Raw genomic sequence first — 57671 nt, forward strand, 5'->3', positions numbered from 1 at the left:
GTCGTCGTGCCACTTTCCGGGTCTGCTAAAGCAGCATCCAGTGCTGTCTTGGCATCGCTAACTGGCTTTTCATTACCGACTGGTTTCGAATCTTGTTGCGCAGCTGTTGTGGCGTTGTCTTTGGCAGACTTGGCCGCATTGATCACAGTTTGAACGGCCTTTGTCGCAGTCTCAACATCTGCCGTCGTCTTTGTCCCGTCATCTGCACCTTTTACAACATCGTTATATGCCTTAACTGCTGCGACAACATCCGGGTTCTGATCGACCCCATCAGTCGTGGCGGTATCAACTGCCGTTTGACCTGCGGTCTTAGCGTCATCACGGGCAGTCTTCGCAGCCGTTACTGCCTTATTGTAGGCATCCGCTGCGTTGTTGATCGCCGTCGTGCCACTTTCCGGGTCTGCTAAAGCAGCATCCAGTGCTGTCTTGGCATCGCTAACTGGCTTTTCATTACCGACTGGTTTCGAATCTTGTTGCGCAGCTGTTGTGGCGTTGTCTTTGGCAGACTTGGCCGCATTGATCACAGTTTGAACGGCCTTTGTCGCAGTCTCAACATCTGCCGTCGTCTTTGTCCCGTCATCTGCACCTTTTACAACATCGTTATATGCCTTAACTGCTGCGACAACATCCGGGTTCTGATCGACCCCATCAGTCGTGGCGGTATCAACTGCCGTTTGACCTGCGGTCTTAGCGTCATCACGGGCAGTCTTCGCAGCCGTTACTGCCTTATTGTAGGCATCCGTTGCGTTGTTGATCGCCGTCGTGCCACTTTCCGGGTCTGCTAAAGCAGCATCCAGCGTCTTTTTTGCAGCGATAACAGTATCTTCATTACCAACTGGTTTTGGATCTGTTGCTGTAGACGCCGTCGCGTTGTCTTTGGCAGCCTTGGCTGCATTGATCACAGTTTGAACGGCCGTCGTCGCTGCTTCAACATCTGCCGTCGTCTTTGTCCCGTCATCTGCACCTTTTACAACATCGTTATATGCCTTAACTGCTGCGACAACATCCGGGTTCTGATCAACCCCATCAGTCGTGGCGGTATCAACTGCCGCTTGACCTGCGGTCTTAGCGTCGTCACGGGCAGCCTTTGCAGCCGTTACTGCCTTATTGTAGGCATCCGTTGCATTGTTGATCGTCTTCGTGTCACTTGCCGGGTCTGCTAAAGCAGCATCCAGCGTCTTCTTTGCTGCGATAACTGTATCTTCATTACCAACTGGTTTTGGATCTGTTGCTGTAGCCGTCGTCGCGTTGTCTTTGGCAGTCTTGGCTGCATTGATCACAGTTTGAACGGCCTTTGTCGCTGCTTCAACGTCTGCAGTCGTCTTTGTCCCGTCATCTGCACCTTTTACAACATCGTTATATGCCGCAACTGCTGTGACAACATCTGGGTTCTGATCGACCCCATCGTCCGTTGCGACTGCAACTGCCGTTTGACCTGCGGTCTTAGCGTCATCACGGGCAGTCTTCGCAGTTGCAACGGCTTGATCATAAGCTGTAGCCGCAGCAGTAATCGTATCGGCATTCCCTGCTGAATCTGTCAAAGCTTTGTCCAAAGCTTGCTTGGCGGTCTTAACATCGGCTTCGTTCGCTACTGGCGATGCATTCTGACCTGCAGATTCTGTTCCTTTGGTTACTGCTGTGATTGCAGCTGTAATGGTACCAGTTGCGGTTTTGAGGTCATTAGTCGTTGCTTGGTCGTTGTCAGCACTGGTCACTACTTGCTGATAATTGGCAATAGCAGCTTGAACTAAGGGGTTCGTGGCCAAGTTAGCATTCTGAGCATCGGTGACCGCGGTGTTCCCTGTCGTCTCCGCCGCTTGACGATCAGTTTTAGCCGTTGTGACTGCCTGCGTGTAATCATTGGTCTTCTGGGTCAGTGTATCAGCATCGAGATCTGTTCCTGTTAAGTATGTTTCAAGTGCTGTGCGTGCTGTCTGCACAGTTGTTTCGTTGCTGACAGGCGTCGCGGCGGCGTCAAGAGCGGTTTGGGCAGCCGTCTTAGCAGTATCTAATGCAGTGTCTGCATCATCAACAGTTATGTTATTCGCTGTTAGAACCGGTGCTATAACGAAATTTGCCGCATACGCAACCAGATTTTTCATGTCATCAGCAGTAACACCGGAAACCGTTAATCCATTGAGTGACGGAAGAACAGCCTTAAAAGCATCATCGACCTTCGAATCATTAGTATCCAGAGCTGCTTGTATCTGCTTACCTAATAAAATGTAATTTGGGTCGGTAACGAGCTCCGTATTAGCATAATTTTCCCCCAACGTGTCATAGTATCCCTTAACCGTTTTGACGGACGACATCTCAACAGTAGCTGGATCGCTAGCCTTGAAATTCAACTGCACTGCCTTATCCAACTGATACTGGTCAACCAACGTCTTAACTGCTGCTGAATCCGTGCCCACTGGCAAATCAAAGACATACTTGTCTGCTTGGGCTGTCAGCTTCGTGCCCGCTGGCAACCGCTTCAACAAGTCGGCGGCGCTGATGTTGGTCTTGGCCGGCGTTGCACTGGCGGTATCTTTAGTCGCTGACTGAGCTGTAGTGCTGGTAGCTTTACCCTCCGCTGGTTGGTCCGTGACGGTGGCACTTTGGGTCGTCACTGGCTTTGCGGTGGCAGTGGTCGTTTGCTTCGACGTCGCAGTGGTGGTGGTGCTTTGGACAGGTACTGCTGGTGCCGAAACACCGGCTGCGGTCAAGGCCGCGTTGAGGTTTTGCGCCGCGTCAAAAAGGCCCGCAGACGTTAAACCTGTCTGGGACAATGTGGTCGTTGTAGCGATGAGTACCGCATTCACCGATTGGGCAGTGGTGTGTTGGGCCGCGTCGATTTGTGCTTTCAGCGCAGTAGCTGCCGCCGTATCAACCAGCGCTGCATTGGCACTGTTACTCATCGCTTGGGTGTAAGCGGCTAACGCTTGGGCTGCTAGCGTTGTTGTGGTAGTAGTCGTTGCGCTCGCGCTGGAAGTCGCTGGTGTGGTTGCAGCAGTGTCAGCGGTTGCATTAGAAGCCGTTGGTGTGGTTGCAGCAGTGTCAGCGCTCGCATTAGCGGTTACAGGCTGACTTGTAGTCAACTTGACCTTTTGGGCTTGTAACGTTGTAGCAGAACTACTGTCGGCAGTAGTTGCAACTTGCGCGGTCGCCGTAGCAGTATCAGCATGGACAATCTGCTGGGACAAGGCAATATCTGCTAATCCAATCAAGGTAATGCCGGTGTATGCCCACATTTTCCCGGACCTGTACATCTTCTTATGTAACTTTTCATTCATTTTTTGTACCTTGATCTTCAACGCATTCATATTATGGCTTCCTTTCCCCAGCGCCCCGCGGCGTACAAGGACAAATCTTCATTTGCTAATTTTATTATGGAAATATAACCGTTAATTCACGGTCGATTATATTCTACACCATTAATATGATTGTATATTCTTTTCATTAGTAAGTAAATATCTCAGCAACAAATATCTACAAATCCCTATATCACAGGGGTTTAACTACTTTATCACCTCATAGTATGCCTAGACTTGGCTGGTTACATAATGTCATAAAATCTAACGCGCACTTACTAAGCTGACGAAAAGATTCATTACAAAAATTGAGATTTGTTCCCATCAAATTCCTTGTTTAGATTAGTGATTTCATCGTCATCTGACAATCCGTTTGCATCAACTAACTTTTTCTCCAAGCTAAGTTGCCCTTTTTTGCCCATTAATGTGGTTTAACAACTCTTCCCGCATGATACCGCGGACTTTTGCCATGCCCATGCACTAAATCGTGTGTGATCAGCGGCTCCGGTGTGTATAGCTGATGGGTGTCGCGAAATTCGATGCGCATTTTTGAATGGCTCGCCAAGTCTGTCATCACCTGCTGATATTTAGCGGCATCGCGCGGCATCTCGAGCAAGTCATAGCTGTAATGCAGCGCGTCGCCTGTGCGGTGTGCCTGCATAAAAAACGAGTAGCAATCAAAAAAATGATTGTTGACGATCAACAGGTGGTACTGCCAGTGGTACTTCCGAAGAAAATACTTGTCATAGTTTGCCAACAATTGCCGTGATTCTGGAATCATAAAACTGTCTCCGTTTCTTTTGTTTCATGGGCTGGGTCGTCGAGCTACGCGGTGCAACGCGGGTACAGCTAGCTACGCTATCATGCCTGGGGCCAAGCCCGCCCCAATCATGATAGCTAGGCTACCCGACCCGCTTAGTACGCACCGCTCCGCTCTCGGTTATTTTGCATGCCCACCCACCAGTCCAGCACGGTCGATGGCGGTGCCGCCTGCGGTTTTGCTATACCCACGAACGATAGCCTTATAGCCGAAGCGGTCGCGGATCTTGTCGAGACTAGCTTCTAAGCGCATTTGGGCTTCGACTTTGGCCGGATCTTCAAACAGATTAGTTTGAATTGTTGCCGGTTTGCTGATTCGGCTCGCCCGCACACCAACGCTACGGATCACGTTGCCTTCCCACTTCTTGTGGAGCAAAAACCTTACCGCTCGAATCAGATCATCGGTCCGGTTGGTGGGATCGACACGCGTCTGGGCACCCCAATGCGTCTTGCCTGTGGCGTCTGGTTCTGCAAAACCCACCGAGATCCCGATCACCTCAGCGACGACGCCGTGCTTGCGCAGGCGCGTGGCCACCTGATCAGCAGTTTCTGATAACACCACTTCCAGATCCGCCATCGTCGTGTAGTCGCGCATCAACACTTGGTTGTTGCAGTAACCCTTGTTTTCTTGACGTGGGACATAGCGGCGCGCCAGGTCGGAATAATCGATCCCCCACGCGTGAAAATATAACGCATCCCCCATGATCCCGAAGCGTCGATGCAACCCCCGGCGGTCGCTTTGTGCGAGGTCTCCGAGCGTGTGGATGCCCATTTTTTCAAGCTTAGCCGCCGTTTTGCTCCCGATCGACCAAAAATCCGTCAGGTTGTCAATCGCCCACAGTTTGGTGCGCACGTCTTCATACGTCCACGTGGCGATCCACGGCGCATCTTTTTTGGCTTCGTTGTCCAGTGCCAGCTTCGCCATCAACGGATTGGGTCCGATCCCAACGGTCGTCCAGATGCCGGTGGTTTTAAACACCGCTTCCCGGATCTGCCGAGCGATTGCGTCGTTGTCGCCAAACAGCTTGTGCGAATGGGTCACGTCGATAAACGATTCATCGATCGAATAGACGTACCAATGGGCGTCATCGGTAAAGCGGCGGTAGATCTCGTTGATCGCATAGTTGACCTCGATGTAGCGTTGCATGTGCGGATCGACCACCTGAATATTCATGTCTGGGCGCAATTCGAACTGGCGGGTCCCCAACTTCACGCCGTAATCGCGCTTAGTGTCCGGCGACGCCGCCAAGATCAAGCCGCCTTGAGATTCCGGACGTGACAACACGGCATTCTTGGCCGCCAGCGGATGCTCACCACGCCGGATCGCCTCCACGCTGGCATAAAAGGACTTGCAATCGATACACATGATATCGCGTTCAGGCAGCCGCGCCGGATCATCTAGCGGCGTCATGCCGCCCACCAATGTGTCGATTCAGTTGGTTGGGCGTGGCGCATGTCCGCCACCGCCAGCATCTTCAGTTGCCCGTCCGCTTTTTGCAAGAACACTTGGCCGTGATCGCGACCGACTACCACCCCGACGATGTCTGGCAAATACCGCTCGCCATACAATGCGTTCATCTGAATGGCCACCGGCGTTTGTTGCGCCCACACCGTCTGCAAACATTCCTCCAGCGCCTCGGCACTCATCTCGGGCTTGGGGGCGATCACCCTTTCGCGGCTGGCTTCCTGCTCCAGATAGGCGCTATGATCTGACAATAACCAGCCCATCCAGTTCATCATACAACGGTCGTCATACAACCACATTTCACGCGGCACGATTCGCGTCATCTGCATCACCTTCCTTGCCACTCATTATACAAACATGTGTTCGCATTTTTCAAGTCAAAAAGAACAAATGTTTGCAAAAGCACCTTGTCCTTCTCTGAAGGCTTTGGCGGGTGTCGTGACCCAGCCCGCCGTTTCAGCATTTGTAGCGGCTAAAATAATAATGACTCATAAGTCATTGACTGTTCAGTCATCGAGCACTATACTACAGTCGCAACCAGATATCCCTGCAGGATCGTTGCCGCTTTTTTCCTGAACAATTCAATTAGGAGGCCACCACCATGGCACAACCAGTGGTTCAAATCGATCATCTCCAAAAGCACTTTGGTAAGTTTCAGGCCCTCAAAGACATCACACTGACCGTCAACGCCGGCGAGGTCTTCGGCTTCATCGGGCCTAACGGGGCCGGCAAGTCCACGACGATCCGCACGTTACTTGGCATCTTAAAAGCCAGTGGCGGCTCAGCAACGATTTTTGGCCAGGATGTTTGGCAAGACGCCGTTGCCATTCACCAACGTCTGGCTTACGTTCCCGGCGACGTTTATCTGTGGCCCAATCTTTCCGGCGGCGAAACCATCGACTTATTTCTGCGCCTCAACGGGCAACACCACAATGCCCACACCGACGAGCTGATCCAGGCTTTTGATCTCGACGTCACCAAGAAAAATCATACCTACTCCAAAGGTAACCGCCAAAAAGTCGCCTTGATCGCGGCATTATCCAGCGATGCTGACCTTTACATCTTCGACGAACCCACCAGCGGCCTGGACCCACTGATGGAAGAGGTCTTCCAAAAACACGTCTTGGCGCTCAAACAGGCAGGCAAGTCCGTCTTGTTGTCCAGCCACATCTTAAGCGAAGTCGAGCGCATGTGTGATCGCATCGCCATCATCCGGGAAGGCACGATCATTGAAACCGGCACAATGGATTCAATGCGCCAGCTTTCTCGCACCCAAATCACCGTCACGACCGGCCAAGATCCGGCGACGATCGCGGACTTGCCGGCGGTCCACGGCTTTACGCAAACCGGTCACAAGGCCACTTTTGCCGTGGACTCTGAGCAACTAGACGCGGTGATGACCGCGCTGGCTGGGTTGGAGATCAAGGCGCTGCAAAGCACCCCGCCGACGTTGGAAGACCTTTTCTTGCGCTACTACAATCAAGAGGAGGCATAGCCATGTTTGCTACCCACTACGCTAACACCGGCCAACTACTGCGCTTGAACCTGCGGCGTGACCGGGTGAAGATCAGCTTGTGGCTGATCGGCCTGGTCGGCTTGATGGCCGGCGCCGCCGCCAAGTTCAACGGCCTCTACGGTACCCCAAAAGCGATGGCCTCGATCATCGTCACTTTAAAAACCCCGGCGATGGTATCGCTACTCGGGCCGTTTGCCGCGGCCAAGCCTTATACTGTCGCCAATATCTACGCCGCGGAGATGATGGTCTTCATGGGATTATTCGTGGCGATGATGAACATCTACTTCGCTGTGCACGCGACCCGCGCGGATGAAGATTCTGGTGTCTTGGAACTGACCCGTGCCCACGCCGTTGGCCGCAACGCCGCTTTGACGGCGGCGATCTTGCAACTTGTGCTCGTCAACCTTGGCGCAGGCGTCTTAGAAGCATTGGGTCTGCAAGTCTCCGGCATGAATGGCATGACTTCCGCCGGCAACTGGCTGTTTGGACTCGGATTAGCGGCGTTTGGGTTACTTTTCGGCGCCTTTACCTTGTTCTTCGCCCAAGTCGCTACCAATAGTCGCGGGGCCACCATTTTGAGTTACGTCTGGCTAGGCGTGTTATTCAGCGCCCGAATGATCACCGACGTGAAGGCACCCGCCAACACTTGGTACACCGTCTACGGCTGGATTGAAAAACTCGACATCTACGGCCACAACAACTGGTTGCCGGTTGGTCTGATGGTGGTTGCCACCGTGATCGTCGGCGGTTTGACCGTTGCCGTCGCCTCTAACCGTGATGTTGGTGCAGGCCTATTGCCACAGGGAACTGGCCGCCGCAACGCCAGCATTTTTCTTCGCGGCCCTCTAACGTTGATCGCACGCCTGGAACGCACCAGCACCATCATCTGGTTAGTGGGATTGTTCCTCTTAGGCGCGACTTATGGCTCGATTTTCGGTACCGCCGGCGATCTGCTCAGCGCCAATCCGACAATGGCCAAGCTGATCGGGACAGCGGCCACCCATGCCGCTAACCGCACGATCGTGTTGGCCTTCGCAAACAAGCTGGCGATCATCTTCGTGATCCTCGCGACAGTTCCAGGGCTGATCACCTTGTTCCGGCTGAATAGCGACGAACGCAAAGGTTATTTCGAACAGTTGCACGCCAGCGGGGTCAGCCGCAGCCGTCTGTACGCCAGTATCGCGGGCTACGGCCTGGTGGTTGCGCTACTCGCCTTCTTGTGCGCGATGCTTGGCATGATCGCCGCCGGCAGCGCCTCGATGCCCGCCGCCCCAACTTTTGACCGCTTCATGCGCGCCTTTTGGGGGTATTTGCCGGCCATCATTGCCACTTACGGGATCGCCGCCGCGTTTGTTGGCGGCCTGCCGCGCTGGCAAAACCTCGCATGGGTGCTACCGGTTTACGGCCTGTTTTCCTTATACCTTGGCAGCCTGTTGGATCTGCCCAAGTGGGCGACGCGGCTAACGCCTTATGGTTGGGTCAACAACGTTCCCGTTGCCAGCGTGCAATGGCGCCTGGCAGGCTTGATGACGGCGTTAGGATTCGTCTTGCTTGTCTGCGGTTTTCTCGCGTATGCTAGAAGAGATCTCATTGAGAATTGAGGAATTAACATGGTAAAATCTCGGCCTGCAATCGATCCAGAAAAAAAAGCCCGTATCCTAAACGTTGCGATGCACCAGTTCGCCCATCACGGTTATCGTGACACCAAAACCGATGCGATCGCGCAAGAAGCAGATGTTTCCAAAGGCTTGATCTTCAATTATTTTGGCTCCAAGGCCAATCTTTACTTGGAAACTGTCCGCACTACCTATGATCAGATCATCGCCGTCGCAGATTTTTCGGTGTGGCAAGACGCCGCTGATCTCAAGCAGATGATCCAGCGTGCCTTGCGCTACAAGATCGGCCTGCAGCTGCAGTATCCTGACGAATTCGCGCTGAGCATGCAGGCCTACGCTGATGCTGGCAACCTCCCGGAAAGTCTGCGGCCCAAGGTGGCGGCCATCTGGGCGAACATGACCGCCACTTCGGTTCCGACGTTGGTGACTCCGATCATCGAACGGCTCCCGTTGCGCGAAGGTGTCTCTGCAACGACCGTCGCCAACATGCTGTTGACCATGGTCAATCTAATTGGTGAACAAAGCAAAGCCATGATTCGCCAGAATCCTGAGATCACGATCGACGCCTTCGATCCCATCATCGACCAGGTGCTGACTTATATCGACATCCTCGAACACGGTTTTCTGGCTAACTGATCTTGCCCAGATGAAGAGACCCGCCTGCGTGCGGGCCTCTTTATTTGCTCACAATTTGTCATCATAATGTCACGCGCATCTTTACTGCAATTTGCTCCCAAAGTGCTTATAATCAAGGGTAAGTTTTTGTATGCGCTACCAATCAATGTCACGAAACTTGTGGGGCGGATAGGAAGCAGGGATGAGCGTGCACACATTGACAAAAGGTAAGCCGTTGAAGTTGGTCGTGTTATTTGCCATCCCCTTACTGATTGGAAATGTCTTTCAACAACTGTACAGTTTCACCGATGCATTGATCGTCGGCCGGATCATCGGCAAAAACGCGCTGGCCGCGGTTGGGGCAACCGGCAGCCTCACCTTCTTGATCATCGGTTTTGCGCAAGGCACTACTGAAGGCTTCTCGGTGTTGACCGCCCAGGCCTTCGGCGCTCAAGATGAACAAGGCGTGCGCAAAAGCTTTGGTGTCAGCATCTGGCTTAGTCTCATCTTAACGATCGTGTTGACGATCATGTCTGTCACGTTGACGCGGCCGCTGTTAGCCGTCATGCGCACCCCGAGTGAGATCATCGATCAGGCCGTCGCCTTCATGCGCGTGATTTTTATCGGGCTCGGGGCAGCTATGGGCTTCAACTTATTGGGCAACATGATGCGGGCGCTGGGAGATTCGCGGACGCCGTTGATTTTTTTGAGTCTCGCGACGGTCGTCAACATCGCTTTAGAGTTACTGTTCATCTTGTCCTTTCACCGGGGAGTGGCCGGTGCCGCCTGGGCAACCGTGCTGGCGCAATTGTTTTCGATCCTGTTGTGTTGGCTGTTTATCAAAAGGCACGTCCCCTTATTGGTGATCCATCGCAGCGACTTAAGATTTGACTGGCAAACCATCGGCCATCACCTCAGGGTCGGCTTACCAATGGGGTTTTCCACTTCGATCATCGCCTTGGGCGCAGTGGTGTTGCAAGTCATGCTCAACACCTTGGGCACCGATGCTGTGGCCGCATACACGGCCGCCGGACGCATCGATCAGCTAGCCATCTTGCCTGCCAGCTCGTTTGGCATGGCGATTGCCACTTACGCCGCCCAGAACCTCGGGGCACGCGAATACGGCCGCCTGCGTCGCGGGGTCCATCAAACCTTGCTCTTGAACGTCAGTGTTTCTGCAGTCGTGGGCATCGTGATCATCTTGTTCAGCAAGCCCTTGGTCAACTTGTTCCTCGGGCCCAACCAACCCGCGGTGACCGCGCTGGCGCAGACTTATTTCCACTACAACGCCAGCATGTACTGGTTATTGGCGATCTTGTTCACGATGCGCAGTTTCCTGCAGGGGTTAGGGATGACCATGGTGCCAACGGTGGCGGGGCTTTTTGAACTAGCCATGCGTGCATTTGCCGGCGTGGTCTTGATCGTCCATCTTGGTTTTGCCGGTGCCGCAATGGCCAATCCTTTGGCTTGGATCGGGTCGGTGTTCGTCCTGATTACCGTCTATTTGCGAACAATGAGGACCATTCGCGAAAAGGCACGCGTTGAAAATTCTGCATGAAAAAGCGCCAGCACACCGCCGATAAGGCGATCTGCTGGCGCTTTTGCTTAACTGAAAATCACTGCACAGGACTCACAGCTTGGTAATCAACGCCAACGATGACTTCAACTCATCGTCGGGTTGTTCTGCCAGTTTTTGCGTGATGTTTTCGGCGATAATCATCCCCATCACGCGTTTGACGCTGGCCTCTACCGCGCTTAATTGGGTGACCACATCAGCACAATCGCGCCCTTCGGCCATCATTGCCTGAATCCCGCGCAGCTGACCTTCAGCGCGCTTCAGACGATTGATCAGTTTCGGATCACAAGCCATTTTGCTGACCTCCTACTAGTTCTTGAGATCATGATACCATACCTAGTCGAGGTATTTGCGCAACCGCGCGGTAAATACGGGTTCAGGCTGGAAGCCGACAAGGCGGTCGATGATCTGGCCGTCTTTTTTGATGATAAACGTTGGAATGCCTTGGACCTGCATTTGGGCGGCGGTTTGTTGATTTTGATCCACGTCTAAGGATTTGAAGGCAATTTGGCCGCTCATTTCGTCAGACAGCTTTTCGACGATCGGGTTCATCATTTTGCATGGTGGGCACCAGGTGGCATTGAAGTCGATCACTACCAGGCCTGAATCGGTTTCTTGCGCGAAGTTACGGTCATTAATTGGTTTTACAGTCATGTGAACACCCCTTCTGAATTTGCTAATAAGAATATACCTCATAAGGGTATTTAAGTCAACACGTCATTTTCAGCTATTTTAAAGGGAAATATTTTACACGTTGACACAATACGGGTATAGGGTATAATCGAATCATAGCTAATTCAGCTTTTCACAAGGGGGAATTTTCCATGCCTGAACGCATTCTTATTGTCGGTGGCGTCGCTGGCGGCGCATCTGTGGCCACACGGCTGAGACGGCTCAACGAAGCTGCTGAGATCGTGATGTACGAAGCCGGACCGTATATCTCTTTTGCCAACTGCGGCCTGCCTTATTATGTTGGCCAGACGATCGCCGAGCGCGACAACTTATTTGTAACGACCCCTGAGGACATGCACGCCGATTTTAACATCGAGATCCATGTGCGGAGTCAAGTCACCGCCATCGACGCAGACACCAATACCATCACGGTGCAAACGCCCGACGGAATCACGCACGACCACTACAGTAAACTAATTTTGGCCGTCGGCGCCAGCCCAATGGTGCCTAAGTTTCCAGGACTTGCCGAGGCCAAAAATGTCTTCACCGTGCGGACTGTGCCAGATGTCGACCAGATCACTACCGCCATCGACGCTAATACGCCGAAGCACGCTACCGTTATCGGCGGCGGCTTCATCGGCTTGGAAATGGTCGAAAATCTTCATCAGCGCGGTCTTAAGGTTACCTTAGTCGAAGCCAGCCCCCAAGTCATGCCCAACCTCGACTTTGAAATGGCTCAGATCTTACACGAACATCTGGCCATGAACGGGATCGACATTCGTTTGAACACCAAATTGGAGGCGTTTGCAGATGACGGCAAAACCCTCCGCTTTGCCGATGGCAGTCAGCTCACCACCGACCTAGTCATCTTGGCCATCGGCGTCAAGCCTAACGCCAAGCTGGCCCAAGACGCCGGCATCACGACCAACGACCGTGGATTCATTACGGTCGACTCGCACTTCGAAACTAACCTCCCGGATGTTTACGCGATCGGTGACGTGATCACGGTTGAAAATGCCATCACCAAACAAACCGCGTCGATCCCGCTGGCCGGCCCGGCCAACCGCCAAGGACGCTATCTCGCAGATCACTTGGCAGGACTTAAGCGGGAAAATCCGGCGGTACTGGGCACTTCTGTCGCGAAAGTTTTTGCCCTCACCGCAGCTGCGACCGGCGCCAACGAACGCCAACTCCAAGCTGCAAAAATTTCCTATCAAGCCATCCACCTCCATCCCAACTCAAGCGCCGGTTATTATCCTGGTGCCGCCCCAATCGCCCTCAAGGTCTTGTTCGCCCCAGACGGTGATATTCTCGGCGCGCAGGCGGTGGGCACCAAAGGCGTCACCAAACGGATCGACATCATTTCAACCGCGATCCGCTTCCACGCCAAGGTCGCTGAACTGGCTGACATTGAAGTGGCGTATGCCCCGCCGTATGCCTCTGCAAAAGACCCGGTCAACTTTGCCGGCTATATGGCCGGAGACATTCTAGACGGCTTGACCGCCACCATCCAATGGCATGACGTCGATCAGCTGCTCGCCAGCGACGCCTTTTTCTTGGACGTCCGCAATCCAGACGAGTTGTTGGCCGAGCCTGCCCTGCCCCACGCCGTCAACATTCCAAGAAGCCAGATCCGCCAACGCGTGAGTGAGCTGCCCCAAGATCAGCCGATCTATGTCTATTGTGGCGTTGGTCTGCGCGGCTACAACGTCACTCGCGCCTTGACTCAGCTGGGCTATCGCGCAGTCAACCTCGATGGTGGCCTCAAGACTTATCGCACGGCAAAATACCAATTGCCCACAACCACCACGGAAGCGCCGACCCCGCAACAAGACCCAGCCCCGCAACAAGAGGAACAGATCCAACTCGATGCGTGTGGCCTGCAGTGTCCGGGACCGATCATCAAGGTGAAAAACACCATGGCGGAATTGGCCCCTGGCCAACAGGTTAAGGTGACGGCTTCTGATTTTGGTTTTTATAAAGACATCGACGCTTGGGCCAAGGCGACCGGCAACACGATCGTCACCAACGCCATCCAAGGCGACAAGGTGGTCGCAACCATTCAAAAAGGCGTCGCCACAAGCGTTTCCGAGTCTGCACCGATTTCGACCGGGCAGACACCAGGCGAAGGCACAACGATCGTCGTTTTTGACGGGGATTTCGACAAAGCGATCGCCAGCCTGATCATTGCCCAAGGCGCCGCAGCGATGGGGCAGCCAGTGACGATGTTCTTCACCTTCTGGGGACTGAACGTGATCAAGCGCCCAGGCGTCAAGCTCCACAAAACCGGCCTGGCCAAAATGTTTGATATCGCGTTGCCTCACGCCGCGCAACAGCTGCCGCTGTCTAAGCTCAACATGCTGGGTGCAGGACGCGGGTTGATGAAGAAGCTGATGCGTCAAAACAACGTCGACCAGCTCGACACGATGCTGCAAAAAGCACAGGAAGCCGGCGTCAAAATGGTGGCCTGCACCATGAGCATGGGCCTGATGGGCGTGCAAAAAGAAGAGCTCATCGACGGCATTGAATTCGGCGGTGTGGCGGCATACCTGGGCGATGCCCGCCAGCGCAATACCAGCTTATTCATTTGATTTGCTGAGTCCGACCAGCCAAAAAGAACGTGTGCCTTCACGGCCGCACGTTCTTTTTTTATTCTTCCAATCCACTGTCTGGTTCTTGGCGCCAAGCCTTTTTAGCCGCGTGTTTCAACATGAACGGCGCCAACAAGGTGGTCAAGATGATCGCCGTGATGATTGCGGAATAATAATCCCCGCTGATCAGCTTGGCCTGATACCCGATCTGGGCGATGATCAGCGCCATCTCACCACGCGACACCATCCCCGCCCCCACCAGATATGACTCCGCCAGGCTGAAGCGCGACCAATACGCCCCTAGTCCCGCCCCGATCAACTTCGCCAGCGTCGCCACCACGGTCAGGCAAAGGATCAAGCCCAGATCCTTTTCGATACCCACCAGCGACATGTTGAGACCGATGCTGACGAAAAACACGGGAATGAAGATGGCATAGCCGATCGGTTCGATGCTTTGATCGACTTCATGGGCGACCGGTGTCTGGGCGATCGCGATCCCGGCAAAAAACGCCCCTACGACGCCGCTTAACCCGATCACATCAGCGATATACGCCATGCCGGTGCATAAGATCACCGCCATCAGCGTGGGCCCGACCGGCAGCAGCAACTTCGTGCCTAATTTTGCCATGATCGGGGCCAGATAACGCACAACGAAGTAAATTGCCACAAAGTAGGCGGCCTGCTCGAGGAACGTCACGACCAGCGGCGTCTGACTGGCGCCTGCCGCGGGATTGCCCAGCATGCTGACCATGATGCTTAAGATCACCACCGCCAACACGTCGTCGACCACCGCCGCGCCTAAAACCGTCGACCCGCTTTTGCTATCGAGCAGGTGCAGTTCTTTCATCACCGCCACGGAAATCGACACCGAGGTGGCGGCAAAGATCACGCTGAGAAAAACACTCTCAAACTGAGTCAGTCCAAACGCCAACCCGACAGGATAGATCGCCGCTACCGGCACGATCACCCCCAACAGCGCCACCATCACGCTGGGACGCAGGTACTTTTTCAACAGGTGCAAGTCGCTTTCCAAACCGGCGATAAACATCAAGATGATCACCCCGAGCTCGGAGAAAATATGCGTGAACTCGTCGGCGCGGATCCAGCCTAAAAGCGCCGGACCGAGAACGATGCCGACCAATAGCTGCCCGATCACGGCAGGGATCCCGATCCGGGCAAACAGATGCCCCACCAGCGTCGTCGCGATCAAGATCAGCACCAAAGTTTTGAGAAATTCCAACGCGTGTCCTCCTTTAAGAGTCAAAAAGACGCAAGCCAAGATCCTCTTTCACACCCCTGAAAGAGAAAACCTTGAGCTTGCGTCAACCGAATGAAATATTTATTTGCTGAAACTAGTATACCAAAATCCGCGCCGGGTTTCAATTATGCCGCGTTCAGACGGCTTGGGGCTGGCCTGAAAGCAGATGATATTGGTGCCCAGCGACCGTGACATCAAGTGCTGGGCCAGAAACTACCGTCAGTGTCGTCTCGCTAGGCGCGACCGCCACGGCCAATAGGCGCCCGCGGAAGCTCATTTTGAACTGGTAGCCGGTCCAGTTTGGCGGGCAAAACGGCTTGAAGCTCAGCTGGCCGTCGCTGTGCCGCATCCCCGCGAAGCCTTGGACGATCGCCAGCCACGAGCCTGACATCGACGTGATGTGCAACCCGTCTTCGGTGTCATTATTGTAATTATCCAGATCCAGGCGCGCGGTGCGCTGATACAGCGATACCGCCTTGTCGACTTCTCCAATCTCGGCGGCGAGAATGCTGTGGATGCTAGCCGACAGCGAAGATTCATGAACGGTCAGCGGCTCGTAGAAGTCAAAGTTGCGCTTCTTTTCTTCCAGCGTGAACTCTTGGTTGAGGTAGTACAGCCCTTGCAAGACGTCTGCTTGTTTGATGAACGGTGAGCGCAAGATCTTGTCCCACGACCAGTGCTGGTTCAACGGCCGCTCTTCAGGCGCCAGCGTTGCCGCCGGGCGCAGGGCCTTATCCAAAAAGCCGTCTTGTTGCACAAAAATGCCCAGCTTGTCGTCTTCTGGCAGGTACATGTGATCGATGATATCTTGCCAGTGCGCCTTTTCCGCCTCAGAAACACCGAGGGCTTCGGCTTTGTCAGCCGTCACCTGCGGCAAGATCTGCAAGGTGTAGCGCAGGCACCACGTCGCCATCTTGTTGGTGTACCAGTTGTTGTTCACGTTGTTTTCGTATTCGTTGGGGCCGGTGACGCCGTGAATCATATACTGGCCGGTACGCGCTGACTGGTGCACGCGATCGGCCCAGAAGCGGGCGATGCCCACCAGCACATCGATGCCCTTGGTCAGCACGTATTCGGTGTCCCCGGTGTAATCGGTGTAGTTATAAATGGCAAAGGCCACGCTGGCGTTGCGGTGGATTTCTTCGAAGGTGATTTCCCACTCGTTGTGACACTCGATGCCGTCGAAGGTCACCATCGGGTACAAGGCGCCTTGCAACCCTTGCTGGCGGGCGTTGTGGTAGGCGCCTGGCAGCTGATCGTAGCGATACATCAACAAGTTGCGGGTCACTGTCGGGGCGGCCGTCGCCAGATACATCGGGACGATGTAGGCTTCCGTGTCCCAATACGTGGCGCCGCCGTATTTCTCGCCGGTAAAGCCTTTAGGCCCGACGTTCAACCGCGCGTCTTCGCCATAATAGGTCATGAACAGCTGCAAGATGTTGAAGCGGATGCCTTGTTGGGCCTCGGGATCTCCGTCGATCTGCACGTCGCTTTGCGCCCAGCGCTTGGCCCAAACTGCCTGATGGGCCGCCAAGTGAGCTTCAAACGCTTGGCCGGCAGCGGCGTCTAAGATGGCTGCCGTTGCCGCCGCTTGTTGGCCCGCCGGCACGTCGCGGCTGGTGATGACCGCGACTTGTTTGTCCAGCGTCAGTTTCTGGCCAGCGCTCAGCGTCGTGGTCAGCGTCTCCACCACCGCTTGGGCGCGCTCGGTCGCCGCGCGGGTCACCGGCGCATCCGCTTCGATCTTATTTTGCATCATCTCGGTGACGGTGAAACGTGGCGTGCCAAAAGGATTCGGCTTGGTCGCCATCGTCAACGTGTTAGCCGCCACGGCGACAGGTTCCCAGAACGTTTCGTCGTAATTGGCGTCTTCGTTGTGCACGTCGCCATCGATCTGCGGGGCCAACACAATCGTCGCGGTGCCTGCAAGCACGGTCGCCTGCACCCGGATCAGCGCCAATTGTTGCACGGCGTTGCTCATAAAGCGGGAGAACGCCAGCTTGACTGTGGCGTCTGGCATCTCGACGACATATTCTCGCCGCAACACCCCATCATGCATGTCTAAGGCGAGGTGGAAGTCATGATAAGTCACCTTGGCCAAGTCGATATCGACACCGTTGATCTTGATCGGAATGCTCAAGAAATCTGGTGAGTTGATCGCCTTGCCAAAATATTTCGGATAGCCATTTTTCCACCACCCAACGCGCGTCTTATCCGGAAACCAAACTCCCGCCAGATAAATGCCACGGTGGGTGTCGCCAGAATAATGTTCTTCGAAATTACCGCGCATCCCCATGTAGCCGTTACCGATCGCGGTGAGACTTTCTTGGAGCCGCTTGTCCGTTGTCGCCAACGCATTGGTTGCTAACACCCACGGATCGATATCAAATAGTCGCTTCGTCATAATCCTTCCTCCAACTTACCTAACTGCTTGTGGATGTGAGCCATCCACTTCTGCTCGGGCTTACTTGACCGCCCCTTCAGAGACCCCTGCAATGATCTGCTTTTGCATCACAAAGTAGAAAATGATCACTGGAATGATCGCGATCGTCAAGCCGGCCATGGCCAGGTGCCACTGCTTGGTAAACTGACCGAAGAAATCAAACATGGTCAGTGGAATGGTCTGCGATCCAGGCCGGTTGATGACCAAGCTCGGCAGCAGGTAATCGTTCCAGATCCACATCACGTTCAGCAACGCGACGGTGACCGTCGTCGGCTGCAACATCGGAAACATCACCTTGGTGAAGATCTGCCAGCGACTGGCCCCGTCGATGATGGCGGCCTCGTCTAAGGCCTGCGGGATGCCTTTCATCGCGCCGACATACAAGAAGATCGACATGCTGGCCCCAAAGCCCAGGTACATGAAGACCAAACCAGGCCGGTTGAGCATGTTAACGCGTCCGAAGATCGATACCAACGGGATCATGACCGACTGGAACGGGATCAACATCGCCGCGACAAACATCATGTAAAAGACGCCACTGAGTTTGCTCTTTGTCCGTTGAATCGCATATGCTGCCATGCTGGAAAACACGATGATGATCAATACGGACACCAGCGTGATTACCAGCGAGTTCAAGAAGGTGCTGACAATGTTGAGATCTTTGGCCGAGTTCACATAGTTGTCAAAATTCAAGGACTTAGGCAAGCCCAAGGTGTCGTTGAACAGCTCCCGCTTGGTCTTGAAGGAATTGGTCAACATCAGATAAAACGGTGAGATCCACACCAATCCTAGCAAGCAGCCGAAGATGATCATCAAGGTTTTTTTAGTTTTCTTCTCTTGTTGCATCAGGCTTCGATCTCCTTTCTAGAGGTGAGGTAGACTTGGGTCAAGGAGATGATCGCCACGAAGACGAAGAAGATAACGGCCTTGGCCTGCGCATAACCCATCTTATTCATGGAAAAGGCGGTGTTATAAATGTTCATCGCCACCATCTGCGTCGAGTTGTAAGGGCCCCCGGCGGTCAACGACAGGTTCTGATCGTAAAGCTTGAAGCAGTTGGACAGCGTCATGAACAGCGACACCGTAAATCCCGGCATGATCAACGGGAACTTGATCCGCCAGAATTTTTGCATCGACGTCGCGCCATCAAGATCAGCGGCTTCCATCAACGACTGGTCGATCCCTTGCAGATAAGAGATGTAGATCACCATGATGTAGCCGGAATACTGCCAAACCATGACGATGACCAGCGCCCAAAAACCGGTGTTCGTGGTCGCCAACCAGTTGCCAAGCCCACCGATGCCGGTCAACTTGCCGAATGCGGAAAAGGCTTCAACGAAGATGAACTGCCAGATGAACCCGAGGATCAGGCCACCGATCAAGTTCGGCATGAAGAAGATCGTCCGCAAGATGTTGGCGCCTTTGAACTTGTTGGTGACCAACACCGCCAGGCCCAGCCCGATGATGTTGATCAAAACGATCGACACCACCGAGAACTTGATGGTAAACCACAGCGAGGCGAGATAGCCCGGGTCTTTGAACGCAGAGATATAGTTTTGAATGCCGACAAAACCACTCGTTGAGACGCCATCCCAGCTGGTGAACGAATAATAGACCCCGTAGAGGAACGGTAGGATCACCACGAGAAACAGCGCGATCAGCACCGGCGCCGAGAACAGATAGAACCATGTCTTTTTCTGGGACATCATATTACCCCCTAGTGACGAATATGAATAATTGCAGACGCGGGTCACCCCGCGCAGATTGCTTGTTGATAAAAACAAGGAGAAGCGTATTGGCTACCCTTCTCCTCACTGATTGTCGTGTTATTGTCCAGCGCGTGCTGTCTTCCAAGCCGTCTTAGAATTGTTGATTGCCTGGTTCCAACTTTCCTTGCCAGCAACGTATTTCTGCAACTCACTGGCCATGTTATTCATGCCCCAGTCGGTTGCGAAACCACCGAAGACTAAGCCTTGGGTATCGCCTTTGTTGATGTATGCCAAGGTGTCTTTGCTCAATGGATCAGACAGGTCACTATTACTGAAGCCCTTGTAAGCCGGTACGACCTTGAGGTTCATGTAGTACTTCTTGCCGGTCTTCGAGGTGAATAACCAGTCCATGAAGGCCATGGCTGCCTTTTTGGTCTTAGGATCGGCTTGCTTGTTGACAGCCCACCACTGGGTCACGCCTGCAGAAAGCTTACCGGCGCTCTTTTCGTTGACTGGGATTGGAATGATGCCGATGTTGGCAGCCAACTTCTTGTCAACAGATTCGATGGTTGGATAGACCCAAGAACCTTGCTCTGCCATCGCCACTTTGCCGGTCGAGAAAAGCTTTTCGATTTGCGTGGAGTAATCCATGCTTTGAACCGGTTGCGCACTGTACTTAACGGTTGCATCGATATATTGCTTGAAGTAGTTGCTGTTCTTCCAGCTGATCGTCTTGGCGTTGTAAGCCTTGGTGACAGAACCGTCAAATTCTTGTGACAGGAACGGATCGGCCGCGTGTTGGCCGATGACCCAGCCTTCCTTCATTGGGAAGGCGGTTGGTGCTTCGATACCGAGTTCTGACTTCTTGTCGTTCAACGTCTTCAACGCGGCTTGATAAGAAGCTTGGTCGGTGATCTTAGCAGGATCGATCCCGGCCTTTTGGAAGATGGCCTTGTTATAAACGATCCCGATGCTTTCTTGCAAGACTGGGTAGCCAAGCACTTGGCTGCCAGACTTCACCGTGTTTAGCGTTCCCGGTAAGGCTTTGTCGATCGCCTTGCCGGAAGAAACATCGGCTAAGTACTTCTTATAGGTCTGCAACTGTTGCGGGCCTTCGACCGCGAAAACATCTGGCGTCTTGCCGGATTGCATCTTCGCCTTCAAAGAAGTTTGATAGTCTGTCCCACCACCAACACTGGTTACCTTGATCTTCACGTTCTTGTGCGTCTTGTTGTACTCGGCGGCTGCCTTGTTCAACCCATCTTTGAATTCGACCTTCATGTTATAAAAATCGACGGTCGTTGTGCCTGAGCTGCTTGACGAGCCACTTGAGCAGGCGCTCAATGCCATCACGCTACCGAGTAATGCTGCCCCTGCAACTAGACTTTTCACAAGCTTGTGTTTAGTTCCTGTCATCCTTTTCGCCCTCCTTATTTGAAACGCTTACATGAGTATCATATCGAGACGAGGCACGTCGCGCAAGCCCAAACCGTTGTTAAATCGGCTGTTACCGGTATCAGAATGCAGATCAGTATAAAACCGCCCACGCTTAGGCGTGAATCTGATATTATATACCTATAATCTTCAACGTTAGAGCGCGGTTATCGTCTGCCGAGCATTCTCACAAATGAATATTCTGACATCAAAGGAGACCTTTATGGCAAGAAAAACGCGCACCACTCAAATTTCTCAAGGCATCGTCGATTTACTCTATCCCGTCACGATTATCGGTGCGTTTATGATCACGGTCTGCTTGCCATTGTTGCTGACCATCTTGTTTTTGAAGCCCAGCTTTTTCGCGATCGGGCTATGGTGGCTGTGTCTGCTGCCGCTCGGGCCTGCGGCAATCGCCGCCTTAGCCGCCGTCGGGGAATACGCCCGGACCAAAACGCCCGGCTTGTATCGCCACGCCTGGCGCTTCATGCGGCGTAACTTCAAAGAAGGCCTGAGGATCTGGTTGCCGGTGTGGGTCTTCACGCTGCCATTAATGTTATACAGCCGCGTCGAACTGACCGCCGGCCCGCGCTGGTTATACTTTTTACTCCCGGCGTTGATGCTGATCGGCCTATTTGTGGCTATCTTGCTGCTGACTGTCTGGCTGATTGCTTCTGCTTTTACCTTCAAGACCAGCGACTATTGGCGCCTAGCCATCGGTGGCCTGGCCAACCACAAAATGATGCTGCTCGCCAACGCGATCATTGCCTTGGTCGGCCTTTGCATCGGCGTCTGGGTCAGTCCGTTGTTATTGATCGTCTTGACTTCTTGCCTGCTGGTGCCCCTGTATTACCTCAACACGCCACTGCTCGATTGGATCAAGACCAACTTCACCAACAGCCACTAAGAGCAGCCAAAGACCCTCGCCGCGAAAGCCATGACGGTTTTGCGACGAGGGTCTCTTCTTATGCACCGATTACGAATTTGTCCGGGCAAACGCCGCGGCCAGCTGCTGATAATTCAACGCAGCCGTCGTGGGCACGACAACGTCTGCTTGGGCCAGCACTTGCGGATCCCCGATCCCGACGGCGAACTGGCCGGCCGCTTTGATCGCCGCGACCCCGGCAGACGCGTCTTCAAAGCTCATCACGGCGGTATTAGGCAGGTCGATGGTGGCGGCGGCCTTTACGAAGATCTCAGGGTCAGGCTTGCCGCGGTGAAGCGTAGCCGGATCGACGATGCCGTCAAAATACCGGCGCAGATCCAGTTGCGCCAGGATCGTCGGCGCATTACGCGAAGCGCTGGCGATCGCCAAACGCAACCCTGCCTGCTTGGCGGCATCGAGCAACGTCGTGATGCCAGGCAAAATATCCGCCGGCGTCATCGCCTGGATCAATTGCTGATACGCGGTGTTTTTTGACTCGGCCAAGGCGGCTTTTTCAGCTTCCGTGTAGCGTGTTTCTTGATGGCCATAGCGCAAGATCAACGCCAGTGAATCTGCGCGCGAACGCCCGCGCAAGGCATCGTTAGCCTCTGGCGGAAGCGTGATCTGCAGGCGGGTCGCCAGCTCTCGCCACGCCTGCAAGTGATATGCCGCTGAATCCGTCAGCACCCCGTCTAAATCAAAAATCATTCCTTTTAACATCGCGCACCTCTTCTGGTTTTTCTCAAGCGTAACCGCTCACAAGAGGCCGCGCAAGCCACACGAGGCTGTTAGCGGTAACAAGATCACCGCATGGTCCGGCGCAAAACCAGTTCCGGGGTCACCAACAACTCACCTTGCGGGGCACCGTCTTGTTGGATCTTGTTGAGCAACATCTGCGCAACCAGCTGGCCGAGATGGGCGACCGGCGACTTGACCGTCGAGAGTTGCGGATTGGAGACTTGATCCAAAAACACACCGTCGAAACCGACCACGCCATAGTCTTCCGGAATCATCCCGCCACAACGCCCGATCGCCCGCACCACGCCTAACGCCAGGCGATCTGAGGCACAGATAAACGTCGTGTTGGTTGGAAAATCATCCCAATGATCCGTCACAAACTGTTCTGAGATGTGACTATGATTGCGCAACCGGTGTACCTGAGGGATCTGGCCGGCACTTTGTAAGGTGTTGATATAACCGGCTTCGCGTGAGAATTCGAACGGTTCCTTCACGTCGATGCCAATAAAGACGATGTTGGTGAAGCCTTGATCGATCGCCGCTTGCGTCGCCATCTCAGTACCCAGTTTATTGTTCACGTCGACAAAATCACAACCATTGCTGTTTTCACCAAATAACACCACCGGCTTGGCGAGCGTCTCGATCCACGCGTAGTCGCTGCCGCGCATCCCGGTGATGATATACCCATCAGCATCGTCGCGCTTGAACTCCCTGTTCGTGATCAACTGCATCGCGTATTGTTGCGTGTCCAAGCCCTTAGCGATGCCAAACAACAGCGTCATGTAATACGGTTCTGTCGTGTCGATGTCTTCGAGGATCAAGAACTTGACGACCTGGGTGCGGTTATTGGCCAGCGCCTTGGCCGCCACATTGGGATGGTAATCAAGCGCCGCCATAGCGGCATAAACCAATTCCTGTAACGCCTTGGTGACCTGCTCTGGATGGTTGATCACCCGTGATACCGTCATTTTAGAAACATTCGCCTTTTTTGCCACGTCTGCAAGCGTAACCATTGCCATCCCTCCAGTACTCTAATGGCACTATACCACCACTTGCCGCTATGATACAAAAAAATGCAGCGGCACCCGCTTGCCTCATTAGAGAAGCCGCGACCAAACACCCGCCAACCGCTTTCATTTTCAAAGGATATCTGCTAAGCTACAAGTATATTAATGAATTGACACTAGGGGCGCCGCCATTAGCGGCCGAGATACGCATGTGCTGCGTGGTCCCTTCGAACCTGTAAGTTAGTACTTGCGTAGGGAAGTGTCGCCAAAATCATTGGCGCCGCGACTCTTCGCGGCGTCTTTTTTGCGATCAGGAGGAAAATAACATGGATTTAGAATTACTCGCGCAACTGCAAACCAAGCATCCACTCGTCGTCAACTACGCCAACTTCGTTACCCCGGGGTTTGTCGCCAACGGCCTCAACGCCTTGGGGGCTAGCCCCATCATGACGCTGGCCAAAGATGAAGCCGAAGACTTGATGGCCCCGGCCAACGCCTTGGTCATCAACCTCGGAACCGTCAACGAAGGCGACATGCCATTGATCTTGGCGCTTGCCAAAGCCGCCACAGATAAGAACAAACCGATCGTTTTGGATCCGGTGGCCGTCGGTGCCACCGGCTACCGTGCCCGCGCCGCCAAGCTGTTGCTGAACGACTATCCGATCAGTGTCATCCGTGGCAACGCCGGTGAGATCGCCTTTTTGGCCGGCGTCGAAGCCGAAGCCAAGGGCATCGACGCGCTGTCTGCGACGGCAGCGCCGGCAGACCTGGCCCAGCGGTGCGCGCAACGCTATGACTGCACCGTGGTGGTCAGCGGCAAGATCGACGCCATCGCTTCCGGCAACGACCTGGCGTCTGTCTTCAACCAAACCGCACTGCTGCCCGCTGTGGTCGGATCAGGCGACCTGCTGTCGAGTATCATCGGCGCCTATGCTGGCCTGACCACAGATACCTTCGAAGCGGCCTTGATGGGCGCGACGACCTTGGGTGTTGCCGGCGAGTTGGCCGCAGAGCCGCTGGAAGCGACACAGGCCGGGACCTTTGCTGCCAACTTGATGGATGTGCTCGCCAAGCTTGATGTCGAGACCCTCACCACCGCGGCTCGCTACGAAGAAGCCAAGCGCGCATAGGAGGGTAGCCATGTCTTTAACTCAGTTTCCTCAGGCGTTATCGATCGCCGGTTCTGATTCTGGCGGCGGTGCCGGCATGCAGGCAGATCTGAAAACAATCCAATCGCGACATGTTTTTGCCACGACCGTTCTCGTCGCCATCACCGCGCAAAACACACTCGGCGTTCAGGATTCGCTGGCCTTGCCGCCGGCGATGATCGATGCCCAGTTTGCGTCACTGGCGGCAGATCTGGCTATACGCGCATGCAAAACCGGCATGCTCGCAGACATCCCCACCGTGCGTGCCGTCGTGGCCAACCTCAAACGTTATGACTTCGGGCCCTTGACCGTCGACCCGGTGATGATTGCCAAAGGTGGCGCCTCGCTTTTGACCGAAGACGCCATCGCCGTCGTTCGCTCGGAGCTGTTTCCGCTGGCGACCTTGGTGACCCCTAACCTGCCAGAAGCCGAGAAGCTCACCGACACGGCCATCACCGACCGCCAGTCGATGAAAAAAGCCGCCCACACGTTGTTGACCTTCGGGGCCAAAAACGTGATCGTCAAAGGCGGCCATCTCAGCGACGACGATTCTGCCAGCGATTACGTTTTGTTGGCAGATGGCAGCGACTTTTGGATGCCGGCTACCCGCATCGACACGGTACGCACCCATGGCACCGGCGACACCTTATCGGCCTGCATCACCGCGGAGTTGGCCAAAGGGCGCCCGTTAGCCAGCGCGATCCGCACCGGTAAGACGTATGTCGAAGCCGCTATTCGTGACGGCATTGTTGTCGGTCACGGCCACGGACCGCTGAACCACTGGGCTTATCCGGAGGACGCTTATGAAGACTAGTACCCGCGACAACGCCTTCTTGTGGTTTGGTGCGGCGATCAGTCTCGCGGAGATCCTTTCCGGGACGCTGTTTGCACCGCTGGGCATCGCCCGCGGTCTGGCCGCGATCATCCTCGGCCACTTGATTGGCGGTTTGTTGATGTATGGCTGCGGGCGGATCGGCGCCGCCAGCGGATTGCCGGCGATGGCGACCACCGCCAGCGCCTTTGGCACCCACGGGTCGCAATGGTTTGCCGCCTTGAACACCCTGCAGTTGCTCGGCTGGACCGCCGTCATGATTTTTGCCGGCGCCCAGGCCGCGCAAGTGTTTTGGCCGATCAGCCTAGGCTTTTGGGCAGTCGTGATCGGCATCATCATCGCCTTGTGGTTGCTGATCGGGTTGCAAGACCTCGGCCGCTGGAACACGATTGCAGCCATCGCGCTGTGTCTTGCCGTGGTTTACTTAAGCGTGCGCTACCTCACCCACGGCAGCATCCCCGCGCCGACCGGCCACCTGAGCTTCGGGGCGGCTTTGGAACTGGCCATCGCGATGCCGCTGTCTTGGTTGCCACTGATCGCCGATTACACCAGCCAGGCCGCCAAACCGTTGCGCGCCAACACGGTCAGCGTCTGGGTCTACAACTTGACCAGCTCTTGGATGTTTGCCATTGGGTTGTTTGGGACGCTGATCACCGGCCAAACCGCGATCGCCGGGCTGATGCGTGGCTTCGGTCTTGGGATCGTGGCGCTGGTTGTGATTATTTTGTCCACGATCACCACGACGTTTTTGGATGTGTACTCCGCCGGCGTCAGCGCGGCATTGCTCACCAAGTTGCCCGCCAAATGGTTGGCGCTGCTGGTGACGGCACTGGGCACAGCCGTGGCGGTGTTTGTGCCGCAGTCGGCCTATGCGAATTTTCTTTATTGGATCTCGGCGGTGTTCGTCCCGCTAGCCGTGATTCAAATCATCTGCGCGGCCTTGCACCAACGCGCCACCGCCGGTTTTGACTGGCCTAACCTCGCGCTGTGGGCGCTTGGCGTCGCGTTGTACCGCTTGTTTTTGGCCCATGTCACCGTGCTGGGAAGCACGATCCCGACCATCGTGTTGGTCGCAGGGCTGACTTTGATCGTCAATTGGAGGCGAAGAAATCTTGTTAAAAGAAGCGCTTAAGTTATATGCCGTCACCGATCGTCACTGGCTTAACGGGCGCACGCTTGAGGCCTGCGTCCAACAAGCCCTCGCTGGCGGCGTGACGATGTTACAGTTGCGTGAAAAAAACCTGACTACCGAGGCTTTTATTCAAGAAGCCCGGCGGATCAAGCCATTGTGTCAGGCCGCCCACGTGCCGTTCATCATCGATGACAACGTCGAAGTCGCCTTGGCCGTCGACGCTGACGGCGTCCATGTCGGCCAAGACGATCGCGATGCTGCTTCCGTCCGCCGGCTGATCGGACCCGACAAGATCCTTGGCGTCTCTGCACAAACCGTCCCGGAAGCCGTCCAGGCCCAAGCCGCCGGGGCCGATTATCTGGGCGTCGGCGCCGTGTTTGCCACCGCGACCAAGCCAGACGCCGTCGACGTTCCGCTGGCGACGCTACAGGCAATCACCGCCGCGGTCACGATCCCGACAGTGGCGATCGGCGGCATCCATCCTGGAAACCTCATGCAACTGCGCGACACCGGCATCGCCGGCGTCGCCTTGGTGTCTGAAATCTTCGCCGCCACAGATATTCAAGCCAACGCGAAAACCCTTAACCGGCAGGTCACCGCGATGCTGGCGTGAGCACGCAAAAAGGACCAAGACAAAATTAAAGTTGACGAAATAACCACGATGATTACAGATATGTACGCGCCATAAAGCACCGCATTTACGTAGAAGGGCCATGCCAAGCAAAATCGCAAAGTTTGCGATTTACTCGGCATGACCCTTCTACGCTATGCTAAAACCGCTTTATGTCGCAGCCACTTTTTTTACGGTCTAATCCACCATGAGATCGACAAAGGTCGCCCGGTCGAGGTGGCTGAAATATTGGCCTACATCGATATCTGCCACCGCGTCTTCAATGGCGTCGCGTCGGTAGTTTCGGCCCAGCAGCCGCATTGCCAGCTCGGCAGAATCGCGCTCGCCAAAATAATCACCGTAAAAATGGACGCCGGTGATCTTACCTTGAACCACTTGGATCCGCGCGTCAACGATGCCCACCGCCGGATACCGGCGGCGCCGTTGGATCGTATACGGCGGCGTCTGGCCGAAGATCCATTGGTCGTTGCCGTAAGTTTCAGCCACGAGCTTAGCGATCGCGGCGTTGTCTGCGGCGCTCAGGTGTAGCTGCTTATCCGCAATCGCCGCCAGGTCAACCACCCCAAACAACCGCCGCACCAATTCATCGCGAAAAGCCGGCGTCGTCAGGTGCTGATACTGCGGCGCCAGATATGGCCGCAGGTTGGTCACATGGCTGCGCACCGATCGGGTTCCTTTGGATTCGATCTTATCTTTGGCAACATGTAGCGCCTGCGGCAACACGTTAAGATCCACATCAAGCATCAACGTCCCGTGTGAAAACAGCTTGCCGCGCTTTTTGTACATCGCGTTGCCGGAAAATTTCTTGCCATCGATCATCAAATCGTTGCGCCCACTGACCGTCGCCCCAGTCGCGCCCATCGCGTGTAAGGCGTCTAGGATCGGTGCGGTAAACGCCTTAAAGTTGCCAAAGTCTTGTTGCGTCGCCGGGGTCACGAAGCTAAAGCTGACGTTACCCAGATCATCATACACGGCGCCGCCGCCAGACAGCCGTCTGGTCAGCGTGATCTGATGCTGGCGCACGTATGGCACATCGATTTCTTCTAGCGGATTCTGATTGCGGCCGATAATGATGCAAGGCTTTTGAATATAAAACAAAACCAGTGGCTCGTCGAAATCTTGTTGCAACAGATACTGCTCAGTCGCCAGGTTGACTCTGATATCATTAGAAGGCATGTTGTAGTAGCGCATCGCCATCATCTCCTCATTCACAGATCCATTATGTGAGAGCTTACAATCAATGTCAATCACGCCACGCCTCACCACAAGTAAATTGGCAGCTCACAACAATGCTGATTTTCTGTAAATCGGATCTGTGCTAAGCTAGAATGGAACTCGCGCTTCTTGAGGGGAGGAAAGCCGGCCATGTACCCTGCACTGCGCCACTGGTTGATCATACGGTGTGAAAGTCCTTTTCGCAAGACGACAGCTGTCTGCTGTCTCGTCAACAGAAAGGACTAACTTTTGCAATCGACCTTATCTAAATCAAAAGTACTTCTGATGGCTATCGCTGCGGCGGTGGTCGTCGCCAACCTCAATTATATCCAGCCGCTGGAGCCGCTGATCGCGACCACGTTTGCCGTTTCCAAGGCCACCGTTGGCGCCGTGGCGATGCTCACCCAGCTGGGCTACGCGCTCGGGCTGCTTTTTCTCGTGCCGCTTGGCGACAAATTCGACCGCAATCACCTCATTCAAGTGATGGTCGTCTTGGCGGTGTTTGCCTTGATTGCCGCTTATCTGGCCCCTAACGTCTGGGTCTTCGGGGTGGCGTCGCTGCTGATCGGGATCACGTCGGTGGCGCCGCAGATGATCATCCCCTTCACCGCGGCGTTGACCCGCGGGATCCGCACCGGTGCCGTGTTGGGCAACGTCTTAAGCGGTCTGCTGACCGGGATCCTGTTGTCCCGGGCCATCGCCGGACTGATTGCTGGCGTGATGGCCTGGCAAAACGTCTACCTGTTTGCCGCCATCGCCTTGGTGATCTTGCTGATCGTGTTGCACCACGCTTTACCCCAAGACTTCCGCGGCCATGTCGACCGTTCTTACCTCGCGGTGTTGGCCAGCCTGCCACATCTGCTGGCCAGCCAAAAGCATCTGCAAGGCGCCGCGATCAACGGCTTCGCCTTGTTCGGCGCTTCCAACGTCTTATGGGCGACACTTGCCTTTTACCTGGCCGCGCAGTTTCATCTTGGTAGCACCGCCGCCGGGGCGATGGGGCTGCTTGGCATCACCGGGATCTTGTTTGCTTCCGTCATCGGCCGACTGGTCGACCGGTATTCACCGCGGCTGACGATTGGCATGGGCATCGGGTTTTCCACCCTGGCCTTCTTGGTGTTTTGGTTCTTCGGGCACGCGTTGGTTGGCCTGATCGTCGGGATCGTGGTGTTGGATCTGGGCACCCAGTTCGGGCAAGTCTCCAACCAAGCCATCGTTCAATCCCTCGGCCGCGACACGAACAGTCGCAATAACTCGGTGTTCATGTTCAGCTACTTCCTCGGCGGCTCGCTGGGCACGCTCAGCGCCACTTGGGCCTGGAGCCGCTGGGGCTGGTCCGGCGTTTGCGCCGTGGCAGTCGTTTTCTTGGCGATCGCGATCATTGGCCATCTCGCTTGGCCGGAACCCAAGACCTTGACGGCTGACTAAACCAAAACAGGCGGAGAGAATCGCTATCTATCGATAACGTTCTCTCCGCCTGTTGTTGTCTTACAGTGCTAACCGCAAGACCGTTCGCTTCTGCCAATCCCCTGACGCCAACGCGACGCGGCGTTGGCTGACCACGTCAAACCCCTGGTTTTCCCAGAAAGCCAAGCGTTTGGGATCAGCGTTCACCACGACCACTTGTAGCCAGCGCCAAGATCGGCCGCCAAACACTTTGCGCAGGTGGGCGACCACCGCTTCACCGTAGCCGTGATGGCGCGCCGTGCGCGTGACGAGCAACAGCTGTAAGGTGATGGTATTGGTATCAGGGTCGTTGCACACCACATCGACCACGCCGATCGGCTTGCCGCCCACGACGATCAGCTCATAATGCTTGTCTTGCATGCTGTCGTTTTCGGGCATACGGTGGCGATCTGTTTGGACGGTACCGCTCGTCGGCAACGGCTGGTTGGTTTCGCGGAAGTAATCTAGCGCCCCGCGGTAGATCTTCAACGCGGCGTTACGCCGTGGCATTGATGATACAGGTTCATAAGTTAACTGCATTCGATTTCCCTCACTTATCTGTTCAGTTCATCTCTGAGTCAACTTAGCTATACCTTAATTTTGAAAACAGTTCAAGGGAATCAACCAAATCTTCTGCAAGAATAATAGGAATTCTTAGTATTTAGCCATGGCTAAGTTCTATAAGTCCGCCACGACTAAATACGTCATATCCAACGGTCCGTGGACCCCGACCACCAGCACCATCTCGATATCGCCGGAATTCGACGGGCCGGTGATGAAGTTGATGTTTGACGTGGTCAGATTGCCACTCTTGAGCTGGGTATCGTACCAATTCATCGCCTGGCGGCTACGCGCCACGATCCGGCTTTGGGGGATGATACTGAGGTAATGGGTCGGCAGAAAATGAAACGCCCGCCCTTGCCCCGGTTGTGTCGCCACCGTGATCGTGCCGGATTCCGCGAGCAAAAAGTCCGCCATGCCAATCGCCGCGTCTGCCGCCTGGGCGGTAGCCAAGTTGACCTCACGGCTGGCCCCAACCTGCCAATAGGTTGGCGAAGGCGTCAAGGCTGCCTGCCAGTCGGCCAGCGGTAAGGCGTCGAAAGCTTCAGTCTGCGGCAAGATCACCGATTGCGCCTGCTTGGCCTGCAAAAACGCCGTCAGCTTTGCCGGCAAGCCGGCAAGCGTCGTCTGGTCGAAGGTGACATGAACGGCTTCGCTGTTGGTCTTGGCCAAAGCCAGCAATTCTTCCGGGGTCTTGTCCGCCAAGGTTGTTTCCGGCAGGTCATTGATCGGCTCGAACGGATGTGCTTCCAGCTGGTGACGCGGCCGGCCGGATTTTTCCGCGATCGCGTTCAAAAAAGCTTCGCGATTATCAGTCATGGCTGGCACCTCCCTGTTTTTCAGCGGCGTGGCGTTTGAACCAGCTACGGAAATTCTCACCGTGCTTCGGTGGTCGCGGCAAATCCCGCACGTCGGTCCACCCTGCCGCCATCGACGGCGCGTGTTTGATGAAGCCTTGGTAGTTGAACATGTTCTCAACGCTAGTCGGCGTCTTTTTGGCCAAGACGCCCATCCCCGCGTGATCCATCGCCAAGGCGCCGCGGAACATGATCGGATGCGCGGTCGCTTCCCCGATGCCTTTCATGATGACATTGTTCAGGCTGTGGTCTAGGTGCCGCTCGTTCATCATCACTTCCCGGTGTTTGATCAACAACTCGTGCAGCGGGATCTTCACGGGACAGGTCTCGGTGCAGGCCCCGCAAAGGCTGGAAGCAAACGGCAGGTCGCCAAATTGCTGATAGCCGCCCAGGACCGGCGACAACACCGCGCCGATCGGTCCCGGATAGATCGACCCGTAACCATGCCCGCCAATGTGGCGGTATACCGGGCAGACGTTCAAGCAGGCCCCGCAACGGATGCACTGCAGTACCTGTTCAAACGGCGAGCCCAAGGCATTGCTGCGGCCGTTGTCGACGATCACGACGTGGAATTGTTCGGGACCGTCGCTTTCACCTGTGATCTGCGGGCCCGAGAAAGAACAATAACTCGTCAGCTTCTGGCCGACCGCAGAACGCGCGAGCATGTTGTCCAACACCTCGGCTTCTTTGAGGCTTGGCACCAAGCGTTCCATGCCCATCACCACGACTTGGATCTTAGGCACCGCCATGGTCAAATCCGCGTTGCCTTCGTTGGTGACCAGGTTGATCAAGCCGCTGTCTGCCACCGCGAAGTTGCAGCCGGTGATGCCCATGTCGGCGTGCAAAAACGTCTCACGCAGATAGCTCCGGGCAAAGCGCGCCATGTGTTGGGGATCATTGTCGCCGTCATAGCCGAGCTTTTGAAAAATCTTCTGGATCTGATCGCGGTTTTTGTGCAGCGTCGGAAACACGATATGCGTCGGTTCGTCCCAATCGTCTTCTTCCAAGATGAATTCCGCCAGGTCGGTTTCCATCAGGTGCATGCCGTCGATTTCAAGCAGGGTCTTGTCCAGATCGATTTCGGTGGTGACCATCGACTTGGACTTCACGACATGATGGACGTCGTTATCGATCGCCAACTGCTTGACGTAAGCCGCGGCTTCTTCATCGGTGCGGGCAAAATGCACCGTCCCGCCACGTTTTTCCACGTTGTCAGCGAATTCTTCGAGGTAATCGGGTAAGTATTTGATCACGTGTTGGCGAATCTGCTCGCCTAGCTTTCGCCATTCTTCCCAATGGCCGAGCTCGTTGCGCGCGGCGGTCCGCTTGTCCCACTGGGCGTCTTGGGCCTTGGCGACGCTTTGCTGCATGAATGTGTCTTGTTCAGATTCCTTCAGGCGCGTCAAAAATGGGGCGTCGGTTGTCTTCAGCGTCATGCGCCCACCTCCTTTTGCACAGGACTTTGGGTGAAGCCTTGGTTATAGCCGTTGGCATACAACTCAGCGCGCTGATCCTCAGGTACATAAGCGATCCGCGCAGGGTCGACGTTGTGGTTGAGCACCTCGGCGATGTGCATGATCTTGATCTTTTCGCCACGCCGGTTGAAGCGCCCGGCGATGTTCATCAAACACGCCGGATCAGCGGAGATCAAGACGCTGGCGTTGGTCGAGAGCACGTCGTTGACTTTTTCATCGACCATCTGCTTGGAGATCTCAGGTTCCTTAACGGAAAACAGCCCCCCGAAGCCGCAGCAGTTTTCCAGATGCGGCAACGGCACCAGATCCAGCCCCGCAACATGATCCAACAACACAAACGGGCTGGTGCGCTCGCCTAACAGGCGGGTCATGTGGCACGACCGGTGATATGTCGCCGTCTCCTCCAGCTTGGCCCCTGCGTCTAACACCCCTAACACACGGTACAAAAAGGCGGAAAACTCCCAGGTCTTGCCGGCCAGCGTCTCAGCCTTGGCCTTGTATTCAGGATCGTCTTTGAGCAGCGTCGAATATTCCCGTAGCATGTTCACGCACGAGCCGGCCGGGCCGACGATATAATCGGCATCGACGCTGAGCAAGGCGTCGACCTCGTTGCGTAGCACCTTGTGTGTCTCTTTGATGTACCCACTATTGTATGTCGGCTGGCCGCAACAGATCTGTTTGACCGGCATTGCGGTTTCGCAGCCGAAACGCTCTAATACCTCAACCATCGCTTGACCCACGTTGGGAAAGAACAGGTCAACGATACAAGTCGAGAAGATCACGACTTTCATCTCACTACCTCCTTTGCTGAGACCATTTTAGAATGATTCCATTGTCATCATAGCACCGGCCATCATTGGATAACGCTTTAAATCTGTAAAAAAACTATTCAATAATTGGTTTTCAAGCATAATGCATTGTATCAATCACAGAAATTGCCAAAAAAACGCACAAAAAGTGCCTGGCATGGCATGCGTTTTAGTGCGGCTTATTGACCTGAAGATTTATGCTTTAAAAAACCGTGTCGACGATGAACAACTGGATATCATGCTTGCCATTACAGCCGTTAATACCAGGTAGTCTTCAATTCAAAATAGAATGAAAGCTTTCTCCACACTGGTTTACAGCTATTGGCCGATTGATCGATGCAGTCGGTACAGAAAAATCGGACAAGCCCTACAATCAGCTTTTTATGGCGCACAAAACCCAGACTTCCAGCACGATCAAATGGCCATGCCAATCTTGTGATTTCACAATCGCCCAATACACTGCCTAAGATAGCGACTACCGCAATATAATACACGGAAAAAGTAAGAAAAGGGGGCTACACTCTCAGTATTGGCGGAATCCAATACCGAGAGCGTAGCCCCCCTTTTTCACGTCACATTAAAAGGACATCGACAAGACCACCTGACTGTGCTTTAAGCGCTGAAGCCAAAAGCCAGCAAGGTAATCTATCGATGCCCCGAGTGCATGCCGGATGCCCTTAAAGCTACAAGCACGTGCAGACCGGCACTAGCAACAACTCACCACGTCACACTTTCAAGTAGCAAATCGTCTTGAATCTTTTTGACATCAAACCCAGCTAATTCGACATCTTGCTTTCCTAACCACAGCTTGTGCTGTGAAATCAGCTTTTCAGCAAAGTTGCGTGCCCAGCGGCCATTGCTGCGTTCATTCTCCGGTAATTTCTTGTAGAGACTGGCAACAACACTCTTAAGTAGGACAACATTGACGGTCCAATTTTTCGTAACGATGTTCGTCACGATTTGGGCAACCTCTTCTGGGGTGTAATTTTCAAACTCGAGTTTCAACGGCACTCGAGAACGCAATCCCTCATTAGCGGCCAAGAATTTATCCATATCATCAGTGTAACCCGCAAAAATAGCGACAAACTGATCACGATCATTCTCTAAAGCCGTGATGAAGGTCTCAACAGCTTCTTTACCAAAGTCCTTACTATCACCGGCCTTAGTCAACTGGTAAGCTTCATCGACGAAAAGAACGCCGCCCATCGCATTGCGCAGAACCTTACTGGTCTTTGCTTCCGTCTCGCCAATATACTGGCCGACTAAATCTGGTCGCGAAACTTCCATGACCCGATCAGTTGGCAAAATTCCAAGGTTATAAAATAACTTGCTGATGATGCGCGCGACAGTTGTCTTGCCGGTCCCAGGCGCACCGGAGAACACCATATGATAGGTCGGCTTGTTGCTGTCTGGCAACTTTTCCTTGAGCTTCTTCTCTACGCGAACTTTGGCAACCAAGTCAGTGACGAAGGTCTTCACACTATTAAGCCCAATCATGCCATTCAACTCGGCCAGCAAGTCATCAACCGCCTGATCCTTATCATCTTGATTGGCCTCATTGGCAGTCAATTCGCTATCTTGAATCCGTTTAACATCCAGATCAGGATCTTCTTCCAAGTGATCTACCAGCCACAATTTATGTTGGCTGATTAACGTGTCGGCAAAGTTGCGCGCCCACCGGCCGTTGCTGCGCTCACTCTTCGGCAGTGCTTTGTACTGGTCAACGACTACCGATTGGAGCAACTGTTCATTGACTGTCCACGACTTGGTCACGATCTTGGTCACGATCTCAGCGACTTCTTCTGGTGTATAATCCTCAAATTCAAGCGTCAACGGAATCCGTGAGCGCAAGCCTTCGTTGGCAGCCAGGAAATCCTTCATATCATCAGTGTAACCTGCAAAAATAGTAACAAACTGGTCACGATCATTCTCCAATGCTGTGATGAAGGTTTCGACAGCTTCTTTGCCAAAGTCATTACTACCGCCAGATTGGGTCAACTGGTAAGCTTCATCGACGAAAAGAACGCCGCCCATCGCATTGCGCAGAACCTTACTGGTCTTTGCTTCCGTCTCGCCAATATACTGGCCGACTAAATCTGGTCGCGAAACTTCCATGACCCGATCAGTTGGCAAAATTCCAAGGTTATAAAATAACTTGCTGATGATGCGCGCGACAGTTGTCTTGCCAGTCCCAGGCGCACCGGAGAACACCATATGATAGGTCGGCTTGTTGCTGTCTGGCAACTTTTCCTTGAGCTTCTTCTCTACGCGAACTTTGGCAACCAAGTCAGTGACGAAGGTCTTCACACTATTAAGCCCAATCATGCCATTCAACTCGGCTAACAGGTCATCAACCGCCTGATCCTTATCATCTTGATTGGCCTCATTGGCAGTCAATTCGCTATCTTGAATCCGTTTAACATCCAGATCAGGGTCTTCTTCCAAGTGATCTGCCAGCCACAATTTATGTTGGCTGATTAACGTGTCGGCAAAGTTGCGCGCCCACCGGCCGTTGCTGCGCTCACTCTTCGGCAGTGCTTTGTACTGGTCAACGACTACCGATTGGAGCAACTGTTCGTTGACTGTCCACGACTTGGTCACGATCTTGGTCACGATCTCAGCGACTTCTTCTGGTGTATAATCTTCAAATTCAAGCGTCAGCGGAATCCGCGAGCGCAAGCCTTCGTTGGCAACCAGAAAATCCTTCATATCATCAGTGTAACCAGCAAAAATCGCCACGAACTTATCGCGATTATTTTCCAGTTCAGTGACAAAAGTTTCAACAGCTTCTTTACCAAAGTCGTTACTACTACCGGCCTTAGTCAGCTGATAAGCTTCATCAACAAAAAGAACGCCGCCCATCGCATTGCGGATGACCGTTGCTGTTTTCTCTTCAGTCTCGCCTATATAGCGGCCAACTAAATCCGGTCGCGAAACTTCGCTAACCGTATCTTTGGGCAAAATCCCCAAATTAAAGAATAGCTTGGCTATCAACCGCGCCACAGTCGTTTTCCCAGTTCCTGGCGCGCCGGTGAAAATCATATGATAGGTCGGCTTACTATTGTCCTGCAACACATCATGTAGTTTCTGCTGAAGGCGGATACGTGTCACGAGATCATTAACGAATTGTTTAACGCTCTGCAGTCCGATCATCCCGTTCAACTGCGCTAATAGGGCATCAACTTCCGAATTTTTAGCGCTCTGATCGCCACCGGTTAATTCATCAATATCCGCATTAGAAATCTTCCCCAGCTGATCACCGGTTGCATCCTCTGGTAAGTTCTTAGCGAAGATACGAATCAGCTTTTCGTTAAAGTTTCGTACCCAACGACCATTGCTGTGGTCGACGTCGCCGACAAATTCACGCTTCACCACTTTGGTGTAATAGGCTTCATCGAATTGATAATCCTGACGATGTAAGTCCCCGATCCCAATCTCTGCGATTTCATCAGGCGTATAGTCTGAAAAATTGAAAACATTAGGCGTCCGCGACGTCAACCCAGGATTCATATTCATGAAGTCTTGCATTTCCTTGGTATAACCTGCAAAGATGATCATTAAATCATTGCGATGATCTTCCATATACTTGAGGATCGTATCTACCGCTTCTTGCCCCCAATTGGTCACACCACCTTTTTGATAAAGCTCATACGCCTCATCAATAAACAGCACGCCGCCAAGCGCGGACTCCAAGACTTTCTGGGTTTTGAGTGCCGTTCCGCCAACATTGTCAGACACCAAGTCCTGACGACTAACTTCAACATAGGTATTGTCCGGCAATACACCATTTTCAAACATGACCCTACCCACAAGCCGTGCAACTGTCGTTTTCCCAGTACCGGGATTGCCAAGAAATAATGAATGTAGCGACTGCCCAGACGTCTTCATCCCTTGCTCAGCACGGCGTTGGTTAAAAGACGCGACCTTAACGAAGCTATGCACTTGCTTCTTTAACTCAGCTAACCCGATCATCTCGTCAAGCTGATCAATTGCTGATTTTTGTTCGGTTTCAGTCGGCTCATCACTTGTCGTGGGGGTAACCTCTAAATCAGGATTCTTGTCATCTTTTGCAGGTGCTTGCGGCTCAACGTTACTGGCAGTCTGGCGCAGCCTTGCGCCGGGAATGTTAGCTTCTGCATCTCCCTCCACAACAAGTTCCAGCGCATGCGCCTGATCGATATTCGTCTCTTTGATTGTGACGCGACTATCCGTAATATTGCCCGACAGCTCTCCTTCAGGCAAAACAAGGCCATCTGCCTGTACAACTGAGTTGTTGAGAATATGGAGTGTCCACCAATCCGAATACCGTTCCGAAAAATACAGCGTATCAGCAAGCACTTGACCGTTATCCTGAACTGTTAAAATAGCGCCCAATCGACTTGAACTCGAATTGATCGTTGAACCGACGCAAAATACGCCTTCCACTGTGCATTGTGAAAGGCTGACCTTTGCGCCGTCATGAGCATATAGGCCACCATCCGCCGCATTTGCATGCTTAATTTCACACGCCGAAAATTCGCCGGTTCCACCATTAAGAGCCACAGTAGGGTAATCAGCATTCGCATTATTCACAAACACGACGTTATCGGCAATAACCTGTTCTGTTGCACCAACTTTAAGGGCATTCCAATCAGAATCGTCGTTTATCAGCGTTAAGTTATTTAATTTTAATGTTCCGCCATCAGCTACAAGGTGGGCATGAATCACCGCCGCTTCAGGAGTTCCACCAGCGCCACGAAATTCCAAACTAGCGACTGTCCAATTATTTTCCGACCGATATTCTCCAGGCTCAATTAAAATTACGTCCCCTGAATTAGCGTTTTCGAGTGCTTCATCCAGGGTACACTTGCCATATCCGGTCCCCACAGTATAGATATATTCCATTTGGTCTTTATCGTCTTTTGTGGAGCTATCAGGATTTGCTTTTTTACGCTTTTGGCGTAGCGTGATGCCAGGAATATTAGTATCTGCAACCCCTTCTGTGGTGAGTTTTAGCTGATGTGTTGCATCGATATTTGTCTGACCAATCGTAGCCTGACTATCCGCAACACGTGCGGTTCGTTTTCCTTCAGGTAAAACAAGCCCATCCGCCTGCAGTGATGAACCATTACTAATGTTGAAGGTCCACCATCCTTTGTGCTCACCGGCAAAATAAAGCGTATCCGCAACCAAGTTACTCTTGCTGCCAACACCCAAAAAGAGGCGAAATTGGCTTGTCTCTGATTGAATCTGTGAACCAAAGAACCTTGGTGACTGCACGTCACATTGCGACAGGCTAATTTGGGCGCCATCTTTCGCATACAACCCGGCACCATCAACGTTTGCATGATTCATCTCACACGCCGAAAATTCACCGATTCCGCCATTAACAAACACAGTGGGATAGTCATGTTCCACATTATTTAAAAACGCGACTCGATCGGCAACAACGTGAGCAGCCTTTTTGACATCAACGGCATTACGTTTAGAAAAATCGTTAATCATCGTCAAATTTTGCAACGTCAACGTTCCTTGTTCCTTTACCGTTATGCTTGTATGAATGACGACCTCTCCAGAACTTTCACCCGTCCCACGAATTACCAGACTGGCGATACTCCAATAGCTTTCGGTGTGATAGATCCCAGGTTTAATGACGATCACGTCGCCAGCGGCAGAGCCTGCGATTGCATCTTCAAGACTTTTCTCCCCATATCCGGCACCCACTAAAATTGTGTGTATCATTGTTAGTTCTCCCTCGTTGACTTATATGTTTAGCTTTCTGGCCTGAACAATCATGTAAATCAACCCAATACCACCAATTAGGATACTGAACATATACTTAAACATGAAGATCAGGAATCTAATGACCCCATAGATGACAATCCACCAAATTGAACTGCCAATCATCCCGATGGAGAAGCCAAAGAAAAACGAACTTATCGTACTTCGCTGACCCTTACCTCGGCCAATTTCTTGAAGGATTGTCACCGTAAAAGGATAAAGCAGGAGGTTCACAATGTTTAATGCCATGCCCTGACCGCCTGTCAATCCTGTGTAAATAAGCAAGGCTAAGATCCCGTAGGCGTATTGTTTCACCCAGAAGCCCATGGGTTGCAGCGTAAAGACAGTTTTCACCCACTGACCCAACGAGGCCTGATTCTTAACTCGTGGCCCATTCGCGTCGGCACCAAACTTCGGCTTTTCAGTAGTCATCTGTGGTACCGGCTCAGTCCTCACATCAACAGTGGTCTTATCAGTTTTTGCTCCCGAATTCGGAGAGGCCTGCACGCCAAATTTTGGTGTCTCTAGATCTGGCTTAGCGACCAATGGCGGTTTTTTTGTTTCTGGTGCTTTTTTTGCATTGACTCCAAACTTTGGCTCTTCTCCCATTGTTACACTCTCCCTTATAACCCATTAATATATTCTCATTCTACTGCAACTTTTTGGATAATACACCTTGCAACGCCTGATATTGCATAAGAAAATTTCTTCAACCGCAAAAGCATCTCAATTTGTCACAAATTCTGATATAGAACAACAATAATAACAGTAAATCTCTATATGTTATCGCTTGGTGACAACTAACTGAGGTTTGCACCGCAAAACCCATCCCCACAATTGCGTAACTTCAAACCAGCTTGGCGTTAGCTCAGCGCAGTAAGAACGAAAGTATCACCCGCTATTGTTAGTTAGTCCTCGAGGCTTGGCGCCTTCACAAAAGCATTGCTTGTTCTTTAACACCTGTTGACGCAGAGCCACAAAAAAAGCACCCCATCGCTGGAATGCTCCTTGCTGCCAATTATTTATGATCGTCGCTTAGCGAATCAGCCTTAAAAGCCCGATTCAGGCCCGAAGACTCAGCCGTATTTCCCAGTAACTGAAGACGCGCTTGGAAAATACCAGCCATAAATCCCAATAGTCTTATTGAATTAATCTAAAGCCGGCCACTGCAAAAGGCCGTAGAAAGTGACCCTTTCCGTAATTCTTTGCGTCACCGTACTTTACGATCACCTAGTCGCTCGTCGTGTCATCGAGATGTTGCTTCTCAAGATTGCGCAGTTCGGCTTCTGTTGCCACCATGTGGTCGTCGAAGTGGTCCAGTTTCCAATGCAAATGGTCAATGGCCGCCTGCAGGTCATCGCGTTTTTCTTCCATGATGGCCAGTTGTTCTGCCAAAAGGGTGCGCTGCTCTGCGAGGTTATTTTCTTGGGCGTCAAACAGGCGAATGTATCGCTGCAAAGACTCGATGCTCATTCCCGCACTGCGCATCTGCTTGGCAAAGTTGATCCGGCGAATGATCCGATCGTCGATTTCCCGCACGCCAGCCGCCGACCGGTCGATGTTGGGGATTAAGCCCTCTTTTTCGTAATAGCGGATCGTCGCTGCAGGGACCCCCGTCCGGGCACTGGCTTCTTTGATGTTCATCAAGCTGACTCCTTTCTGCTTTAATTTCTAGTTTGATTATCGCGCAGTTCACTACTTTTGGCGAACTGGCCAATCATTTATTCTGGTCGGTTGATACCGATACTTTCATGACTGTAACGTTTCGTATCGGTCAATGTTGCAACTGCCAATTTGGCGATCGCGCGGCGAGAAACATCGTGGCCGCCAAACGGTTCGCCTTCATGCGTGATCTCATAATCATCACTACCATTATCAAACCAGCCGGGCCGTATCACGGTGTAATTGAGTCCTGACGCCGCAACGATATCCGCCGCTTCTCGGTACGGTCGCAACTGGGGGTTATGTGCCAGGTTCCCCTGGGCCCCAACTTGGACAGGAATTTCATCATAGATGCCCATCGAAGAGATAAACACCAGCCGGGACACGCCTGCCGCCGTCATTGCGCCGACAATACTGCGGGCCATCGCCGCCAGGTTACCGCTGAGGGCGGCAAAAACGGCATCCACGCCGGCAAGGGCTTTGACTAATGCCTCTTGGTCCAACACGTTGATGCTCATTGCCTGTTCTCTGGTAGGGTCAATGGTCAGATTGCCTGCGTGGCGAGAGATCAACACCAGTTGGGCATCTGTATTCGCGAATAATTCCTGTCGCGTTACTTGTCCTAACGACCCTGTGGCGCCAATTAACATCATCTTCATCAGATTACCTCCTTGAGTTGCGTAAAATGTTCAACGTTGCCAACAGCGCGATGAGCATGAAGCCCGCCATCAACACTGCCGCGTGGTCATAACTCACCGCCGCCTTGGTGAAACCGCTGGTTAACGCCACGATGACGGACAGGCCGAACGACCCACCGATTTGGTGTGCGGTATTGACGACCCCAGAGGCCGCACCTGCAATGGCGGGATCGGTGTGGGCGACCCCGGCCACCGTCAACGGGCTCAAACTCAGGCCCTGACCGATCCCGATGACGACCATCGGCACCGCCAGCGCCCAGAAGTAGCCGCCGTGAATGCCGACCACAGCGCCTGAAACCAGCCCCACAAGCGTGATGACGACCCCTGTAACCAATAATTGATTGTTCGTGAACCGATTGTTGAGCCGAGCCAACACGGTCGCGGAGATAAACTGTGGAATCGTTTCGGGCAAAAAGCCCAGCGCGGCCAGCAGTGGCGTGTACCCGTAAACGTTTTGCATCGCCTGAGGCACGAGAAAAAAGTATGAGATCATGGCCCCGAGGTAGAAGAAGCGCGCGATGTAGGCGCTGCTTCGCTCGTTATCGGCAAACAACCGCAGTGGCATCAACGGGTTCTTGGTGCGCGACTCTGCCCAGACGAACATTGCGAGAAAAACAACCGCGATGGCACCAGCCAGTACGCGGCCATATGCCCCGTTGATGCTGTATATCAGCCCCGCGAAGCCGATGACCGACGTGATGGCGCCGACCCAATCGAGGCGCCCGCCTTGTCCTTTAACCTGCGGCACCACTTTTAGCGTCAATACCAGCAGGATGATGCCCACCGGCACGTTCAACAGAAAACCATCACGCCAAGAGAAGTAGCTGGCGATCAAACCACCGATCACCAGGCCGAAGCTCGCGCCAATACCTGCGGTGGCACCGTAATACGCGATCGCACGGGTGCGCATGCTTCCGGTATAGTTGTCCATCAATAATGCCAGCGTGGTCGGTGCCAGGATCGCTGAACCCACCCCTTGTAGCGCGCGCATGGCGATGATCATGGGGCCGCTTTGGGCCAGTCCCACAAGCAAGGACCCAATCGTGAATAAAGTCAGGCCGCTGATAAACACCCGCCTACGGCCAATAATGTCTCCTGCGCGACCGCCGAGCATCAGCAATCCGCCAAACGTCAGCGCGTAGGCGTTCGTCACCCAAGCCAGACTCTGCGCATCCATGTGCAAGTCTGCCGCGATTTTGACCGTGCTGGTAAACACGATGGAATTATCTAAAAGGATCATCAAGTAACTGATCAAGATGATTGGTAACACCAATCCGAATTTGCGCTTTTGCATGATAGCCTCCAAGCCTAGTTTCATGTAAACGCCGATATGACGGCGTTTTGCTTAACCGATGAACCTAGCTTAAGCCTTAAAGTGAACTTTAAGGCAAGGCCTTTTTGCAAAAAAACAGCAACTTTTGTCGCACCGAGCGAGAAAAATTGCTGTTTTCGCGTTATTTTCTGATTACCAGCAGAGACTTGATTGCCGTCCGCTGATCCATCGCCGCATACGCATCTTGCACGTGGTCGAGGTCAAAGCGCTTGGTGAAGACCTTGCCGGGATGGATCTCACCGTTCAAGACTGCCTGGAGCAACCCTTCACGGTCGTGGGTGGTTACCGCGGCGACGCCACCGCGCAGGCCGACGTTGCGCCAGAACAAGTTGTTGGTGTTCATCTCCGGCTTTTGCGGGATGCCGACGCGGCCGACAATGGCCCCTGGCCGGCCAACTTGCACCGCCGTGGTCACGGACTGTTCGTTGCCGACACACTCGAGGATGGCATCGGCACCGGCACCATCGGTGAGCGCCATGACCTTGGCCAGCGCTTCATCCCCGCGTTCAGGCACGATATCGGTGGCGCCGAATTCACGAGCGAGTGCTTGCCGGTCTTCGTGGCGGCTCATCGCAATAATCCGCTTGGCGCCAAGCAACTTGGCCGAAAGCACGCCGCTCAGCCCCACGGCGCCATCACCCATAACCACCACCGTGTCGCCGGGATGGACTTCTGCGGACTTGGCGGCATGAAAACCTGTCGCCATCACGTCGGCCAGTGCGAGCAGGTCGTTGAGTTGGTCATCCGTGTAGTCGCTGGGTTGGCCAGGGACCTTGACCAGCGCCCAGTTCGCATTTTCGTAACGCAGGTACTCTGCCTGGTAACCCACCGGGCTGCCTTGATGCTTGAACGTGAGACAATCACCGTCAAAACCGGCCAGACAAGCCGCGCAGTGGCCGCAACCGTGGGTGAACGGGACGATGACAAAATCACCGGGGTGGACGTTGGTTACTTCGGTACCGACACTTTCCACCACCCCGATTGCCTCGTGCCCGACCGGTTCGTTGGCCGCACGCTTGGAAACGCCGCGGTACCACCACAAATCAGACCCACACACGCAGGCGCGCACGATGCGAATCACCGCATCCGTGGGAAATTCCACCTGGGGTTTAGGCAAGTCCCGTACCGTCATATGACCTGGTTCAACAAAAATTGCTGCTTTCATGTTTTCCTCCTTGATCCTGATCGCCACTTCACGCGATGAATTCAGCCTACACCTTAAAGTGCGCTTTAAGGCAAGGCCTTTTTGCACAAAAAAAGCACCCCATCGCTGGAATGCTTTTTGGCGTCCAATTGTTGATCCGAAGATTAACGCTTGGAGAATTGACTAGCCTTACGAGCCTTCTTCAGACCTGGCTTCTTACGTTCCTTCATACGAGGGTCACGTGTGAGCATGCCGCCGCGCTTGAGGGCGCCACGGAAGTCTGGGTCAACGGTAAGCAATGCACGGGCAATGCCGTGACGCGTTGCGCCGGCTTGGCCGGTGTAACCGCCGCCGTTAACGTTAACGAGGACATCATATTGACCAGTTGTTTCGGTAATACCGAAAGGCTGGGTCATGTCCAGGATCAAATGTTCGTATGGGAGATAGTCGTGAACGTCCTTGCCGTTCATCGTGATCTTACCGGTACCTGGGACCAAACGGACCCGGGCAACGGAGTTTTTGCGACGACCAGTGCCGCTGTAAGATACTTGAGCCACAGTTGTATCCTCCTTAAATTAAGTTCGAGATGTCGAGTACTTCAGGCTTCTGCGCTGCATGAGAATGATCTTCCCCTGCATACACGTGAAGCTTTAAGAATTGTTGGTGACCAAGAGTGTTCTTGGTTGGCAACATCTTCTTAACAGAGTATTCAACCAAACGAGCAGGGTTGTTCTTCAGCAAGTCGCCTGCGACTTCATGCTTCAAACCACCTGGATGCTGGCTGTGACGGTAGTAGATCTTGTCAGTGGCTTTTCTGCCGGTTAACTTGAGCTTAGAAGCGTTGATCACGATGACGTTATCGCCAGTGTCGACGTTAGGGGTAAAGGTAGGCTTGTTCTTGCCGCGCAGGATGCTGGCAACAACAGAAGACAGACGCCCAAGGGCGATGTCAGTTGCGTCGATCACATACCATTTACGTTCGATTTCGCCTGGCTTAGCCATGAATGTTGTACGCACGATTTGTTTCCTCCAATTTGTTCAGTAAGCGTTTGACACGTTAAGTTTCCGGGGCTTATCGTGGGGCAAACAATACCAGCTACTAATGTACCGCAAAAATAAGTTGAAGTCAATTCACGAATGAAACTTTCATCTTGTAAATTGGTCTTCACGCCGCCAAACGCGGCCGCCTGATGATCCACCAGCCGCACAGCCCCATCACGACGCTGAGCAGCAGACACAGCCACAACACCCCGTGCCACGACACGACCGTCGCCAGCCACGAAAAGCTGACCGGACCGACCGCCGCCATGAGGTAGCCGCCGGACTGCGCCATGCCAGAAAGGCTCGCGGTGCCGGCAGCGGTCGTCGTTTTTTTCTGAAAGAACACGATGCAAACGGAAAAAGCCGCCCCGCTGGCCGCCCCGGCGATGATTGCCATCACCGCCTGGAACCCAAACACCATCGGGCCAAACAAGATACCTAACAGCCCAACGGCAAACCCGCCGCTGGCGATCACGATGATGAGCGGCAGGCCGTGGCGCCGCTCGGCCAAACTCGGCGTGAGCATCGTCAACGGCAGGCCAAACAGCTGAAACAAGGTCGCCAGGTTGCCGGCGACCACCGCGTTAAACCCGGCGTCTTGCCAGATGCTGGGCAGCCAGGTCAACAGCGAGTAATACAAAATGGATTGCAGGCCGAAAAACAAGGCGATCAGCCACGCCAAACCTTGGTTGGTCATGCGGATGCCGGCGACTTTGCCTTTGGCAACGGCCGCCTGCCGCTGCAACCGGGGCAAGACCAGCAACCACACCACCAGCGCGACCACGCTGACACTACCCAAGATCGCCATGGTCACCGTCGCCCCAACTTGATTCGCCAAGATGCCAGAGGTGCCTGTGCCGAGGCTGGCGACCAGCCCCATGGCGGTGGTATAAAGCGTCGTCATCACCGCGACCTTATAGGGAAATTCCTGCTTGATCAGCGCGGGCAACAACACGTTGCCGCCGGCGATCCCCAGCCCCGCCAAAGCGGTCCCGACAAGCAGGCCCCACGCGTTGGGCACCAGCCGCAACCCAGCGCCCAGCACCAACGCAGACGCCGCCAGCGTCAAGACCTTGCCTGAACCGTGCTTGGCGCCTAAGCGGCCGATCATTGGGGAGGCCAAGGCAAACATCAACAACGGAATGGTGGTCACAAATCCCGCCAGTGCTTCGGGTAAAATCCCTTGATGGGTCAGATCGTGCAACAGCGGCGGCATCATCGTGATCGGCAGGCGCAAATTCGCGCCGATCAAGAAGACCCCCAGTGTGATCAACCCTATGTGACGTTGTTTCAAAATCATCGACTCCTCACGATAACTGACGCGCTTCGGCCGCCTCCCGCCTTCGCTCCGCTTCCAATCACAAAAAATGAGAACTCTTTAATAATACACTTCTTTAAGATAAAGGCCAGACGCTGGAGCCGTTCCGCGCGCCTGCTGGCGGTCTTTGACGATATATAAGCGCTGAAAATCATGGACATCGCGGCGCCCGTTACCGATTTCTAACAGCGTCGCCACCAAGATGCGCACCATGTTGTACAAAAAGCCGTTCCCGTAAAACTCAAACACGACCTCATTATGTTCAGGATCATCGCGCACGGTGGCTTCGTAGATCGTCCGCACCTTGTCCTTAATCACCCCGCCGCTGGCCGCAAAACTGGTAAAGTCATGCGTCCCGACCACGTCTGCCAACGCAACTTGGATCTTATCCAGATCTAGCGGATAAGGCCAGTGCCCCGTGTACAAGCGGTTGAACGGGTCAGTAAACCTGCCGCGGGCGACGCGGTACATGTAGCGCTTGCCCTTGGCGGAATAGCGCGCATGAAAATCCTCCGGCACGATCTCTGCTTGCAAGATCTCGACATCTAGCGGCATCAGCGAGTTCATCGCGCGCACCATCGCCGGCGCCGGGATATTTCCCGGGAAATCAAACGAAACGACTTGGCCGAGCGCATGGACGCCAGAATCTGTCCGTCCGGAACCATCGACGTGGACCGACTCGACCTTAGCCATTTTGCCCAGCGCCTTTTGCAAGACGCCTTGAACGGTGCGCTGGTGCGGTTGGATCTGGTAGCCGGCAAAATTCGTGCCATCATAGGCAAGCGTCAGTTTGTAATGTGTCATCCTTTTCTCTCTCTTTTCAGGCATAATTCAGTGGCTGAGACATAAAGCGGTTTTAGCATAGAGCAGAAGGATCCCGACGAGTAAATCCCGAACTTAGGATTTGCTTGTCGGGATCCTTCTGTGCAAATGCGGTGCTTTATGGCTCGTACATCTCTGTCATTGTCGTGTTCATTTCGTAACTTTGAATTATGACTCAGCCCCATAATTCAGGCCAAAAGCATCACGCTTTTGGCCTGAGAAAACTATTGACGTAAGAAAACCAGTACCACCGTCAAAAGCGCCATGCCGATCACGGCAAAGCCGTCGTGGGCGTGGTATTTCAAGACGCGGAACTTGGTGCGGTTGTCGCCGCCTTGATAACCTCTGGCATCCATAGCCGTGGCAAGGTCCTCTGCAATGCTAAAGCTATCCACAAACAGCGGGATCAACAGCGGCACGACCGCCTTCATCTGTTGGAACAGATTGCCGGTACCAAAATCGACCCCCCGGGCACGCTGGGCGTTCATGATCTTGGTGGTTTGATCCATCAACGTCGGCACAAAGCGCAACGCGATCTGCAACACCAGTGCCAGCTCGGTCACCGGCACATGCAAGACCCGCAGCGGGCGCAGCAGTGATTCCACCGCGTCAGCCAGCGACAGCGGCTGTGTCGTCAGGGTCAACAGCGTCGAGATGAAGATGATCAAGACAAACCGCATGAAGATGAACGCGCCGTTGGTCAGCCCAAACTGCGTGATCGCCAGCCACCCCCAAGACCAATAGACGTGGCCGCCTTTGGTGAAGAAGATCTGCAACAACACGGTGAACATGATCAGCCAGATCATCGGCCGCACCCCGCGCAAGAAAAAGCCGAGACGGACTTTGGACAACAAGATCATGGCCATCGTGGCGACAAACATCAACAGGTAGCTTTGCCAGTTGTTCGCCAAGAAAATGATCGCGATGTAATAAAAGCTCGCCACCAACTTGGTGCGTGGATCGAGCCGGTGGACGAAAGAATTCCCTGGAATGTAGCGTCCCAAAATCAGCTTATCCAAGGCGCTCACCTCCCACCTGTGGGGCCAGCTGGTCAGCGAGCTCGCTCACCGTCAGCGGCATCGGCGAAAAACTGAAGCCCTTGGCGACCAGCTTCTCCGCAAACGCCGTGGTTTTAGGCAGCCCCAGCTGCTTGGCGCGCAGCCAATCGGGATCTGCGAAGATCTCCCGCGGCGACCCTTGGCGCACAAGCGCGCCGTGTTCCATCACCAAGACATGATCCGCGTAATCGGCGACGTCATCCATTTGGTGTGTCACCAACACGATCGTCAGCCCTTGCTCGTCATGCAGCCGCTTAAACATCGACATCATCTCGAAGCGCCCGGCAGGATCGAGCCCAGCGGTGGGTTCGTCGAGCACCAACACCTCCGGCTCCATCGCCAAAACCCCGGCGATCGCGACCCGGCGCATCTGGCCACCGGAAAGATCAAACGGCGACTGCGTCAACACCGACTCCGGAAGGCCGACCAGAGCGACCATGCGCTTGGCCAAGGCCTGCCCTTCTTCTTCGGTGGCCCCAAAGTTTTTCGGCCCGAAGGCGATGTCTTTGGCGACGGTTTGCTCGAACAGTTGGTTCTCAGCAAACTGGAACACCATGCCGACTTTTTGGCGCAAGGGACGGAGGTTCTTGTTAGAAGTTTCGTTGGTGATCTCGCGGTCGCCGATCGTCACGGTACCCTCGGTAGGCTTCAACAGCGCATTGAGGTGCTGCAACAGCGTCGACTTCCCAGAACCGGTGTGGCCGATGATCGCCGTGTAACTCCCATCGTGGATCGTGGTTGACACGTCTTTGAGGCCGACTCCGGCAAAAGGCGTGCCCGGCTGATAGGTAAAACTTACATGGTCGAATGTAATGTCCACAGGTCCTTCACCAGTCCTTCTTCGTCAAGATAGTCATCTTTCATGGCAACATGGCGCTTGCGTAATGCCGCCTTGAGTTTTTCCGCGTAAGGCACGTCTAGTCCGAGCTGTAGCAGTTCTTCACCGTGCGCAAAAATGGTCGCCGGGGTCCCTTGCTCGATGACTTTGCCGTCGTCGAGCACCAGGACCTGGTCGGCGCCTGCTGCTTCATCGATGTCGTGCGTGATCGACAGTACCGTCAGCTGCTGCTTTTCACGGAGCTGCCGGATCAACGCCAAGATCTCCAGCCGGCCGGCGGGATCGAGCATCGACGTCGCTTCATCTAAGATAATGATCTCCGGTCGCTGCGCCACGATCCCGGCGATGGCAACCCGTTGCTTTTGCCCGCCAGACAGCCGTGCCGGTTCGCGCTTGGCAAACGCCTGCATGTTCACCGCCTCGAGGGCGTCTTGAACGCGCGTCACCATCTCTGGCCGCGGTACGGCCCGATTTTCCAACCCGAAGGCAACATCGTCTGCGACCGTCGCGCCGACGAACTGGTTGTCAGGATTTTGGAACACGATCCCAACTTTGGCGCGGATGTCCCAGACAGATTCTTCGGTCAGCTTCATACCTGCAACCGTCACGGTGCCGGCTTCAGGTGCCAGCAAACCGTTGATATTTTTGGCGAGCGTCGACTTCCCGCTGCCGTTGTGACCGATGATCGCCCACCACTCGCCTGCGGGGACGCGGAAGGTGACGTCATCAAGCGCCGCTTTGTCCGCCTCCGGATAATGATAACTCAGATGTTCAACATTGATGGCATCGACCACGTCAGTCGCCGTCCTTTCTGCAATAGCGTACCGCAATATCATACCATATTTTCCGCCCAATAGGCGTCTTGACGCATGCCTGTCATCGCGGTCTGGAAATGTAAGTCTTCTTTGGTTTGTGTTCAGGATGGTGTTATGGTCCGGACGGGGTGCACGGAAGCCTGATACGGCTGGAACGGGGCGAGGCGCTCGAGAGCTAACTCTCCGCTACGCTACGAGTGGATCTCCCTCAACGCCTTTGTTGTAAGCGGCAAGCCGCTAACAACAATTCCGCACCTGAGCCATATCTGGCTTCCGCACACCCCGTCCTTACATTTGCGTCCAACATCAACAGTTGTGACGATTTCCAAGATACCAAGAACTGATTCAGCGATTACATCCTTCTAGCTACGAATGCATTATTTGCAATAAATCCAACACGGTGACTACCGAAAACTCACCTATTACGCGAGAATCCAAGGGTGTGGGCGAAAGCGGCGGAAGTAGGTCAATCTGACGTGGTGAGATTGCTGTTAGCGACTTGTCGCTTACAGCAAGGCACAGGTGGAGATCCACTCAGCGAAGCTGAGTTAGCTCCGCCGAGCACCCTCTCCACGACAGATTGAACCTGCTGGAGTCGCTTTCGCCCACACCCGCCAAAACCATACTAAAAAAGCCGGGCATCTGCCCGACCGGTGTAAAAATATGTATAAAAAAATCATTTAATGATGGAGACACCGGTTACCCGGTGCTCACAAGCTAGACTAAGCTACCACACATGGGGTAGCCATCATCGTAACGCTCCATCGATCAAATGACCAAAGTGCTGCGGCCACGAGGGTCGCAACGGTTTTGAAAAGGTGATCACCGTTGCCGGCGGATCATCTGAATGTTAAGGATATCTTGACGGTAATCGTCGAGCTACGTGAGGCAACGGGATTGCCTGTAAGTCGTGACGCCGCTTGGACTGAAATACGTCCAAACGTCATCCCGTCTTACAGCCATCCCTAAGTGCGCCTCACTTCGCTCTGGGTTGATTAAACCAGTTCCAAGATAACCATTTGGGCTGCATCGCCACGACGCGGTGCGGTCTTCAGAATGCGGGTGTAACCACCTTGGCGTTCTGCATAGCGAGGTGCAACGTCGGAGAACAGTTTCTGCAATGCAGACTGAACAACGACGGTGTCGCCATCTTCTTTAACATCAGCGATCTCGTTGCGCAAAAATGCTGCGGCTTGACGGCGTGCGTGCAAATCGCCGCGCTTGCCTAACGTGATCATCTTTTCAGCAGTGGAACGAACTTCCTTAGCGCGTGCTTCGGTGGTCGTGATCCGTTCGTGGATCAGAAGATCCGTGGTCAGATCGCGAAGCAAAGCTTTACGTTGGGAGCTAGTCCGTCCTAATTTACGGTAACTCATGAATGTTTTGCCTCCTTTGCAATTAGTCTTCGGTGCGCAGGCCCAAGCCAAGGTCGCTAAGCTTATTCTTAACTTCCTCAAGTGACTTGCGGCCTAAGTTGCGGACCTTCATCATATCGGCTTCTGTTTTATTGGTCAACTCTTGCACGGTGTTGATCCCAGCGCGCTTCAAACAGTTGTAAGAACGAACAGACAAGTCGAGCTCTTCGATGGTCATCTCGAGCATCTTTTCCTTGTGTGTCTCTTCTTTTTCAACCATGATTTCAGCGTTCTTGGCTTCATCGGTCAAGTTAACGAAAATATCCAGGTGCTCGGTGAGGATCTTCGCGGCCAAGCTGATGGCTTCGCGTGGGTTGATCGAACCATTGGTCCAAACATCCAGCGTCAGCTTGTCGAAGTCGTTGCGCCGACCAACACGGGTACTTTCAACTTGATAGTTGACCCGACTGATTGGGGTGAAAATCGAGTCGATTGGCAATACCCCAATCGGCATGTCATCAACTTTATTTTGATCAGCTGCCACATACCCTCGACCAGTCTTAACCGTCATCCGGACGTGGAAGCGACCACCCTCTGCAACTGTACAAATGTACTGCTCAGGATTGAGCACCTCGACATCACTATCAGAAACGATGTCCGCAGCCGTTACGGTTGCAGGGCCCGTTACGTCGATCTCGACGGTCTTGTCTTCTTCCGTGTTCATCTTCAAAGCAAGCTTTTTGATGTTCAGGATGATCTGCGTAACGTCTTCGAGCACACCGTCAATCGTGGAGAACTCGTGGAGTACCCCGTCGATCTGGATGTTGCTGACCGCAGCACCTGGTAAGGAGGACAAGAGAATCCGCCGCAACGAATTGCCCAGTGTGGTGCCGTAGCCGCGCTCGAGCGGTTCCACGACAAACTTACCGTAGTTGGTGCTTTCGTCAACTTTGGTGATGTTTGGCTTTTCAAATTCGATCATCTAAGTCTGTACCCCTTTCAAAACGAGAAGTGAAGTTTTGCATACCCAGCCAAATGGCCTCGGGGTAAGAATTACACACGACGACGCTTTGGAGGACGAGAGCCGTTATGCGGCACTGGGGTGACGTCGCGAATTGCAGTCACTTCAAGGCCAGTTGCCTGAAGGGAACGAATTGCGGCTTCACGACCGGAACCAGGGCCCTTAACAGAAACTTCAACGGACTTCATACCATGTTCCATGGATTCCTTCGCTGCGGCTTCAGCGGCCATTTGTGCAGCGAAAGGTGTGGACTTACGGGAGCCCTTGAAACCAAGAGCACCAGCAGACGACCAGGCGATCGCGTTACCGCGAGGATCGGTGATCATGACCAGCGTGTTGTTGAAAGTGGAGTGGATGTGCGCCACACCGGCTTCAACGTTCTTACGAACTCGACGCTTACGAGTTGTTTTACGTGTTGCTGCCATCGGGATTTATTCCTCCTTTATCTAATTATTTCTTCTTGCCGGCAATGGTAGTCTTCTTACCTTTGCGCGTGCGAGCATTGTTCTTGGTGTTTTGACCACGAACAGGTAAACCACGACGATGACGCATGCCGCGATATGAACCAATTTCCATCAGACGCTTGATGTTTAAGTTAACTTCACGACGAAGGTCGCCTTCAACTTTAACTTTATCAACGGCTGCACGGATCTTGTCTTCTTGTTCTGGGGTGAGGTCTTCTTGGCGAACGTTTTCAGGAACGCCGGCTTCAGCCAGGACTTTTTGAGCGGTGGTTTTGCCGATACCAAAAATATAGGTCAGGGCAATTACGATTTGCTTACCACGGGGTAAGTCAACACCTGCGATACGAACCATACGATGGACACCTCCTAATTATAGTTTATTGATTAACCTTGGCGTTGCTTGTGCTTCGGGTTAGCAGAGCAAATGATCATCACACGGCCCTTACGGCGTACGACTTTGCAGTGCTCGCACATCTTTTTAACAGATGGACGTACTTTCATGTTGGATAGCCTCCTCATTGGATAGTGAGTGAACTCACTGCTGGCAATTACTTGAAACGATAAGTGATCCGGCCTTTGGTCAGATCATATGGCGATAACTCAACCGTCACGCGGTCGCCAGGGAGAATACGGATGTAGTGCATCCGAATCTTGCCTGAGACATGCGCAAGGATGGTCGCCCCGTTTTCAAGTTCGACTTTAAACATCGCGTTGGGTAATGTATCCACCACGGTGCCTTGAATTTCAATTACATCGTCTTTTGCCACTAAATAATTCCTCCTAAAATTCTGGATCTAAACGCGCGCCAAAGCGGCGAGGCCATTGGCACTCACCGCACATACCGCGATATTGTACCATAGTTTCTTGACTATTGAAAGCCTGAGGGCGTGCAAAAGACGAATTCATCTACTTTGCAACTGCGGCCAGGATCTTTTTGATTTCGGCGAAAACCAAGTCGATGTCTTGGTCACCATTGACCGTGTACAAGAGGTTTTTGTTCTTGTAGAAGTCCAGCAATGGCGTGTTCATTTCGATGTTGACCTTGAGACGATTCTTAACCGTTGCCGGCTTGTCGTCGTCGCGCTGGAAGAACTCATGACCGCCGCAGCGATCACAGGTGCCTTCCACCTTAGTCGGGTTGTACAGCTTGTGGTACGTTGCCCCGCAGTTCTTGCAGATATAACGACCAGACAAGCGTTCAACCAGTTTCTCAGGCGCCACATCGATGTTGATCACAGCGTCGACCGGCTTAGCGACCTCTGCGGTGATACTTTCCAATGCTTCGGCTTGAGCGATGGTCCGAGGAAAACCGTCAAGCATGTAGCCGGCATCCGTATCGGATTCGCCTAACCGCTCCTTGACGATCCCATTGGTGACATCATCTGGAACGAGTTGCCCCGCATCCATGAATGACTTCGCCTTCAAACCAAGTGGTGTGCCGGCGGCCATCGCCGCGCGGAACATGTCACCGGTAGAGATATGGACGATCGGATAAGCATCAACGATGCGCTCCGCTTGCGTCCCCTTACCGGCTCCCGGTAAGCCCATTAAGATGAGATTCACGTTGCATCCTCCTCTTTACTCTTTGATCAGATCGCCTTGAATGAAGCCGACATATTCGCGCTTCATCAACAAGCCGTTCAGCTGACGAACCAACTCGATGGCCGTCATGACGACGATCAAGAGGCTCGTGCCACCCAAGCCGATGGATTGTGGTAGGTTCCAAAGCATCGATGCCAATTGTGGCAGCAATGCGATGACCCCTAAGAACAAAGCCCCGACTGTGGACAGCCGCATCAAGAGGCCGGACAAGTATTTCTCAGTCTCTTTACCTGGCCAAACACCAGGAATGTAGCTCCCTTGCTTGGTCAAGTTCTCGGCGACCTTTTCAGGATTGACCTGAACGAAGGCGTAAAAGAACGTGAACAAGACGATCAAGACGGTGTAAACCGCGATCCCAGCAGGCTTTTGCATGCTGAAGATGTTGGTCATCACCTGATACCAGGTATCTTCACCGTGGTTTGCCTGGAAGGCCATCAAGATGGTCTGTGGCGTCACAATGAAGGAACTGGCAAAGATCACTGGGATAACCCCAGCAACGTTGACCTTGAGTGGCAAGTAGCTGTTGCTTCCTGCCGCGGTCACACGCCGTGTATATTGAATTGGAATCTTGCGGTTCGCTTGTTGGACCCAGGTGACAAACGTCACGACAAGCAACACGATGACGACCAAGGCAATCAAGAAGACTGCCCCCATCAACTTGTTGTCGTTGTTGGTGATGTTGTCTTGCCACAAGCCCTTGATACCACTAGGGAGCCGAGCAATGATCCCGGCGAAGATGATCATGGACACGCCATTCCCAATCCCCTTATCGGTGATCTGCTCACCCATCCAGGTCAGCAGCATCGTGCCACCGGTCAGGATGATCCCAATTTCAACGTACGTTTGAAGCGACGGATTCTTCACGAGTCCCAGGCTCGAGAGCTGCTGGAACCCAGCAGTGATCCCGATCGCCTGGAAAAACCCGAGGAAGATGGTCAAGTAACGTGTCACTTGGTTCAGCTTGCGCCGCCCGACTTCCCCTTGTTTGCTCCATTCAACAAACTTTGGCACGATATCCATTTGGAGCAATTGGATAACGATTTGAGCCGTGATGTATGGTGAAACCCCCATCGAGAAAATCGAGTAGTTCTCCAGCCCGCCACCACTAACTGTGTCCAGCAGTGGAATCAAGCCGGTCGCGCTGATGCTCGTCAATGACTTGGCATCGACGCCAGGAACCGAGATCTGCGAACCTAACCGAAAAACCAGCAAAACGCCTAAGGTAAAAAGGATCTTATTACGGATTTCTTTGACCTTGAGCGCGTTTTTGAGGGTGTTCAGCATTAGATCACCTCAATAGAACCGCCTGCTGCTTCGATCGCTGCTTGGGCAGCTGCGGAGAACTTGTCGACTTTAACCGTCAACTTCTTCTCGAGCTTGCCGTTAGCCAACAGCTTGATGCCGTCCTTTTCGTTCTTTACCAGACCGGCTTTAACCAGTACGGTGTTGTTGATCTCTTGACCGTCTTCAAAACGGTTGAGATCGGAAACATTGACGACGGCGTATACTTTGCGGTTGATGTTCTTGAAACCGCGCTTAGGCATACGACGGAATAATGGCATTTGGCCACCTTCAAAACCCAGACGAGTTTTGCCGCCTTGACGCGCTAATTGACCTTTTTGACCCTTACCAGCAGTCTTACCCTGACCGCTGGAAGTGCCACGACCAAGACGCTTGCCGTGTTGACGAGAACCTGCAGGGGATTGTAATTCATGCAACTTCATTGCGTAGGCACCTCCTTATCGAAAAATTTTAGTCTTTGATTTCTTCTACGGATACCAGATACGAGATCTGGAAGATCGCACCGCGGGTCGCAGCGTTATCAGGTTTGATAACAGAGCTGGAGATCCGGCCTAAGCCGAGTTCCTTGACGATCTTGCGTTGCTTAGGCAGGCGGTGCGCAGCACTACGGGTCAAAGTAATTTTCAATTGAGCCATGACTGACTACCTCCTAGTCTTCTAAGTGCGCAGCAGAAACACCGCGCAAGTCAGCAACCATTTCGACAGTCTTCAATTGCTTGAGACCTTCAACAGTCGCACGGATCATGTTGATTGGCGTGTTACGGCCGAGGGACTTGGAAGTGACGTCGCTGACGCCAGCAAGTTCCATAACGGCACGGACAGCGCCACCAGCAGCAACCCCAGAACCTTCAACGGCAGGCTTGAGGAGCACCTTGCCGGCGCCGAAGTGACCGATCACTTCGTGCGGAATCGTCGTGCCGACAATTGGCACAGCGATCAAGTTCTTCTTGGCGTTGTCGACAGCTTTACGGATAGCTTCAGGAACTTCCTGAGCCTTACCGGTACCGAAGCCGACGTGGCCGTTCTTATCACCGACGATAGCGATCGCTGCAAAACGCAGGCGACGACCACCCTTAACAACCTTGGTGACCCGGTTGATCGCAACAACGCGATCTTCTAAGTCCAATTGGGTTGGATCAATGTATGATGCCATGTGTTGGTTATCCTCCTTTGTATTAGAATTCGAGGCCGTTTTCACGTGCAGCTTCAGCTAAAGCCTGCACGCGACCATGATAGAGATAACCACCACGGTCAAAGACCACAACCTTGTGACCGGCAGCAACGGCGCGCTTGGCAACCAAAGCACCGACAGCAGCTGCTTGTTCGGTCTTGGTGCCAGCGGCAACGTCCTTATCAAGAGAGGAGGCACTTGCTAGCGTCACACCCGCTACGTCATCAATTAATTGCGCGTAGATGTTTGTGTTAGAACGGAAAATGTTCAAGCGTGGGCGCTCGCTCGTACCAGAAATCTTACCCCGGACACGCGCGTGACGCCGTTGCCGAGTTTTGTTTTTATCTGGCTTGGAAATCACAATATTCACCTCTTAAAGTTGACTTAGAAACTACTTACCAGTCTTACCTTCCTTACGACGAACAACTTCATCGACGTAACGGATACCCTTACCTTTGTAAGGTTCTGGGGCACGAACGGCACG

Annotated in this window: 55 protein-coding genes and 1 riboswitch (1 of these 56 running past the window's edge); of the genes, 11 read left to right on the forward strand and 44 right to left on the reverse strand. The window is 53.6% G+C overall.

Annotation, left to right across the window (positions count from 1 at the left end; genetic code table 11):
• The 4 genes from ACYVRB_RS05460 to ACYVRB_RS05475 form a co-directional block, all read right to left on the reverse strand.
• Positions 1-3305, reverse strand: a 3305-nt coding sequence (locus ACYVRB_RS05460) for a KxYKxGKxW signal peptide domain-containing protein (protein WP_461214066.1), incomplete at its 3' end; no start/stop codon positions are given.
• Positions 3306-3714: 409 nt separating this feature from the next.
• A complete protein-coding gene (locus tag ACYVRB_RS05465) occupies positions 3715-4074 on the reverse strand; it encodes a hypothetical protein (RefSeq protein ID WP_461214067.1) in 360 nt (119 codons plus the stop codon).
• Between the two features lie 159 nt (positions 4075-4233).
• Positions 4234-5523 carry a Y-family DNA polymerase gene (locus ACYVRB_RS05470; RefSeq protein WP_461214068.1) on the reverse strand — a complete coding sequence of 430 codons (1290 nt, stop codon included), beginning with the start codon at positions 5521-5523 and terminating at the stop codon, positions 4234-4236.
• Positions 5520-5900, reverse strand: coding sequence for a DNA-directed RNA polymerase subunit beta (locus ACYVRB_RS05475; protein WP_461214069.1), 381 nt, complete (start codon positions 5898-5900; stop codon positions 5520-5522). The genes ACYVRB_RS05470 and ACYVRB_RS05475 overlap by 4 nt, the downstream gene beginning before the upstream one ends.
• Positions 5901-6178: 278 nt before the next feature.
• On the opposite strand from ACYVRB_RS05475, the gene ACYVRB_RS05480 reads away from it, so the two are divergent.
• The 4 genes from ACYVRB_RS05480 to ACYVRB_RS05495 all read left to right on the forward strand — a co-directional run bounded on the left by ACYVRB_RS05480 (position 6179) and on the right by ACYVRB_RS05495 (position 10882).
• A complete protein-coding gene (locus tag ACYVRB_RS05480) occupies positions 6179-7072 on the forward strand; it encodes an ABC transporter ATP-binding protein (protein WP_461214071.1) in 894 nt (297 codons plus the stop codon).
• Positions 7073-7074: 2 nt separating this feature from the next.
• On the forward strand, positions 7075-8694 hold the full coding sequence (locus ACYVRB_RS05485) for an ABC transporter permease (RefSeq protein ID WP_461214072.1): 1620 nt from the start codon (positions 7075-7077) through the stop codon (positions 8692-8694).
• A 9-nt stretch (positions 8695-8703) separates the two neighbouring features.
• The gene (locus ACYVRB_RS05490) at positions 8704-9345 is read left to right on the forward strand and encodes a TetR/AcrR family transcriptional regulator (protein WP_461214073.1); all 642 of its coding nucleotides are present in this window, start codon (positions 8704-8706) and stop codon (positions 9343-9345) included.
• A gap of 187 nt (positions 9346-9532) precedes the next feature.
• Positions 9533-10882 carry an MATE family efflux transporter gene (locus tag ACYVRB_RS05495; protein WP_461214074.1) on the forward strand — a complete coding sequence of 450 codons (1350 nt, stop codon included), beginning with the start codon at positions 9533-9535 and terminating at the stop codon, positions 10880-10882.
• Between the two features lie 72 nt (positions 10883-10954).
• Here ACYVRB_RS05495 and ACYVRB_RS05500 read toward each other — a convergent pair whose 3' ends face one another.
• Positions 10955-11194 carry a metal-sensing transcriptional repressor gene (locus tag ACYVRB_RS05500; protein ID WP_461214075.1) on the reverse strand — a complete coding sequence of 80 codons (240 nt, stop codon included), beginning with the start codon at positions 11192-11194 and terminating at the stop codon, positions 10955-10957.
• A 42-nt stretch (positions 11195-11236) separates the two neighbouring features.
• The gene (gene trxA / locus ACYVRB_RS05505; RefSeq protein ID WP_461214077.1) at positions 11237-11554 is read right to left on the reverse strand and encodes a thioredoxin; all 318 of its coding nucleotides are present in this window, start codon (positions 11552-11554) and stop codon (positions 11237-11239) included.
• A gap of 170 nt (positions 11555-11724) precedes the next feature.
• On the opposite strand from trxA, the gene ACYVRB_RS05510 reads away from it, so the two are divergent.
• Positions 11725-14163, forward strand: a complete 2439-nt coding sequence (locus tag ACYVRB_RS05510; RefSeq protein ID WP_461214079.1) for an FAD-dependent oxidoreductase — start codon at positions 11725-11727, stop codon at positions 14161-14163.
• Positions 14164-14221: 58 nt separating this feature from the next.
• Here the strand turns inward: ACYVRB_RS05510 and ACYVRB_RS05515 are convergent, their stop codons facing one another.
• The 5 genes from ACYVRB_RS05515 to ACYVRB_RS05535 all read right to left on the reverse strand — a co-directional run bounded on the left by ACYVRB_RS05515 (position 14222) and on the right by ACYVRB_RS05535 (position 20989).
• On the reverse strand, positions 14222-15403 hold the full coding sequence (locus ACYVRB_RS05515) for a cation:proton antiporter (protein ID WP_461214081.1): 1182 nt from the start codon (positions 15401-15403) through the stop codon (positions 14222-14224).
• A gap of 154 nt (positions 15404-15557) precedes the next feature.
• Positions 15558-17825 (reverse strand): glycoside hydrolase family 65 protein, encoded by a 2268-nt coding sequence (locus tag ACYVRB_RS05520; RefSeq protein WP_461214083.1) that lies wholly within the window; start codon positions 17823-17825, stop codon positions 15558-15560.
• 60 nt (positions 17826-17885) lie between these two features.
• On the reverse strand, positions 17886-18710 hold the full coding sequence (locus tag ACYVRB_RS05525) for a carbohydrate ABC transporter permease (protein WP_461214084.1): 825 nt from the start codon (positions 18708-18710) through the stop codon (positions 17886-17888).
• Positions 18710-19573 (reverse strand): carbohydrate ABC transporter permease, encoded by an 864-nt coding sequence (locus ACYVRB_RS05530; RefSeq protein ID WP_461214086.1) that lies wholly within the window; start codon positions 19571-19573, stop codon positions 18710-18712. The genes ACYVRB_RS05525 and ACYVRB_RS05530 overlap by 1 nt, the downstream gene beginning before the upstream one ends.
• Before the next feature lie 117 nt (positions 19574-19690).
• Positions 19691-20989, reverse strand: coding sequence for an ABC transporter substrate-binding protein (locus ACYVRB_RS05535; protein ID WP_461214087.1), 1299 nt, complete (start codon positions 20987-20989; stop codon positions 19691-19693).
• 241 nt (positions 20990-21230) lie between these two features.
• On the opposite strand from ACYVRB_RS05535, the gene ACYVRB_RS05540 reads away from it, so the two are divergent.
• Positions 21231-21914 (forward strand): YesL family protein, encoded by a 684-nt coding sequence (locus tag ACYVRB_RS05540; protein ID WP_461214088.1) that lies wholly within the window; start codon positions 21231-21233, stop codon positions 21912-21914.
• A 69-nt stretch (positions 21915-21983) separates the two neighbouring features.
• Here the strand turns inward: ACYVRB_RS05540 and pgmB are convergent, their stop codons facing one another.
• Positions 21984-22652, reverse strand: coding sequence for a beta-phosphoglucomutase (pgmB, locus tag ACYVRB_RS05545; protein ID WP_461214089.1), 669 nt, complete (start codon positions 22650-22652; stop codon positions 21984-21986).
• Positions 22653-22735: 83 nt separating this feature from the next.
• Positions 22736-23683, reverse strand: a complete 948-nt coding sequence (locus tag ACYVRB_RS05550) for a LacI family DNA-binding transcriptional regulator (protein WP_461214091.1) — start codon at positions 23681-23683, stop codon at positions 22736-22738.
• Positions 23684-23845: 162 nt separating this feature from the next.
• Positions 23846-23952, forward strand: a riboswitch (TPP riboswitch).
• A gap of 51 nt (positions 23953-24003) precedes the next feature.
• Here ACYVRB_RS05550 and thiM point away from each other — a divergent pair.
• From thiM to thiE, 4 genes are read left to right on the forward strand one after another with little or no spacing between them, the layout of a single operon-like run.
• Positions 24004-24807, forward strand: a complete 804-nt coding sequence (gene thiM / locus ACYVRB_RS05555; protein WP_461214092.1) for a hydroxyethylthiazole kinase — start codon at positions 24004-24006, stop codon at positions 24805-24807.
• A 10-nt stretch (positions 24808-24817) separates the two neighbouring features.
• Entirely contained in the window at positions 24818-25639 is an 822-nt protein-coding gene (thiD, locus tag ACYVRB_RS05560; RefSeq protein WP_461214093.1) for a bifunctional hydroxymethylpyrimidine kinase/phosphomethylpyrimidine kinase, read from the forward strand.
• The gene (gene cytX, locus ACYVRB_RS05565; protein ID WP_461214095.1) at positions 25629-26789 is read left to right on the forward strand and encodes a putative hydroxymethylpyrimidine transporter CytX; all 1161 of its coding nucleotides are present in this window, start codon (positions 25629-25631) and stop codon (positions 26787-26789) included. Before thiD ends, cytX begins: the two co-directional genes overlap by 11 nt.
• Positions 26770-27402 carry a thiamine phosphate synthase gene (thiE, locus tag ACYVRB_RS05570; RefSeq protein WP_461214096.1) on the forward strand — a complete coding sequence of 211 codons (633 nt, stop codon included), beginning with the start codon at positions 26770-26772 and terminating at the stop codon, positions 27400-27402. The genes cytX and thiE overlap by 20 nt, the downstream gene beginning before the upstream one ends.
• 195 nt (positions 27403-27597) lie before the next feature.
• Here the strand turns inward: thiE and ACYVRB_RS05575 are convergent, their stop codons facing one another.
• On the reverse strand, positions 27598-28611 hold the full coding sequence (locus tag ACYVRB_RS05575; RefSeq protein WP_461214098.1) for a lipoate--protein ligase: 1014 nt from the start codon (positions 28609-28611) through the stop codon (positions 27598-27600).
• A gap of 309 nt (positions 28612-28920) precedes the next feature.
• On the opposite strand from ACYVRB_RS05575, the gene ACYVRB_RS05580 reads away from it, so the two are divergent.
• Positions 28921-30063, forward strand: coding sequence for an MFS transporter (locus ACYVRB_RS05580; protein WP_461214099.1), 1143 nt, complete (start codon positions 28921-28923; stop codon positions 30061-30063).
• Between the two features lie 60 nt (positions 30064-30123).
• Here the strand turns inward: ACYVRB_RS05580 and ACYVRB_RS05585 are convergent, their stop codons facing one another.
• The 30 genes from ACYVRB_RS05585 to rplF all read right to left on the reverse strand — a co-directional run.
• Positions 30124-30621 carry a GNAT family N-acetyltransferase gene (locus ACYVRB_RS05585; RefSeq protein WP_461214100.1) on the reverse strand — a complete coding sequence of 166 codons (498 nt, stop codon included), beginning with the start codon at positions 30619-30621 and terminating at the stop codon, positions 30124-30126.
• A 138-nt stretch (positions 30622-30759) separates the two neighbouring features.
• A complete protein-coding gene (locus ACYVRB_RS05590; RefSeq protein WP_461214101.1) occupies positions 30760-31461 on the reverse strand; it encodes a LutC/YkgG family protein in 702 nt (233 codons plus the stop codon).
• On the reverse strand, positions 31454-32935 hold the full coding sequence (locus ACYVRB_RS05595) for a LutB/LldF family L-lactate oxidation iron-sulfur protein (protein WP_461214102.1): 1482 nt from the start codon (positions 32933-32935) through the stop codon (positions 31454-31456). Before ACYVRB_RS05595 ends, ACYVRB_RS05590 begins: the two co-directional genes overlap by 8 nt.
• Positions 32932-33765 carry a (Fe-S)-binding protein gene (locus ACYVRB_RS05600; protein ID WP_461214104.1) on the reverse strand — a complete coding sequence of 278 codons (834 nt, stop codon included), beginning with the start codon at positions 33763-33765 and terminating at the stop codon, positions 32932-32934. The genes ACYVRB_RS05595 and ACYVRB_RS05600 overlap by 4 nt, the downstream gene beginning before the upstream one ends.
• A gap of 735 nt (positions 33766-34500) precedes the next feature.
• A complete protein-coding gene (locus ACYVRB_RS05605) occupies positions 34501-39504 on the reverse strand; it encodes an AAA family ATPase (protein WP_461214105.1) in 5004 nt (1667 codons plus the stop codon).
• A gap of 21 nt (positions 39505-39525) precedes the next feature.
• Positions 39526-40152: a hypothetical protein gene (locus ACYVRB_RS05610; protein ID WP_461214106.1), complete on the reverse strand. Its 627-nt coding sequence runs from the start codon at positions 40150-40152 to the stop codon at positions 39526-39528.
• Between the two features lie 621 nt (positions 40153-40773).
• Entirely contained in the window at positions 40774-41187 is a 414-nt protein-coding gene (locus ACYVRB_RS05615; RefSeq protein WP_461214108.1) for a MerR family transcriptional regulator, read from the reverse strand.
• Between the two features lie 77 nt (positions 41188-41264).
• Positions 41265-41867 (reverse strand): NAD(P)H-binding protein, encoded by a 603-nt coding sequence (locus tag ACYVRB_RS05620; RefSeq protein ID WP_461214187.1) that lies wholly within the window; start codon positions 41865-41867, stop codon positions 41265-41267.
• Position 41868: 1 nt separating this feature from the next.
• Positions 41869-43197, reverse strand: coding sequence for an MFS transporter (locus ACYVRB_RS05625; protein WP_461214109.1), 1329 nt, complete (start codon positions 43195-43197; stop codon positions 41869-41871).
• 160 nt (positions 43198-43357) lie between these two features.
• Positions 43358-44401, reverse strand: coding sequence for a zinc-dependent alcohol dehydrogenase family protein (locus ACYVRB_RS05630; RefSeq protein WP_461214110.1), 1044 nt, complete (start codon positions 44399-44401; stop codon positions 43358-43360).
• Positions 44402-44544: 143 nt separating this feature from the next.
• Positions 44545-44937 carry a 30S ribosomal protein S9 gene (gene rpsI, locus ACYVRB_RS05635; protein ID WP_461214112.1) on the reverse strand — a complete coding sequence of 131 codons (393 nt, stop codon included), beginning with the start codon at positions 44935-44937 and terminating at the stop codon, positions 44545-44547.
• A gap of 13 nt (positions 44938-44950) precedes the next feature.
• Positions 44951-45397, reverse strand: a complete 447-nt coding sequence (gene rplM / locus ACYVRB_RS05640) for a 50S ribosomal protein L13 (protein WP_461214113.1) — start codon at positions 45395-45397, stop codon at positions 44951-44953.
• Positions 45398-45545: 148 nt separating this feature from the next.
• Positions 45546-46715 carry an MFS transporter gene (locus tag ACYVRB_RS05645; protein ID WP_461214114.1) on the reverse strand — a complete coding sequence of 390 codons (1170 nt, stop codon included), beginning with the start codon at positions 46713-46715 and terminating at the stop codon, positions 45546-45548.
• Between the two features lie 84 nt (positions 46716-46799).
• Positions 46800-47543: a tRNA pseudouridine(38-40) synthase TruA gene (gene truA, locus ACYVRB_RS05650; RefSeq protein WP_461214116.1), complete on the reverse strand. Its 744-nt coding sequence runs from the start codon at positions 47541-47543 to the stop codon at positions 46800-46802.
• Between the two features lie 242 nt (positions 47544-47785).
• A complete protein-coding gene (locus ACYVRB_RS05655; RefSeq protein WP_461214118.1) occupies positions 47786-48580 on the reverse strand; it encodes an energy-coupling factor transporter transmembrane component T family protein in 795 nt (264 codons plus the stop codon).
• The gene (locus tag ACYVRB_RS05660) at positions 48573-49439 is read right to left on the reverse strand and encodes an energy-coupling factor ABC transporter ATP-binding protein (RefSeq protein WP_461214119.1); all 867 of its coding nucleotides are present in this window, start codon (positions 49437-49439) and stop codon (positions 48573-48575) included. The genes ACYVRB_RS05655 and ACYVRB_RS05660 overlap by 8 nt, the downstream gene beginning before the upstream one ends.
• Positions 49415-50251 carry an energy-coupling factor ABC transporter ATP-binding protein gene (locus ACYVRB_RS05665; RefSeq protein WP_461214120.1) on the reverse strand — a complete coding sequence of 279 codons (837 nt, stop codon included), beginning with the start codon at positions 50249-50251 and terminating at the stop codon, positions 49415-49417. Before ACYVRB_RS05665 ends, ACYVRB_RS05660 begins: the two co-directional genes overlap by 25 nt.
• A 1016-nt stretch (positions 50252-51267) precedes the next feature.
• Positions 51268-51648 (reverse strand): 50S ribosomal protein L17, encoded by a 381-nt coding sequence (rplQ, locus tag ACYVRB_RS05670; RefSeq protein WP_461214122.1) that lies wholly within the window; start codon positions 51646-51648, stop codon positions 51268-51270.
• Between the two features lie 22 nt (positions 51649-51670).
• Positions 51671-52609, reverse strand: coding sequence for a DNA-directed RNA polymerase subunit alpha (locus ACYVRB_RS05675; protein ID WP_461214124.1), 939 nt, complete (start codon positions 52607-52609; stop codon positions 51671-51673).
• A 71-nt stretch (positions 52610-52680) separates the two neighbouring features.
• Positions 52681-53073 carry a 30S ribosomal protein S11 gene (rpsK, locus tag ACYVRB_RS05680; protein WP_461214125.1) on the reverse strand — a complete coding sequence of 131 codons (393 nt, stop codon included), beginning with the start codon at positions 53071-53073 and terminating at the stop codon, positions 52681-52683.
• Between the two features lie 25 nt (positions 53074-53098).
• Positions 53099-53464 carry a 30S ribosomal protein S13 gene (rpsM, locus tag ACYVRB_RS05685; protein ID WP_461214126.1) on the reverse strand — a complete coding sequence of 122 codons (366 nt, stop codon included), beginning with the start codon at positions 53462-53464 and terminating at the stop codon, positions 53099-53101.
• A 32-nt stretch (positions 53465-53496) separates the two neighbouring features.
• Positions 53497-53613 carry a 50S ribosomal protein L36 gene (rpmJ, locus tag ACYVRB_RS05690; protein ID WP_003567518.1) on the reverse strand — a complete coding sequence of 39 codons (117 nt, stop codon included), beginning with the start codon at positions 53611-53613 and terminating at the stop codon, positions 53497-53499.
• 47 nt (positions 53614-53660) lie between these two features.
• A complete protein-coding gene (gene infA / locus ACYVRB_RS05695; RefSeq protein ID WP_054717703.1) occupies positions 53661-53879 on the reverse strand; it encodes a translation initiation factor IF-1 in 219 nt (72 codons plus the stop codon).
• Positions 53880-54018: 139 nt separating this feature from the next.
• Positions 54019-54675: an adenylate kinase gene (locus tag ACYVRB_RS05700; RefSeq protein WP_461214127.1), complete on the reverse strand. Its 657-nt coding sequence runs from the start codon at positions 54673-54675 to the stop codon at positions 54019-54021.
• A 15-nt stretch (positions 54676-54690) separates the two neighbouring features.
• On the reverse strand, positions 54691-55998 hold the full coding sequence (gene secY / locus ACYVRB_RS05705; RefSeq protein WP_461214129.1) for a preprotein translocase subunit SecY: 1308 nt from the start codon (positions 55996-55998) through the stop codon (positions 54691-54693).
• Entirely contained in the window at positions 55998-56438 is a 441-nt protein-coding gene (gene rplO / locus ACYVRB_RS05710; RefSeq protein WP_461214130.1) for a 50S ribosomal protein L15, read from the reverse strand. The genes secY and rplO overlap by 1 nt, the downstream gene beginning before the upstream one ends.
• A 28-nt stretch (positions 56439-56466) precedes the next feature.
• Positions 56467-56652 (reverse strand): 50S ribosomal protein L30, encoded by a 186-nt coding sequence (gene rpmD, locus ACYVRB_RS05715; protein WP_461214131.1) that lies wholly within the window; start codon positions 56650-56652, stop codon positions 56467-56469.
• A 13-nt stretch (positions 56653-56665) separates the two neighbouring features.
• Positions 56666-57169, reverse strand: a complete 504-nt coding sequence (gene rpsE, locus ACYVRB_RS05720) for a 30S ribosomal protein S5 (RefSeq protein ID WP_461214132.1) — start codon at positions 57167-57169, stop codon at positions 56666-56668.
• Positions 57170-57191: 22 nt separating this feature from the next.
• Positions 57192-57557, reverse strand: coding sequence for a 50S ribosomal protein L18 (gene rplR, locus ACYVRB_RS05725; RefSeq protein WP_461214133.1), 366 nt, complete (start codon positions 57555-57557; stop codon positions 57192-57194).
• Positions 57558-57578: 21 nt separating this feature from the next.
• Positions 57579-57671: the end of a 50S ribosomal protein L6 gene (gene rplF, locus ACYVRB_RS05730; RefSeq protein ID WP_461214134.1), read on the reverse strand. 438 nt of this gene lie beyond the right edge of the window; 93 of the gene's 531 nt are visible here — the last part of the coding sequence; its start codon lies beyond the right edge, outside the window; it ends in the stop codon at positions 57579-57581.

It is taken from the genome of Lacticaseibacillus boliensis (assembly GCF_054784775.1).

Bases quoted from the DNA above. Each gene is read 5' to 3' on its own strand.
- ACYVRB_RS05465 (WP_461214067.1), bottom strand. From the start codon at position 4,074: ATGATTCCAGAATCACGGCAATTGTTGGCAAACTATGACAAGTATTTT.
- ACYVRB_RS05470 (WP_461214068.1), bottom strand. From the start codon at position 5,523: ATGACGCCGCTAGATGATCCGGCGCGGCTGCCTGAACGCGATATCATG.
- ACYVRB_RS05475 (WP_461214069.1), bottom strand. From the start codon at position 5,900: ATGACGCGAATCGTGCCGCGTGAAATGTGGTTGTATGACGACCGTTGT.
- ACYVRB_RS05480 (WP_461214071.1), top strand. From the start codon at position 6,179: ATGGCACAACCAGTGGTTCAAATCGATCATCTCCAAAAGCACTTTGGT.
- ACYVRB_RS05485 (WP_461214072.1), top strand. From the start codon at position 7,075: ATGTTTGCTACCCACTACGCTAACACCGGCCAACTACTGCGCTTGAAC.
- ACYVRB_RS05490 (WP_461214073.1), top strand. From the start codon at position 8,704: ATGGTAAAATCTCGGCCTGCAATCGATCCAGAAAAAAAAGCCCGTATC.
- ACYVRB_RS05500 (WP_461214075.1), bottom strand. From the start codon at position 11,194: ATGGCTTGTGATCCGAAACTGATCAATCGTCTGAAGCGCGCTGAAGGT.
- trxA (WP_461214077.1), bottom strand. From the start codon at position 11,554: ATGACTGTAAAACCAATTAATGACCGTAACTTCGCGCAAGAAACCGAT.
- ACYVRB_RS05510 (WP_461214079.1), top strand. From the start codon at position 11,725: ATGCCTGAACGCATTCTTATTGTCGGTGGCGTCGCTGGCGGCGCATCT.
- ACYVRB_RS05520 (WP_461214083.1), bottom strand. From the start codon at position 17,825: ATGACGAAGCGACTATTTGATATCGATCCGTGGGTGTTAGCAACCAAT.
- ACYVRB_RS05525 (WP_461214084.1), bottom strand. From the start codon at position 18,710: ATGCAACAAGAGAAGAAAACTAAAAAAACCTTGATGATCATCTTCGGC.
- ACYVRB_RS05530 (WP_461214086.1), bottom strand. From the start codon at position 19,573: ATGATGTCCCAGAAAAAGACATGGTTCTATCTGTTCTCGGCGCCGGTG.
- ACYVRB_RS05535 (WP_461214087.1), bottom strand. From the start codon at position 20,989: ATGACAGGAACTAAACACAAGCTTGTGAAAAGTCTAGTTGCAGGGGCA.
- ACYVRB_RS05540 (WP_461214088.1), top strand. From the start codon at position 21,231: ATGGCAAGAAAAACGCGCACCACTCAAATTTCTCAAGGCATCGTCGAT.
- pgmB (WP_461214089.1), bottom strand. From the start codon at position 22,652: ATGTTAAAAGGAATGATTTTTGATTTAGACGGGGTGCTGACGGATTCA.
- ACYVRB_RS05550 (WP_461214091.1), bottom strand. From the start codon at position 23,683: ATGGTTACGCTTGCAGACGTGGCAAAAAAGGCGAATGTTTCTAAAATG.
- thiM (WP_461214092.1), top strand. From the start codon at position 24,004: ATGGATTTAGAATTACTCGCGCAACTGCAAACCAAGCATCCACTCGTC.
- thiD (WP_461214093.1), top strand. From the start codon at position 24,818: ATGTCTTTAACTCAGTTTCCTCAGGCGTTATCGATCGCCGGTTCTGAT.
- cytX (WP_461214095.1), top strand. From the start codon at position 25,629: ATGAAGACTAGTACCCGCGACAACGCCTTCTTGTGGTTTGGTGCGGCG.
- ACYVRB_RS05575 (WP_461214098.1), bottom strand. From the start codon at position 28,611: ATGCGCTACTACAACATGCCTTCTAATGATATCAGAGTCAACCTGGCG.
- ACYVRB_RS05580 (WP_461214099.1), top strand. From the start codon at position 28,921: ATGGCTATCGCTGCGGCGGTGGTCGTCGCCAACCTCAATTATATCCAG.
- ACYVRB_RS05585 (WP_461214100.1), bottom strand. From the start codon at position 30,621: ATGCAGTTAACTTATGAACCTGTATCATCAATGCCACGGCGTAACGCC.
- ACYVRB_RS05590 (WP_461214101.1), bottom strand. From the start codon at position 31,461: ATGACTGATAATCGCGAAGCTTTTTTGAACGCGATCGCGGAAAAATCC.
- ACYVRB_RS05595 (WP_461214102.1), bottom strand. From the start codon at position 32,935: ATGACGCTGAAGACAACCGACGCCCCATTTTTGACGCGCCTGAAGGAA.
- ACYVRB_RS05600 (WP_461214104.1), bottom strand. From the start codon at position 33,765: ATGAAAGTCGTGATCTTCTCGACTTGTATCGTTGACCTGTTCTTTCCC.
- ACYVRB_RS05605 (WP_461214105.1), bottom strand. From the start codon at position 39,504: ATGATACACACAATTTTAGTGGGTGCCGGATATGGGGAGAAAAGTCTT.
- ACYVRB_RS05610 (WP_461214106.1), bottom strand. From the start codon at position 40,152: ATGGGAGAAGAGCCAAAGTTTGGAGTCAATGCAAAAAAAGCACCAGAA.
- ACYVRB_RS05615 (WP_461214108.1), bottom strand. From the start codon at position 41,187: ATGAACATCAAAGAAGCCAGTGCCCGGACGGGGGTCCCTGCAGCGACG.
- ACYVRB_RS05625 (WP_461214109.1), bottom strand. From the start codon at position 43,197: ATGCAAAAGCGCAAATTCGGATTGGTGTTACCAATCATCTTGATCAGT.
- ACYVRB_RS05630 (WP_461214110.1), bottom strand. From the start codon at position 44,401: ATGAAAGCAGCAATTTTTGTTGAACCAGGTCATATGACGGTACGGGAC.
- truA (WP_461214116.1), bottom strand. From the start codon at position 47,543: ATGACACATTACAAACTGACGCTTGCCTATGATGGCACGAATTTTGCC.
- rplQ (WP_461214122.1), bottom strand. From the start codon at position 51,648: ATGAGTTACCGTAAATTAGGACGGACTAGCTCCCAACGTAAAGCTTTG.
- ACYVRB_RS05675 (WP_461214124.1), bottom strand. From the start codon at position 52,609: ATGATCGAATTTGAAAAGCCAAACATCACCAAAGTTGACGAAAGCACC.
- rpsK (WP_461214125.1), bottom strand. From the start codon at position 53,073: ATGGCAGCAACACGTAAAACAACTCGTAAGCGTCGAGTTCGTAAGAAC.
- rpsM (WP_461214126.1), bottom strand. From the start codon at position 53,464: ATGGTTCGTATCGCAGGTGTTGACTTACCCCGTGGTAAGCAAATCGTA.
- rpmJ (WP_003567518.1), bottom strand. From the start codon at position 53,613: ATGAAAGTACGTCCATCTGTTAAAAAGATGTGCGAGCACTGCAAAGTC.
- secY (WP_461214129.1), bottom strand. From the start codon at position 55,998: ATGCTGAACACCCTCAAAAACGCGCTCAAGGTCAAAGAAATCCGTAAT.
- rplO (WP_461214130.1), bottom strand. From the start codon at position 56,438: ATGAAGTTGCATGAATTACAATCCCCTGCAGGTTCTCGTCAACACGGC.
- rpmD (WP_461214131.1), bottom strand. From the start codon at position 56,652: ATGGCTCAATTGAAAATTACTTTGACCCGTAGTGCTGCGCACCGCCTG.
- rpsE (WP_461214132.1), bottom strand. From the start codon at position 57,169: ATGGCATCATACATTGATCCAACCCAATTGGACTTAGAAGATCGCGTT.